Annotated in this window: 54 protein-coding genes (1 of these 54 cut by a window edge); 19 read left to right on the top strand and 35 right to left on the bottom strand. The window is 70.1% G+C overall.

Translation table 11 applies throughout. The features are described from left to right. Together AB0D14_RS31380 and AB0D14_RS31375 are read left to right on the top strand one after the other, a co-directional pair. A protein-coding gene (locus tag AB0D14_RS31380) for an AraC family transcriptional regulator (protein WP_362785908.1) crosses the window boundary here: on the top strand, positions 1-690 show its 3' portion. The gene continues 72 nt to the left of window position 1, outside the view; 690 of the gene's 762 nt are visible here — the last part of the coding sequence; its start codon lies beyond the left edge, outside the window; it ends in the stop codon at positions 688-690. A 535-nt stretch (positions 691-1,225) separates the two neighbouring features. Next, a complete protein-coding gene (locus AB0D14_RS31375) occupies positions 1,226-2,452 on the top strand; it encodes a cytochrome P450 (RefSeq protein WP_362785907.1) in 1,227 nt (408 codons plus the stop codon). Between the two features lie 90 nt (positions 2,453-2,542). Here the strand turns inward: AB0D14_RS31375 and AB0D14_RS31370 are convergent, their stop codons facing one another. The 5 genes from AB0D14_RS31370 to AB0D14_RS31350 form a co-directional block, all read right to left on the bottom strand. Then, positions 2,543-3,808, bottom strand: coding sequence for a cytochrome P450 (locus AB0D14_RS31370; RefSeq protein WP_362785906.1), 1,266 nt, complete (start codon positions 3,806-3,808; stop codon positions 2,543-2,545). Then, on the bottom strand, positions 3,805-4,422 hold the full coding sequence (locus tag AB0D14_RS31365; protein ID WP_362785904.1) for an ATP/GTP-binding protein: 618 nt from the start codon (positions 4,420-4,422) through the stop codon (positions 3,805-3,807). The genes AB0D14_RS31370 and AB0D14_RS31365 overlap by 4 nt, the downstream gene beginning before the upstream one ends. Continuing rightward, positions 4,403-4,759 (bottom strand): DUF742 domain-containing protein, encoded by a 357-nt coding sequence (locus tag AB0D14_RS31360; protein ID WP_362785902.1) that lies wholly within the window; start codon positions 4,757-4,759, stop codon positions 4,403-4,405. The genes AB0D14_RS31365 and AB0D14_RS31360 overlap by 20 nt, the downstream gene beginning before the upstream one ends. Next, positions 4,756-5,175, bottom strand: a complete 420-nt coding sequence (locus AB0D14_RS31355) for a roadblock/LC7 domain-containing protein (protein WP_362785986.1) — start codon at positions 5,173-5,175, stop codon at positions 4,756-4,758. The genes AB0D14_RS31360 and AB0D14_RS31355 overlap by 4 nt, the downstream gene beginning before the upstream one ends. Positions 5,176-5,299: 124 nt before the next feature. Continuing rightward, positions 5,300-7,048, bottom strand: coding sequence for an ATP-binding protein (locus AB0D14_RS31350; protein WP_362785900.1), 1,749 nt, complete (start codon positions 7,046-7,048; stop codon positions 5,300-5,302). A 542-nt stretch (positions 7,049-7,590) separates the two neighbouring features. Between AB0D14_RS31350 and AB0D14_RS31345 the strand changes: the two genes are divergently transcribed. Further along, a complete protein-coding gene (locus AB0D14_RS31345; protein WP_362785898.1) occupies positions 7,591-7,950 on the top strand; it encodes a DUF6204 family protein in 360 nt (119 codons plus the stop codon). A gap of 102 nt (positions 7,951-8,052) precedes the next feature. On the opposite strand, the gene AB0D14_RS31340 is transcribed toward AB0D14_RS31345, so the two are convergent. Then, positions 8,053-8,607, bottom strand: a complete 555-nt coding sequence (locus AB0D14_RS31340; protein ID WP_362785897.1) for a hypothetical protein — start codon at positions 8,605-8,607, stop codon at positions 8,053-8,055. Positions 8,608-9,079: 472 nt separating this feature from the next. On the opposite strand from AB0D14_RS31340, the gene AB0D14_RS31335 reads away from it, so the two are divergent. Both AB0D14_RS31335 and AB0D14_RS31330 read left to right on the top strand, forming a co-directional pair. Next, positions 9,080-9,307, top strand: a complete 228-nt coding sequence (locus AB0D14_RS31335) for a DUF397 domain-containing protein (protein WP_362785895.1) — start codon at positions 9,080-9,082, stop codon at positions 9,305-9,307. Between the two features lie 102 nt (positions 9,308-9,409). After that, the gene (locus AB0D14_RS31330; protein ID WP_362785894.1) at positions 9,410-10,330 is read left to right on the top strand and encodes a helix-turn-helix transcriptional regulator; all 921 of its coding nucleotides are present in this window, start codon (positions 9,410-9,412) and stop codon (positions 10,328-10,330) included. A gap of 72 nt (positions 10,331-10,402) precedes the next feature. Here the strand turns inward: AB0D14_RS31330 and AB0D14_RS31325 are convergent, their stop codons facing one another. Continuing rightward, the gene (locus AB0D14_RS31325) at positions 10,403-11,221 is read right to left on the bottom strand and encodes an SAM-dependent methyltransferase (protein WP_362785893.1); all 819 of its coding nucleotides are present in this window, start codon (positions 11,219-11,221) and stop codon (positions 10,403-10,405) included. 328 nt (positions 11,222-11,549) lie between these two features. Next, positions 11,550-11,672: a hypothetical protein gene (locus AB0D14_RS31320; RefSeq protein ID WP_362785891.1), complete on the bottom strand. Its 123-nt coding sequence runs from the start codon at positions 11,670-11,672 to the stop codon at positions 11,550-11,552. On the opposite strand from AB0D14_RS31320, the gene AB0D14_RS31315 reads away from it, so the two are divergent. Further along, the gene (locus tag AB0D14_RS31315) at positions 11,662-13,140 is read left to right on the top strand and encodes a hypothetical protein (RefSeq protein WP_362785889.1); all 1,479 of its coding nucleotides are present in this window, start codon (positions 11,662-11,664) and stop codon (positions 13,138-13,140) included. The genes AB0D14_RS31320 and AB0D14_RS31315 overlap by 11 nt on opposite strands. Positions 13,141-13,227: 87 nt before the next feature. Here AB0D14_RS31315 and AB0D14_RS31310 read toward each other — a convergent pair whose 3' ends face one another. Continuing rightward, positions 13,228-14,370 carry a P1 family peptidase gene (locus AB0D14_RS31310; RefSeq protein WP_362785887.1) on the bottom strand — a complete coding sequence of 381 codons (1,143 nt, stop codon included), beginning with the start codon at positions 14,368-14,370 and terminating at the stop codon, positions 13,228-13,230. Between the two features lie 262 nt (positions 14,371-14,632). Between AB0D14_RS31310 and AB0D14_RS31305 the strand changes: the two genes are divergently transcribed. The 3 genes from AB0D14_RS31305 to AB0D14_RS31295 all read left to right on the top strand — a co-directional run bounded on the left by AB0D14_RS31305 (position 14,633) and on the right by AB0D14_RS31295 (position 19,932). Then, positions 14,633-15,604 (top strand): right-handed parallel beta-helix repeat-containing protein, encoded by a 972-nt coding sequence (locus tag AB0D14_RS31305; protein ID WP_362785885.1) that lies wholly within the window; start codon positions 14,633-14,635, stop codon positions 15,602-15,604. 191 nt (positions 15,605-15,795) lie between these two features. After that, a complete protein-coding gene (locus AB0D14_RS31300) occupies positions 15,796-19,308 on the top strand; it encodes a substrate-binding domain-containing protein (protein ID WP_362785883.1) in 3,513 nt (1,170 codons plus the stop codon). A 99-nt stretch (positions 19,309-19,407) separates the two neighbouring features. Then, positions 19,408-19,932, top strand: a complete 525-nt coding sequence (locus AB0D14_RS31295; RefSeq protein WP_362785882.1) for an MSMEG_6728 family protein — start codon at positions 19,408-19,410, stop codon at positions 19,930-19,932. Positions 19,933-20,314: 382 nt separating this feature from the next. On the opposite strand, the gene AB0D14_RS31290 is transcribed toward AB0D14_RS31295, so the two are convergent. Both AB0D14_RS31290 and AB0D14_RS31285 read right to left on the bottom strand, forming a co-directional pair. After that, a complete protein-coding gene (locus tag AB0D14_RS31290) occupies positions 20,315-20,698 on the bottom strand; it encodes a toxin Doc (protein ID WP_362785881.1) in 384 nt (127 codons plus the stop codon). Next, positions 20,698-20,937, bottom strand: a complete 240-nt coding sequence (locus tag AB0D14_RS31285) for a hypothetical protein (protein ID WP_362785879.1) — start codon at positions 20,935-20,937, stop codon at positions 20,698-20,700. The genes AB0D14_RS31290 and AB0D14_RS31285 overlap by 1 nt, the downstream gene beginning before the upstream one ends. 146 nt (positions 20,938-21,083) lie before the next feature. Here AB0D14_RS31285 and AB0D14_RS31280 point away from each other — a divergent pair, with 146 nt between their 5' ends. Beyond that, positions 21,084-21,578: a MarR family transcriptional regulator gene (locus AB0D14_RS31280; protein ID WP_362785877.1), complete on the top strand. Its 495-nt coding sequence runs from the start codon at positions 21,084-21,086 to the stop codon at positions 21,576-21,578. Beyond that, positions 21,575-22,036 (top strand): MarR family transcriptional regulator, encoded by a 462-nt coding sequence (locus AB0D14_RS31275; protein ID WP_362785875.1) that lies wholly within the window; start codon positions 21,575-21,577, stop codon positions 22,034-22,036. Before AB0D14_RS31280 ends, AB0D14_RS31275 begins: the two co-directional genes overlap by 4 nt. A 105-nt stretch (positions 22,037-22,141) precedes the next feature. On the opposite strand, the gene AB0D14_RS31270 is transcribed toward AB0D14_RS31275, so the two are convergent. The 4 genes from AB0D14_RS31270 to AB0D14_RS31255 all read right to left on the bottom strand — a co-directional run bounded on the left by AB0D14_RS31270 (position 22,142) and on the right by AB0D14_RS31255 (position 27,160). After that, on the bottom strand, positions 22,142-22,834 hold the full coding sequence (locus tag AB0D14_RS31270; protein WP_362785873.1) for a response regulator transcription factor: 693 nt from the start codon (positions 22,832-22,834) through the stop codon (positions 22,142-22,144). Then, positions 22,831-24,192: a sensor histidine kinase gene (locus AB0D14_RS31265; protein WP_362785871.1), complete on the bottom strand. Its 1,362-nt coding sequence runs from the start codon at positions 24,190-24,192 to the stop codon at positions 22,831-22,833. The genes AB0D14_RS31270 and AB0D14_RS31265 overlap by 4 nt, the downstream gene beginning before the upstream one ends. 7 nt (positions 24,193-24,199) lie before the next feature. Next, positions 24,200-26,452, bottom strand: coding sequence for an MMPL family transporter (locus tag AB0D14_RS31260; protein ID WP_362785869.1), 2,253 nt, complete (start codon positions 26,450-26,452; stop codon positions 24,200-24,202). A 195-nt stretch (positions 26,453-26,647) separates the two neighbouring features. After that, on the bottom strand, positions 26,648-27,160 hold the full coding sequence (locus tag AB0D14_RS31255) for a TetR/AcrR family transcriptional regulator (RefSeq protein ID WP_362785985.1): 513 nt from the start codon (positions 27,158-27,160) through the stop codon (positions 26,648-26,650). A 140-nt stretch (positions 27,161-27,300) separates the two neighbouring features. On the opposite strand from AB0D14_RS31255, the gene AB0D14_RS31250 reads away from it, so the two are divergent. Then, entirely contained in the window at positions 27,301-28,278 is a 978-nt protein-coding gene (locus AB0D14_RS31250; protein ID WP_362785867.1) for an SDR family NAD(P)-dependent oxidoreductase, read from the top strand. 192 nt (positions 28,279-28,470) lie between these two features. Here AB0D14_RS31250 and AB0D14_RS31245 read toward each other — a convergent pair whose 3' ends face one another. The 10 genes from AB0D14_RS31245 to AB0D14_RS31200 form a co-directional block, all read right to left on the bottom strand. After that, a complete protein-coding gene (locus AB0D14_RS31245) occupies positions 28,471-29,433 on the bottom strand; it encodes a TauD/TfdA family dioxygenase (RefSeq protein ID WP_362785865.1) in 963 nt (320 codons plus the stop codon). Between the two features lie 655 nt (positions 29,434-30,088). Beyond that, complete coding sequence (locus AB0D14_RS31240; protein WP_362785863.1) at positions 30,089-30,784, bottom strand: hypothetical protein; 696 nt, start codon at positions 30,782-30,784, stop codon at positions 30,089-30,091. Positions 30,785-30,924: 140 nt separating this feature from the next. Next, the gene (locus tag AB0D14_RS31235) at positions 30,925-32,859 is read right to left on the bottom strand and encodes a DUF2264 domain-containing protein (protein WP_362785861.1); all 1,935 of its coding nucleotides are present in this window, start codon (positions 32,857-32,859) and stop codon (positions 30,925-30,927) included. Further along, a complete protein-coding gene (locus AB0D14_RS31230) occupies positions 32,856-33,887 on the bottom strand; it encodes a hydroxyacid dehydrogenase (RefSeq protein WP_362785859.1) in 1,032 nt (343 codons plus the stop codon). Before AB0D14_RS31230 ends, AB0D14_RS31235 begins: the two co-directional genes overlap by 4 nt. Further along, positions 33,884-34,747, bottom strand: a complete 864-nt coding sequence (locus AB0D14_RS31225; RefSeq protein WP_362785858.1) for a carbohydrate ABC transporter permease — start codon at positions 34,745-34,747, stop codon at positions 33,884-33,886. Before AB0D14_RS31225 ends, AB0D14_RS31230 begins: the two co-directional genes overlap by 4 nt. After that, a complete protein-coding gene (locus AB0D14_RS31220; protein WP_362785856.1) occupies positions 34,744-35,730 on the bottom strand; it encodes a sugar ABC transporter permease in 987 nt (328 codons plus the stop codon). The genes AB0D14_RS31225 and AB0D14_RS31220 overlap by 4 nt, the downstream gene beginning before the upstream one ends. A gap of 26 nt (positions 35,731-35,756) precedes the next feature. Beyond that, positions 35,757-37,088, bottom strand: coding sequence for an extracellular solute-binding protein (locus tag AB0D14_RS31215; RefSeq protein WP_362785854.1), 1,332 nt, complete (start codon positions 37,086-37,088; stop codon positions 35,757-35,759). Positions 37,089-37,215: 127 nt separating this feature from the next. Then, positions 37,216-38,364 (bottom strand): substrate-binding domain-containing protein, encoded by a 1,149-nt coding sequence (locus tag AB0D14_RS31210; RefSeq protein ID WP_362785853.1) that lies wholly within the window; start codon positions 38,362-38,364, stop codon positions 37,216-37,218. 73 nt (positions 38,365-38,437) lie between these two features. Next, entirely contained in the window at positions 38,438-38,773 is a 336-nt protein-coding gene (locus tag AB0D14_RS31205) for a hypothetical protein (protein ID WP_362785851.1), read from the bottom strand. 214 nt (positions 38,774-38,987) lie between these two features. Continuing rightward, complete coding sequence (locus tag AB0D14_RS31200; protein WP_362785849.1) at positions 38,988-40,523, bottom strand: amidohydrolase family protein; 1,536 nt, start codon at positions 40,521-40,523, stop codon at positions 38,988-38,990. Positions 40,524-40,853: 330 nt separating this feature from the next. On the opposite strand from AB0D14_RS31200, the gene AB0D14_RS31195 reads away from it, so the two are divergent. Beyond that, positions 40,854-41,846 carry a ScbA/BarX family gamma-butyrolactone biosynthesis protein gene (locus tag AB0D14_RS31195; protein WP_362785847.1) on the top strand — a complete coding sequence of 331 codons (993 nt, stop codon included), beginning with the start codon at positions 40,854-40,856 and terminating at the stop codon, positions 41,844-41,846. Between the two features lie 56 nt (positions 41,847-41,902). On the opposite strand, the gene AB0D14_RS31190 is transcribed toward AB0D14_RS31195, so the two are convergent. Next, positions 41,903-42,757, bottom strand: coding sequence for an SDR family oxidoreductase (locus AB0D14_RS31190; protein ID WP_362785845.1), 855 nt, complete (start codon positions 42,755-42,757; stop codon positions 41,903-41,905). A gap of 206 nt (positions 42,758-42,963) precedes the next feature. On the opposite strand from AB0D14_RS31190, the gene AB0D14_RS31185 reads away from it, so the two are divergent. Beyond that, positions 42,964-43,605, top strand: coding sequence for a ScbR family autoregulator-binding transcription factor (locus AB0D14_RS31185; protein ID WP_362785843.1), 642 nt, complete (start codon positions 42,964-42,966; stop codon positions 43,603-43,605). 67 nt (positions 43,606-43,672) lie between these two features. Here AB0D14_RS31185 and AB0D14_RS31180 read toward each other — a convergent pair whose 3' ends face one another. Beyond that, a complete protein-coding gene (locus AB0D14_RS31180; protein ID WP_362785841.1) occupies positions 43,673-45,181 on the bottom strand; it encodes an FAD-dependent monooxygenase in 1,509 nt (502 codons plus the stop codon). Positions 45,182-45,444: 263 nt separating this feature from the next. On the opposite strand from AB0D14_RS31180, the gene AB0D14_RS31175 reads away from it, so the two are divergent. Continuing rightward, on the top strand, positions 45,445-46,113 hold the full coding sequence (locus AB0D14_RS31175; protein WP_362785839.1) for a ScbR family autoregulator-binding transcription factor: 669 nt from the start codon (positions 45,445-45,447) through the stop codon (positions 46,111-46,113). Between the two features lie 99 nt (positions 46,114-46,212). Here the strand turns inward: AB0D14_RS31175 and AB0D14_RS31170 are convergent, their stop codons facing one another. The 5 genes from AB0D14_RS31170 to AB0D14_RS31150 form a co-directional block, all read right to left on the bottom strand. Then, a complete protein-coding gene (locus AB0D14_RS31170; RefSeq protein WP_362785837.1) occupies positions 46,213-46,860 on the bottom strand; it encodes a ScbR family autoregulator-binding transcription factor in 648 nt (215 codons plus the stop codon). A gap of 171 nt (positions 46,861-47,031) precedes the next feature. After that, positions 47,032-47,649: a hypothetical protein gene (locus AB0D14_RS31165; RefSeq protein WP_362785836.1), complete on the bottom strand. Its 618-nt coding sequence runs from the start codon at positions 47,647-47,649 to the stop codon at positions 47,032-47,034. Between the two features lie 55 nt (positions 47,650-47,704). Further along, complete coding sequence (locus AB0D14_RS31160; RefSeq protein WP_362785983.1) at positions 47,705-48,853, bottom strand: ABC transporter permease; 1,149 nt, start codon at positions 48,851-48,853, stop codon at positions 47,705-47,707. 131 nt (positions 48,854-48,984) lie between these two features. Beyond that, positions 48,985-49,836 (bottom strand): ABC transporter ATP-binding protein, encoded by an 852-nt coding sequence (locus AB0D14_RS31155; RefSeq protein WP_362785834.1) that lies wholly within the window; start codon positions 49,834-49,836, stop codon positions 48,985-48,987. After that, positions 49,833-51,224, bottom strand: a complete 1,392-nt coding sequence (locus AB0D14_RS31150) for a peptidoglycan-binding protein (RefSeq protein WP_362785832.1) — start codon at positions 51,222-51,224, stop codon at positions 49,833-49,835. Before AB0D14_RS31150 ends, AB0D14_RS31155 begins: the two co-directional genes overlap by 4 nt. Positions 51,225-51,305: 81 nt before the next feature. On the opposite strand from AB0D14_RS31150, the gene AB0D14_RS31145 reads away from it, so the two are divergent. The 3 genes from AB0D14_RS31145 to AB0D14_RS31135 are packed head-to-tail and all read left to right on the top strand — an operon-like array spanning position 51,306 to position 54,072. Then, positions 51,306-52,076, top strand: coding sequence for a response regulator transcription factor (locus AB0D14_RS31145; RefSeq protein ID WP_362785831.1), 771 nt, complete (start codon positions 51,306-51,308; stop codon positions 52,074-52,076). Beyond that, a complete protein-coding gene (locus tag AB0D14_RS31140) occupies positions 52,073-53,941 on the top strand; it encodes a HAMP domain-containing sensor histidine kinase (protein ID WP_362785981.1) in 1,869 nt (622 codons plus the stop codon). Before AB0D14_RS31145 ends, AB0D14_RS31140 begins: the two co-directional genes overlap by 4 nt. Further along, complete coding sequence (locus AB0D14_RS31135; protein ID WP_362785829.1) at positions 53,938-54,072, top strand: hypothetical protein; 135 nt, start codon at positions 53,938-53,940, stop codon at positions 54,070-54,072. The genes AB0D14_RS31140 and AB0D14_RS31135 overlap by 4 nt, the downstream gene beginning before the upstream one ends. A gap of 333 nt (positions 54,073-54,405) precedes the next feature. Here AB0D14_RS31135 and AB0D14_RS31130 read toward each other — a convergent pair whose 3' ends face one another. Together AB0D14_RS31130 and AB0D14_RS31125 are read right to left on the bottom strand one after the other, a co-directional pair. Continuing rightward, entirely contained in the window at positions 54,406-54,903 is a 498-nt protein-coding gene (locus AB0D14_RS31130; RefSeq protein WP_362785827.1) for a peptidylprolyl isomerase, read from the bottom strand. 159 nt (positions 54,904-55,062) lie between these two features. Then, positions 55,063-55,191, bottom strand: a complete 129-nt coding sequence (locus tag AB0D14_RS31125) for an LPFR motif small protein (protein ID WP_362785826.1) — start codon at positions 55,189-55,191, stop codon at positions 55,063-55,065. A 199-nt stretch (positions 55,192-55,390) separates the two neighbouring features. Between AB0D14_RS31125 and AB0D14_RS31120 the strand changes: the two genes are divergently transcribed. Next, complete coding sequence (locus AB0D14_RS31120) at positions 55,391-55,714, top strand: hypothetical protein (RefSeq protein WP_362785824.1); 324 nt, start codon at positions 55,391-55,393, stop codon at positions 55,712-55,714. On the opposite strand, the gene AB0D14_RS31115 is transcribed toward AB0D14_RS31120, so the two are convergent. After that, entirely contained in the window at positions 55,707-56,216 is a 510-nt protein-coding gene (locus tag AB0D14_RS31115) for an FCD domain-containing protein (RefSeq protein ID WP_362785822.1), read from the bottom strand. The genes AB0D14_RS31120 and AB0D14_RS31115 overlap by 8 nt on opposite strands. Between the last annotated feature and the right edge of the window lie 101 nt (positions 56,217-56,317).

The following is a 56,317-nucleotide window of genomic DNA, read 5'->3' as shown; positions in this document are numbered from 1 at the left end:
GAGCTCATCGGCCGCCATCAGCACGGCTACCACCAGCTCCTCTACGTCAGTGCCGGTGTGCTGGCGGTGCAGACGGGCGAGGCGTCGTGGGTGGCGTCCAGCGCACGCGCCATGTGGATTCCGGCGGGGACCTGGCACCAGCACCGGGTCCACGGGCACAGCTCCGTGCACACACTTGGCTTCCCGGTCCACGATGTCCTGCTCAGGTCCGAGGTGCCGGCCGTCGTGGCCGTGGACGCCCTGGTGCGCGAACTGATCATCGCGTGCAGCGAGCCGTCACTCCCGCGGCCGCAGGCACGCCGCCTGCGTGCCGTCCTGCGGGACCGGTTGGCGCGCGCCCTCATCGAGCCGTTGACACTGCCCACCTCGGACAACCCTCTGCTGCGTCAGGCGTGCGCGCTGGTGACCGACGATCTGCGGCAGCCGCGGACCGCAGCCTGGCTGGCACAGCGCGTCGGCGTGAGCGAGCGCACCCTGGCCCGGCTGTTCAGGACCGAGTTCGGCATGACGTATCCGCGGTGGAGGACCAATGTCCGGGTCTTTCACGCGATGGTGCTGCTGGCGGAAGGAGCGAACGTCAGCGAGACGGGGCGGCAGTGCGGTTGGGCGACGACCAGCGCGTTCATCGACACCTTCAGACGCACCATGGGACAGACGCCGGGGACCTACCGCATCGGGCCCGGCGAGTAGTACTCGGACACGTAGTACTCGGACACGTAGTACCCGTACACGCGAGGCAGGCGTCGGCTGTCACTCGCTCACATACGCGTTGAGCTGCGACAGCCCGTCCAGGTCCGCCCGGAGCCCCTGCAGCCTGGAGGTGTGGAGAACGTGCGCACCGGAACGTACACCGGGATGGCCGCCGCCTGGTCCATCACGCGGCGGTCGACCGCGGACCACTTCTCCCCGGCATGGCGGCCTTCGTCACGGAGGCCGCCATGACACGTGCCGTATGAGTCGTGGCCGGAATTGTTCGCCGGTTCGAGAGGCGGCGGCGCGACGCCGTGTGGGCTGTCGCGGCCCCCGTGACGGAACGGTCACCCAATTCCGGCGGAACGGCCGAAAGTGATCGAATTTCGATACTGAATGTGGCGGAACGCGAGATCTGGGGCCCACTCGAAGCAGCCTGGCCAGGTGTTCAACTTCGGCCAGGACTGTACTGTTTGAGCCACCGAAAGATCATTAACCTGTTCCTCGACGGCACGCATCAACCCGGAGGAGTCCCGTGTCCACTGCCGAGCAGGTGCCCGACATCCTCTCGCCCGAGTTCGCCGCGGATCCCTACCCCGCATACGCGGCGATGCGAGAGAAGCAACCTCTGATCTGGCACGAGGCCACCAAGAGCTACATCATCTCCCGCTACGACGACGTCGAACGTGTCTTCAAGGACAAGAAGTCCGAGTTCACGACAGCCAACTACGACTGGCAGCTGGAGCCGGTCCACGGCAAGACGATCCTCCAGCTCAGCGGCCGGGAGCACGCGGTGCGGCGCGCACTCGTCGCCCCCGCGTTCCGGGGCAGCGACCTGCAGGAGAAGTTCCTGCCGGTCATCGAGCGCAACTCGCTCGCGCTCATCGACACCTTCCGGCGATCCGGCTCCGCCGACATAGTCAGCGACTACGCGACCCGGTTCCCGGTCAACGTCATCGCGGACATGCTGGGCCTGGACAAGGCCGACCACGCCCGCTTCCACGGCTGGTACACGGCGGTCATCGCCTTCCTCGGCAACCTCTCCGGTGATCCCGAGGTGGCCGCCGCGGGCGAGCGCACCCGCAGGGAGTTCGCCGAGTACATGATCCCGATCATCCGCGACCGGCGTGACCACCAGGGCGACGACCTGCTGTCCACGCTCTGCGCCGCCGAGGTCGACGGTGTCCGGATGAGCGACGAGGACATCAAGGCGTTCTGCAGCCTGCTGCTCGCCGCCGGCGGGGAGACCACGGACAAGGCGATCGCCAGCATCCTCGCCAACCTGCTGCTGCACCCTGAGCAACTGGCGGCGGTCCGCGAGGACCGGAGCCTGATCTCCGCGGCCTTCGCCGAGACGCTGCGCTACACCCCGCCGGTCCACATGATCATGCGGCAGTCGGCCACCGAGGTCGAGGTCTCCGGCGGCACCATCCCGCAGGGAGCCACGGTGACGTGCCTCATCGGAGCCGCCAACCGGGACGAGCGCCGCTACGGCCACCCCGACCGGTTCGACATCTTCCGGGACGACCTCAGCACGACGTCCGCGTTCTCGGCCGCCGCCGACCACCTCGCCTTCGCACTGGGGCGGCACTTCTGCGTCGGCGCGCTGCTTGCCAAGGCGGAGGTCGAGATCGGTCTGAACCAACTGCTCGACGCCATGCCCGACCTGCGTCTCGCCGACGGCTACGACCCCGTCGAACAGGGCGTCTTCACGCGCGGCCCGCAGTCACTGCCGGTGCGCTTCACCCCCGCCGCCGACTGAGCACGGACCCGGCGTCGCTCCACGTCCCTCGTGTGCCCGGGAGGCATTCCCGGGCACACGAAGGCTTGGCCAGGCGCTTCTGAAGCCCCTCTAATGCACTGCCGGAGTGAACTGCACCGGCAGGGACGTCAGGCCGCGCATCCAGATCGACGGACGCCAGGACAGTTCTGCCGTCTCGACACTCAGCACCATGTCCGGCAGGTGCTCCATGAGCGTCTCCACCGCGGTGCGTGCCATCACGTCGGCGAGGAGCGGCGCCGGATAGGGGCAGCGGTGCTCGCCGTTGCTGAAGGACAGGTGGGCGGAGTTCTCGACGCCGACATGTGAATCGGGCCAGATCTGAGGATCCGTGTTGGCCGCCGCGAGGCCGAGGACGAGGCAGTCGCCCTCGCGGATGAGCCGCCCGCCGAGCTGTGTGTCGCGTACGGCCCAGCGGCCGATGAAATTCTGTGTCGGCGTGTCCAGCCACAGGACCTCGTTCAGCGCGTCGCCGACACTCACCCGGCCGCCGGAGACGTTGACCGCGAAGCGCTCGTCGGTCAGCAGCAGACGCAGGGTGTTGCAGATCCAGTTGGCGGTCGGCTGCTGGGCCGCGGCGATGACGGAGATCAGGTCCTGCACGATTTCCTCGTCGCTGAGGCCTGCCGGGTCCAGCAGCATCCGGGAGGTGACATCGGGACCGGGACGCTCCCGCTTCTCCTTCACCAGCTGCATGATGCGCTCCCCGACGCGCATGTACGCCGCCACCGGGTCGTCGCCCTCACCGGCGTCGAGCGAGATCCGCAGATCGTCGACGAGCTGCTCGGTGTCCGCGCTGCCCTGCGGCATGCCGCACATCCACAGCACCGCACGGGCCGGCAGGGCGTGCGCGTACGCGTTCATCAGCTCGGCCTGACCACTGCCGGCGAACGAGGAGATCAGTTGCTCTGCGATGGACTGGCACTCGCGGGCCAGTTCGAACTGGTCGACCCCCTCCAGTGCCTCGGTGATGACACCGGCCCGGCGCTGATGCTCCTGCCCCTCGGTGAACAGGACCGAGGGCTGGTACCCGACGAACGGCAGCAAGGGCCAGTCCGCCGGGATGTTCGGCCACTGGTTCCATCGCCGGGAGTCCCGCGCGAACAGTTCGTCATGGCTGGTCACATAGCTGACCTCGGGATAGCCGAGCACGAGCCAGGCAGGGATGTCGCCGTCGAGCATGACCGGCGCCACCGCGCCGTGGTCCCGGCGCATGGTGCGGTACAGCTGCGAGGGCGTCTGCTGGTACTCCAGACCGCCCAGGACCACAGCGTCGGCGTGTGCGGGGCAGCCCGGTGGAGGCGTGCTCGTGGACGGGGGGCCGGTGGTGTCGCTCACGATGTCCCCTCCTGGGACAGTGCCAATGCGTAGAGGTGGTCCACGAGAGTGATCAGGACCTCCTTGCCCGACGACCTGACCCGGGCGTCGCAGTCGACCATGGGCACGTGGTCGCCCAGAGCGAGTGCCTGACGTATCTCGTCGAGCGAGAACCGGTGCTCGTCGTCGTCGAAACGGTTGACGGCCACGACGAACGGCGTCTTGTGGTGTTCGAGCCGGTCGATCGCGTACCAGGAGTCCTCCATACGACGGGTGTCGACGAGGACGATCGCGCCCAGGGTGCCGGAGAACAGCCGGTCCCACAGGAACCAGAAGCGCTCCTGGCCCGGTGCGCCGAACAGGTAGAGCACCATCCGCTGGCTGAGACTGATCCGCCCGAAGTCGAACGCGACCGTGGTCGTCGTCTTTCGCTCCACACCTGCCGTCTCGTCGACGCCCTGCCCGGCCTGCGTCATCACCTCTTCGGTGTTCAGCGGCCGGATCTCGCTGACCGAGCGGACCAGGGTGGTCTTGCCGACACCGAAACCGCCCACGACGACGATCTTGAGGCCGGTCTCGGCGGCATCGGCCAGCGGTGTGCGCTGTGCGGGCAGCTCAGAGGTTGCGGAGCCCATGGAGCACCTCCTGGAGCAGGGCGGTTTCGGGGAGGGCCGCGACGGACTCGGCCGCGCGGGGGTGACGGGCGCTCACCTTGCCCATGGCATGGAGGTCGCCGAGGAGGATCCGTACGACGGTGATGGGCAGCTTGAGCTCGGCCGAGATCTCGACCAGCGCCGCCGGATGCCGGCACATCTCGAGGATCCGCGTGTGCTCGGACTGCATCCCGGCGGTGGGCTCGCACTCACTGACGATGAGCGTGACCAGGTCGAACGCGTCGTCGGCCTCGCTGCGTCCACCCGTGACCGTGTAGAGCCGGTCGGGATCGCCGATGTCCACGGGTTTGCGGCTCACGCCGAGGCACCCCTGGCGACGGGAGTACGGGGCTCGGCTCGCAGATGTTCACCGATCTGCTCCACCAGCTCGGTCATCTGATGGCCGACGACACCCGGGTCGGCGACCTCCTCGGCGACGACCGCGAGATGCGCGCCCTGGCCGGCCTCCACGATGAACAGGAGACCTCCGTGGAACTCGGTCATGGAGTGCCGGACGCCGCCGGTTCCGTCACCGAACTCCACGGACGCGCCTTGCGCCAGGGCCTGGATGCCGGAGCAGATCGCCGCCAGTTGGTCGGCCTGGTCGAGAGTCAGGTGCTCCGTCCAGCACAGCTTCAGGCCGTCCCGTGACAGGACGAGAGCGTGACGGGTGCCGGGCGTGCGCTCCAAGAGGTTCATCAAGAGCCAGGTGAGGCTGTTGTCAGTGGTCTCCATGACGGGCGGGACGGGTATTGACCAATGGATGGTCACCCGGCCCGTTCCTCCAATCCAACGGGGTGCGGCGAATCAGTGCGGGGGGATGGGCTTGCAGCGTCCTGAGCTGTGCGAGTGCCGGTTTCTAGTCGTCCGCCTCGGGCCCGGTTTCGTGCCCGGCGTCATCGCCGGGAGCGGCGGGGGAGCCGCCGAGGGTCCCGCCGGTCCTGCGGCCGCGGTGGAAGGCGCCGAACCTGCTTCCGGCGTCGCGCGCCGGACCGGGTCCGCCGGGTTCCTCCCGGGACGGCTCGGCCGTCGTCTTCGGCTGCCGTCCGCGTTCCGCGTCGGCCATGGTGCGGCCGGGCGCCCGGACCGGCAGTCCGCCCGGGGTGGCCGCGGTGCGCCTGCGGGGCATGTCGGCCGGGGGCGCCTCATCCACGGGTGCGACCGCCTGAGGCCGCGCGGAGTAGGTCTCCTCGACCGCGGGAGCCGACGCGGTGGCCGGGAACTCCGAGCTGTGGCGCGGACGTTCGGGAGCGACCGGCTCGCGCTGCTGGGCCACGAGCTGGGGCGGCAGCAGTACGACGACGCCGGTGCCGCCGCGCGAGGAGGGGCGGTAGTTGACGCTGATGCCGTGCTTGGCGGCGAGTCGTCCAACGACGCTCAGGCCGAGCCTGGTGCCCTGCAGCGAGGCGAGGTCGGTGACCTTGCCCGACACCGACTCCTCCGCCCGGCGCATGGAGGCGTCGGACATCTTCAGGCCGCTGTCCTCGATGGTGACGACGAGACCGGCGCTGCGTTCCTCCACGTACACGTGGACCTCGTCGATCGGCGGCGAGAAGTTGGCGGCGTTGTCCATGAGTTCGGCCAGCAGGTGCATCACGCCCTCGGCCGCGAAGCCGGCGATGGAGGCCTTGCTGGAGTTGTGCAGCCGCACGCGCCGGTAGGCGGCGATCCGGCCGACGGAGCCGCGCAGGATGCTCTCCATGACGATCGGCTTGTTCCAGACGCGGCTGGAGCGACCGCCCATCAGCAGAGCGAGCCGGTCGGTCATGAGGCCCAGCTGGGAGGTGCCGTGGTCCAGGCGCAGCAGATCGCCGAAGATCTCCCCGGCATGGCGGTCCTGCATGTCCCGGAGGTCGGCGAGCATACCGACCGTCTTGGCCTGGACCCGGCTGAGTGCCTTCGCGGAGGCGGCCTGGGCGGCGGCGGACCGGCGCTCGGCGTACGCGAGTTCACGGATGAACGATTCGGCGGGGGAGCGCAGCAGCGGAGTCAGCGGCCAGTCGAGCTTGGCGAGGACGGTGTCGGCGGAACTGCCCTCACGCAGCAGGACCACCGCGGCGGGCAGGGTCTCGTTGGTCAGGTGTTCGAGTTCCTTCGTCCCTCTGGCCAGTTCGCGCCCCATCATGTCCAGCTCGGACTGCGCCTCGGCCGTCCGCCGTACCGACTCGGCGACCTCGGTGGTGAAGACGTGCAGCATCCGGCGCAGGTACGGGTCGGAGGGGGTGGGCAGACCGGACAGGACCTCGTCGGCGCCGACACCGTCCTTCAGCTGCCCGGCTATCGCCGGCAGGGTCACGTTGACCAGCTGATCCGTCTCGGCGCCGTGCTGCGCCCAGTTGTTCTTGGTCATCTCCAGTTCGTCGGTACGCGACCAGGCCTGGCGTTGGGCCTGGCGCAACCGGGCGGAGGTGAAGGCGACGAGGGCCGCGAGGCAGCCCCAGGCGGCGATCGCCGTGCCCGCCACCCATGGGCGGGCTCCGGTGGGGGCGAGGCCGACGGCAACTCCGGCGCCCGCGGCCGTCACGACCAGGAGCGCGGGGAACACGGCTGGGGAGGAACCCGCCTTCTGCGCGGATCGGCGCTGGCGGGGGCGAGCAGGCACTGACATCCGCGGTCCCTCGGTCCGTGTGAGCAGGAGTACGTCCACGACTGAAACATCGCTGAGAGCCTGGAAGACGGTAGACGATCTTCCGGATCAAGTACGTCGCTCATGCTAGTCACCGCATCTGGCACACGGCTCCGGCAAAGGGCCCATCCCTCACACGACTTCACTTCGTCGAAAAATTGCTTCCACGGCCCCACTGTGTGGTAAGCAAACTCAGTTGCCGACAACTGACCCACGGCATGCGGTAGTCGACAATTTCATGCACTTCGCCGCCCCTTGGCGCGTTCCAGACCTCGTGACGTTCGGCCAGGAGGGTGCATTTTCAGCCAACTAGGCCTTGGATCCTCTGCCGTTCCAGCAGCGGCCGTCGCGGACCGCGCCGGGTTGCCCGGTGTCCGGCACCTCGCCGGGCAGGCTGCCGCAGGGCAGGGCGCGGTCGACCTTGGTGAGCAGGCCGAAGGCGATCAGGACCGGGTCCTGGCGCCGGTGCGGCTGTGGGCGAAAACGCAGTGGAACGCCGCCACCTGGCTCGTTAAGGTCGCCCGATGAGTACTCGTACCTTCCGCATCACCGTCCGCGGTGTCTTCCACGGGCTCGGTGCTGATCAGCGAGCCGCGCTCCTGGCCGACGCCGCCGCCCACGACGTACTGCGCGCGGCCTTCACTCCTGCGGGGCATCTCAGCTACGACATCGCCGCACGGTCCGCCTTCACCTTTCGCTTTCAGGACGCGGGGGAAGAGGAGGAGGACATCCTCGACGCGACCGAGCGTGCCGAGGAAGCGGCGACGGCCTGGCTGACGGAACGCGGATACGGCTACACGAACCTCAGGTCCACCGCCGAGGACCTCTCGCAGGCTCCGCTGGGCAAGCGGCAGCGGCGCGAGGCAGCCAAGAAGTACGCCTGATCGGCCGATCGGCCGCGGCGATGTCCGGTCGGTGCGGCGCTGCCGCGCAGAACGTGCTCGGCGCGTGGAAGATGGACGGCGCCGGGCCTTGATCCGACCGGTTCAGCAGGGCTGCCTGCCGAGCGTGCGCGCGAGTTCCGTCGTGGCGTGCACGATCTCGGTGTCGTCCTCCGACATCAGCACGTCGAGCGCGTCCTGATGGGCATGGACGGCCTCCCTCGCCGCGCGCTCCCACACGGCAGGGTTCTCGCGGTGGTTGAGCAGCTTCGGATAGGCGCCGGCGATGCTCTCCCACTGCCGGGTGTCGGCGATGTTCTTGAGCAGGTGCAGGATCTGCGCCCGGCAGGTCACCTGGGGCAGTTGTGCGAGTTCCCAGAGGAAGGGGACCGTGGCGGCGGTCGCCTGCTCCACGACGAAACCGTACTGGCAGATTCGTTCTCGCAGGTTCTTGAGCGCGGTCGTCGCGGTCTCCGTGTCGCCCGAGGCGACACCGCTGAGAAGCAGGGGGATGGCGGCGGCGGAGCCCGTGGAGTCCCGCATCTCGCTCCAGGGGATGCGGCCCACGGCGGTGAGCGGCGTGATCGTCGCCATCCCTGACTGGGGCTTGCGATGTCCTCGCTGCCCGGTCCTCGGCTGCTCCGGCGGAACGCTATGCATGGCGTAAGGCCTTTCCGGCGTGTTGTATCGGTTGGACGGCGAGACCGACCGGATGGCCCGGGCGGCCGGCCCCTCCCGTGGGGCTGCTGAGGCCCCGGTGGTCGGACAGAGCGAGCGTGCCGAGCCGGCCTCGACCGAGTCCCTTCGGAGCGGAGGCCGAGGTGACGTACCGCCCGGGGAGCCTGCCTCGGCCACTTGTCGGCACTGCGGGCTTCCGCAGCGACGGGGGCCCTGAACGCGCAGGTGACAGCACGTCACCTCCCTGATGTGACGTCAGGACGCAACGTCCTGGCTGGGGTTGTCGGCGCTGCAGTTATTATCCACACTGAACGCGGTCGTGTGCAATTGCACGGGAAATTGCGTGCTGTTTGGCCGAAGAAGGAAGAAGGTGGGGCAGCCGTGGCATCGCGAGCCTGCGCCGCCGGGCCTCCGGTTCGGTGTCTTCAAGTACGGGAACAGCAAGGAGATTGCAGTGCCACAGGTGGAGAACGGGACGCAGGCCAGCTCGCTGGACGCCCGCTGGATCAGGAGCAGGCACAGCACCGCCGAGGGAAACTGTGTCGAGGTCGCCCGGATCGACGGGGGCGTAGCCGTGCGCAACTCCCGTGATCCCGAGGGGCCCGCGCTCGTCTACACGTCGGCGGAGCTGGCGGCTTTCCTGGCGGGTGCCAAGGACGGTGAGTTCGACCACCTGCTGTGAGCTGGGCGCCCAACTCCCCAGTCACTGACGGAGATGCGAGGTCAGGCTGTCCAGTGCGATACTGTTTGCGTCCTTGTGCCGTACCGTCGGGGGGAGTCGAAGATGGTCGCCGAGTCGCCTCGCGTCGCACGGCTCGAATCCTATCTGGAGCGTTCCGAACCGGCCCCGACGCTGCTGAAGATGCTGGTCGGCGTCCAACTCGCGGGATTCCGCGAGGACGCCGGTCTCGCTCAGGACCAGGCCGCGCGCTCGCTGGGATTCAGCGCCGCCAAGCTCTCACGCATCGAGTCGGGCAAGGGGCGCAAGCCTCCGAGCGAAACCGACGTACGCGCTCTGCTCCAGCTGTACGGCACCGACGCCTATGAAGGCTCGGTGCTCCTCAAGCTGCTGCATCGTGCCAATGAACCCGGCTGGTGGCAGCGCTACGACAAGCGCCTCATGCCTGAATGGTTCGAGAGGCTGGTGGGCCTCCAGGAAGCGGCCGCCGCGATCCGGACCTTCGAGATCCAGTACGTTCCCGGTCTGTTGCAGACGGCGGACTACACCCGGGCCGTGGTGGAGCGGGGCCTGCCGAACGCCCCGGCCGCCGAGGTCCATCGTCGAGTCGAACTGCGGATGCGCCGGGCCCGGTTGCTGGACCGGACGGACGCGCCGCAACTGTGGGCCGTCATCGACGAGTCCGTCCTGCTGCGCGTACTGGGCAGCAGGGAAGCCATGCGCGAACAGCTCGCCCACCTCATCGACATGGCTCAGCTCCCCCACGTGGTCCTGCAGATCGTGCCTTTGGACGTGACGAACGCCTCGGCACCCGCCATCCCCATCACTTATCTGCGTTTCGGTGGTCTCGACCTGCCCGACATCGTGTACCTGGAACACATCAGGAGCGCCCACTTCCTTGAGGACCGTGACGAGACCGAGGAGTACCGGCACACGCTCGACCGGCTGGCCGACGAGGCTCTGAAGCCGCGTGACTCCCTGAAACTGCTGCGGAGCACGATGGAGCAGCGCTACCGGGCCGAGTGACGCCTTCGGGCCCCGGGGCGTCGCCGCCCGCCAAGGCGGAACGGCGCCCCCACCCATAGCACCCGAAAGCCTCTAGGGAAGCCGACCCAGGCCGCCGAACTCGATCCACTCCTGGGAGAGCTGCCGGGTCTGCACTTCGCTGTCGGGCCGCCATGTGGAGACTTCCACCAGCCCCGGCTCAAGGATCTCCATTCCTTCGAACAGCGCTGCGACGTCCTTCTCCTGCCGTACGCGTCCCCAGTGGCCCTGTGTCACCTGATCCATGAAGTTCGTGACGAAGTCCCGGACTTCGGCGTCCTCGCTGACCAACTGGCAGATCACCATGAAACTGCCGGGTGCGAGCTGCTCGGCCACGCGCCGGACCACGGCCTGTGGGCCATCGGTCTCGCTGTCGGGGATGCAGTGGAAGACCGAGTTGAACAGAGCGGCGACCGGCTGTGAGAAGTCGATCAGGCGCTGGGTGTCGGGATGGGAGAAGATCTCCTCGGTGTTCCGCAGGTCCGCGTGGATGACCGCGGTACGGTCGTTCTGCTCCAGCAGCGCCCGGCCGTGCACCAGCACCATGGGGTCGTTGTCGGCGTAGACCACGCGCGCGTCGGGGTCGATGGACTGGGCGACCTGGTGCACGTTGTCCTGCGTGGGGAGGCCGGATCCATGGTCGAGGAACTGTCGGATTCCGTAGTCCGTCGCCAGTGTCCTGACGACCCGCTGCAGGAAGCGCCGGTTGTTGAGCGCCAGTCGGCGCGTGCTGGGTACGACCTTGTCGAGCTCTTCACAGGCCGCGCGGTCCGCTGCGTAGTTGTCCTTGCCGCCCAGGTAGTGGTCGTACATGCGAGCGGCTGTCGGAACGGTGGCGTCGATCTTCTTGGACAACGGCCTGTCGGTGTTCATGGTTCCCCCAGCGAGAGCGGCGCCAACTGCAGGCTTAACAGGAACTACATCTTAGGGAGTTGCCGTTTGTGACTGCCAGCCCATCGGGGAACCACCAGCCCTTTGAATGAACGAGTGAATGAACGAGGCGCGGTGGTCACCTGTCCGTACGATCACTGTCCTCGCCGACGGACGGGCCGCAGGGTGCGGGGGGAGCGGGCCGATCGTCGACGTTGTCGACAAGGGCCCGCAGGTGCAGGTGCAGGCGTTTCAGGTGAACGGCGACCTGGAATCCGGAGAAGGGGGCGTGCGCCACCGGTTCCCGTGCACCTCGTGTCCGGCTCGGCGTTCACCCGAGCACAGGGGCGGTCGAGTTGCGGACTACGAGGGTGGGGGAGAGCTTGACCTGCACGGTCGGCCTGTTCCGGTCAGTGATCCGGTCCAGCAGCAGTCGGGCGGCATTGCTGCTCAAGGCGCAGCTCCTGATCCGGTACGCCGACGGCTCGACGCAGACGATCGTCACCAAGGAGGGCATCGCCATGGTGCTGGGAGACACCGCGCTCACGATGACCGGCGAGGTCGTCGGTTCTCCCGAATACCTCGCTCCGGAACAGGCGTCGGGCCGCTCCCTGGGCCCCGCGACGGACCTGTGGTCCCTCGGTGTCCTGCTCTTCACCGCCGTCCAGGGCCGTTCACCCTTCCGGCAGGACAGCGCCCTGGGCACTCTGCGCGCCGTCGTCGACGACGAACCGCCCCTCCCGAACCGGGCAGGCCCGCTGGCCCCTGTCATCGAAGGCCTCCTGCGCAAGGACCCCGCCGTGCGGGCCTCCGCCGAACAGACGGCGCGGGACCTGCGGCTCGTAGGTGCCGGTGCCACGCCCGACGCCGACACCACGGCGACGGGCTCCGCACCGACGGCAGCTTTCTCCGCTGTCTCCGCGCGGACCGGTGGCATACGCCCTTCGGCACAGTCCTCCACCGGGGACACCGCGGACACCGCGACGACCACCGTCGACGCGCCCACTGGGCAGGCACACCACTCACCACGACCGCCGTCCTTCGGCACCACCGCGACGGACGCCACCGCGACGGACGGCACCACGACGGACAGTACGGCGGCGGGGGCGACCGGCACCCCGGCCGCCCCCTTGCAGGCATCCTCCGGCACGTCTGTAACGGCCACCGGCGACACACGCCCCGTTTCACCTTCACCGCAATCCTCGCCCGTGGACGACATCGTGACGAGCGTTGCCAGGACGCCCGCAGCTTCGGCGAACCCGGCAACACCCCTGACCCCCCTCGCACCCCTGACGCCTCTGACACCCCCGCAGGCTCCGCCGCCGCACTCTCTGCCGACGGCACCCGTTCCTGTCACCGCAGAGGCACCCGCGTCCCTTGAGCCGGGGCGCAGTCGGCGCACCGGGTACCTGCTGGCGGCGTTGGCGGCGGTGTCCGTCCTGCTCCTGGGCGGGCTGGGGTACGCCCTGATGAACATCGGAGACGAGGACGGGGCGGACGCCAAGGGCCCTGCCGCAAACACGGCGAACACGGGTTCCGCCACACAGCAGGCACAGAACGACTCCCCCTCTGCGGGGAACGGCGGTTCGGACGCCGGGGCGCAACCGCCGGTGACCGTGTCGGTCACGGGGGCGACCACGCGCTGGGCCTTCATGGACAAGCTGACCGAGCTCGGTGCCGTTCCGGCCTCCGCCCGAGTGGTCGAGCACCTGGAGCAGCGGACCATCGTTGCCGCTGGCGTCTCCTCCGGGATTGACGTGGCTCTGCGCTTGGCAGAGCTGCTCACCGACCAAGTGACAGCGCAGGCCATGCAGCTGACGGTTGAGTACGACCCGCAGCCGCCCTTCGACGCGGGCAGCGTGGAGAAGGCCGGCCCGCTGGTCACGGCCCGAGCCAAGGAGCTGTTCCAGGAAAAGGACTGAGCGCGCGGTGCGCGGACGATCCTGGCGAGTCAAGAGCAACGGGGTTCATCACAGCTTCCCAGTGCCACTGGCCACTGTTGGTCCACCTCAGGGAGGCCGAGTACCGCTGAAGCCTCCTGCGGCACCCGGGGCACCTTCTCCCAGCAGGGTGAGGAGTGGTCCCGCGGGCAGGGGGTGGCGGGTGTGGCCGTACGGTCCCGTGGTCGTAGTGGCGGTGAGCAGCGCGTTGAGGACGGACTCCTCGACGGCGTCGAGGACGGCTACGAAGAGTGGGTCCAGCCGGTCGTCGGGCACCACGGCGGGCCCGGCGGGCATGCCCAGGGAGCGGATGCCGAAGGCGAGGCCGTAGTCACCGCTGCCGTGGCCGTACGCGGCGCCGACCCTGGCGAGCCCGTAGACGGCGCGCCGGGCGAGGCGGGTCAACTGGCGGGCGTCCAGCGGCGCGTCGGTGGCGACCACGACCATGCAGGAACCGGCCTCCGTGCCGGTGCCGGTGCCGGTGCCGGTGTCGAGGCCCAGGTCCGGTTCCGTGGCCGGGATACCGACGTCGGCGGGGGTGACCTCACGGCCCGACACTCGAAGCGTGCCGCCGAAGTTGGCCTGCACAAGCACCCCGAGCGTCACCTCTCGGCCGGCCAGCGGCACGCGTCGCGACGAGGTGCCGATGCCTGCCTTGAACCCCAGCGCGGTCATCCCGGTCCCCGCCCCGACGCATCCCTCGGCGACTCGACCGCCGCACGCGGAGTCGAGCGCGGCTCGGACGTGTTCCTCACGCACCGGACGCGAGCGGATGTCGGACAGGAGCCCGTCATTGCACTCCCCGACGACCGGGTTCAGGCTCCGCACGCCCGCCCCCTCGGGCCGCTCCAGGACCCAGCCGACCAGGGCGTCCGCAACCCGGAAAGCGGACAGGGTCGAGGTGAGCAGGACCGGCGTCTCCAACGCGCCCAGTTCGGCGAGTTGGGTCGTACCGAGCAGTTTGCCGTAGCCGTTGCCCGCGAACACCCCGGCCGGCAGCGGGCTGTCGGGGCACACCCCGTCCGGCACGATCGCGGTGACACCGCTGTGCACGCGAGGCGGCAGGACCAGCGTGGTGTGTCCGACACGGACACCGGGCACATCGGTCAGGGCGTTGTGCGCTCCGGTCGGCAGGTCTCCAACGGCGAGACCGAGTTCACGGGCTCTGCGAGCTACGGGGGGCGGGGACGGTTCGGGCAGGGAGTCGCGCATGACGGCACGCTACCGGGACCGTGCGGATGCCCGGCCATCTGCCCTCGTAGGCGCCGGCCCCATGGCATGAGTGCCGCCCGCCGACAAGGCCCCCCCACGCGCCCCATGAGGCAGCACGCGTGAGCAGGACGCAATAGTCCACACATGGCACGTCATTGTCCACGCCCGCCGCTCTAGTCTCGCAGCGAGCCGACCGCGCGGCCCCGGCGTAGCACCCGCACAGGTACGTCACTTCTCCAAAACCCCACGGACGGAGATCCACATGCGCAGGACGAGCGCACGGTTCACCCTGACCGGAGCCGCGGCGACGAGTGCCGTCGCACTCGCTTTGATCGGAGCCACCACGGCGAGCGGCTCCACCAACGCTCAGTCGGAGCCGACGGTTGCCGCTGCCGCCGCTCCCATCGGTTTCGGTGCCGGCACCACCGGCGGAGCCGGAGGGAGCACGGTGACCGTCACCAGCGCCGCCGCCTTCAAGACCGCGGTGCAGAGCAGCGCGACCCAGATCGTCCGTGTCAACGGCACCATCGCGTTGACGGAGATGACCAAGGTCGCATCGAATAAGACGGTCGTCGGCGTCGGCACCGCGGGGAAGATCACCGGCAGCGGACTGAACGTCGCGAGCGTGAACAACGTGATCATCCAGAACCTCTCGTTCTCCGGGTCCAACGACGACGCCATCAACGTCCAGTACTCGACGAAGGTCTGGATCGACCACAACGACATCTCCGGCGCGTACGACGGGGCCGTCGACATCAAGCGTGCCTCGACGAACGTCACGGTGTCCTGGAACCGCACCCACAACCAGGACAAGAACATGCTGCTCGGCCACTCCGACAGCAACTCCAGCGAGGACACCGGCAAGCTGAAGGTGACCTACGACCACAACTGGTTCGACGGCACCAACCAGCGCAACCCGCGCGTCCGCTTCGGCAACCCGGTCCACGTGCTGAACAACTACTTCAGCAACATCGGCTCCTACGGCGTGGCGTCCACCGAGAACGCCGGTGTCCTCGTGGAGGCGAACTACTTCGAGAACACCGACGACACCTACCACCTCGGTGAGGGCGACTCCGACGCGGGCTCGCTCGTGGCGAAGAACAACTACCTGTCGAACTCCACCGCCGGACAGACCGGTGGGTCCGTGGCGTCGATCCCGTACAGCTACACCGCGCAGTCGGCGTCCACGGTCAAGGCGACCGTGACCGCCGGAGCGGGCGTCGGCAAGATCTGACCCGCGGCCTTCGCACCGCACCGACTGAACAGATCAGAAGAACAGAACAGCGCAGGACAACACAGGGCAGGGCCGGTGACCCACGTGTCACCGGCCTTGCCTCGCGGTACAACCTCACCTACGTTGCCCTGGGCCTCGCCGGCACCGCGGCTCTCGGGGCACCCCGACGGAGGCCGAACGAGGGGGCGCCGATGGACCCGGGTCCACGCACCGCGGGCGGTACGCCGCTCGGGACGAACCGGCCGCTGACCGTCGGCCTGCTCACCGCCAACATCCACCTGGGCGTCGGAGCCACTCTCTGGTCCGGTGCCTGTGCCGCCGCCGAACGCAACGATGTCAACCTGATCTGTTTCCCCGGCGGAAACCTCAGGCACGGTGACGTGGCCCGCAGTGAGTTGTACGAACTCGCCGGACCGGCCCGGCTCGACGGCGTCGTCTGCTGGAGCTCCACCCTGGGGCTGCCCTCGGCCGGGCCCAGAGCCCGCCGCCTGCTGCGCCGGCTCGCACACCTGCCGCTGATCAGCCTCAACCAGCCGCTCAGCGACCAGACCGACGTGCTGTCGATCGACTCCCACGCGGGAATGCGCAAGCTGGTCGGCCACCTCGTCGTCCAGCACGGCCGCAGAAAACCGGCCTGCATCCACGGCCCGCTCGCCAACCCGGTCTCCGAAGAGCGTTACCGCGCCTGTGTCGATGCCCTGCGCCACCACGGTATCCGGCACGAACACGTGGGCGCCGCGGTCGACTTCGCCGCGGCGGCCGGCGCCGCTGCGATGCAGGTGCTGCTGGAGGCCCGCGGGCTGACACCGGGCGTCGACTTCGATGTGGTGCTGGCCTGCAGTGACGTTCTCGCCGCGGGAGCACTGCGTTACCTCACCGAACGCGGCATACGCGTCCCCGAGGACGTGGCCGTGGTCGGCTTCAACGACTCGCCCGAAGCCCGCCTCGGCGACCCGCCCCTCACCTCCGTGGCACTGCCTTTCGAGGAACTGGGCGCGCTCGCCGTGGACACGCTCGTCGCCCGGCTGCGTGGCACACGCCCGCCGGATCGCACCACCATCCCCGCCACGCTGGTGCCGCGCCGCTCCTGCGGATGCCCCTGTCCGACGTCGTCCCGGCCCCCGCCCGTCGCCCCGGCACCGGCCGTCGCGGAGCACCCCGGGGGATGGGACGCGGTGGACGCCGTGCTGCCTTACGGAGGTTCCCGCCTGGCCGCGGCCTTCCGTGCCGAGCTGGCGCGCGGCGACAGCGAGCCTGACTTTCTCCCCCTGGTCGAGCGGCTGGTGCACAGCAGCGCCGGAACACAGCCCGAGGTCGACCGGTGGCACCAGGCGCTGGAGAACGCTCGCCGCGGTGTGGTCGACACGCTGCCGAACCCGCTGCGCCGCGCCGGCGAGGTCCTGTTCGGGCAGGCGCGGCTCGTCGTGGCGGAGCGATCGCGGGCGCTCCTCGAGTACGAGCGCTGGTCGCAGACCCAACGGGCACGAAAACTCAGGGAGTTCGGGACCGCGCTGACCACGGTCGTGGACCTGGAGGGGCTCTCGGACGTGCTGGATCGCCATCTGGGCCAGTCAGGCGTCCCGCACTGCCGGATCGTCCTGTACGACCGAGACGTCAACGCCAGCGCCAGCGCCAATGTCAATGCCAACGCCGCGGTCAACGCGAATGCCAACGCCTCCGGTCCGGCGGCTCTGGGCATGGCGCGCCCCTTGCTCGCCCGTGCGGAGACGGCGGGGCAGGAATCGGCACCGGCCGGCCCGCTGGGCAGCCCCGCGTTCTCGGCGGCCCTGCTGCTTCCCGACTCCCTGCTGCCCCGCGACGGCCGGTTCACGCTGGTGCTCGAACCCCTGCACATCGGGGAGGAGCACCTGGGTGTTGCCGTGTTCGAGGCGACCTCCGCCCAAGCCGCGCATCACGACGGGGCGCTCTACCGTGAACTGGGCGACCAGATCAGTGCCGCCCTGAAGGCCATCGGCCTCTTCGACGAGGTGCGGCGCGCACGGGACGCCGCGGAGCAGGCCAGCAGGTTCCAGACACGACTGCTGACGCATGTCACCGACGAGTTGCGTACTCCGGTGGAGGCCATGCTGCACCACACCGGTGACCCCGGAGTGGCCCTCATGGAGGTCCGCAGGGACGCCGTGCGCGTGCTGCACCTCATGGAGAACCTCCTGGACCTCGCGCGTTCGGAGGCCGGCGATCTCCTCCTGACCCGGCGGCTCATGGACCCCTTGCCCGCACTCGCGCGGGCGTGCGCGACGGCGGCCTCCGCCCTGCCCGCCGGCCCCGGGTGGCGGCTCGACCTGCCCGCGCGGCTGCCCTCCGTATGGGCGGACGAGTCGCGGTTCCAGCAGATCCTGCACAACGTGCTGATCTCCGCGGCGGCCCGCGCGAAAGACGCGCCGGCCCAGGTGGCGGCTGCCCTCGGCCCGGCCGGCGTACGGATCACGGTCGCCGTCCCGGACGCCCGCGCGTCGTTCTCGGGGGCCGGGCAGCTCCCGGACGTCGGGGTGACCACGGCCCGGCGACTGGCCATGATGCACGGGGGAGCGCTGACCGTCTCCGGCAGCATGGGCCGGGCACAGTACGTCCTGGAACTGCCTCTGCCGTCCCCCGACGGGCATGCGCATCTGGCCGGCGCCGGTGACGCCCCGCTGCTCGTCGTCACCCCCGGGGAACTCGGCGCGGACGTGACCGAGCACGCCGCCCGCCACGGACTGGAGGTGTTACGGGCCGACGCCGCGCACGATCCCGTGCCGTCGGTCGCGCGGCGCACCCCCGGAGCCGTCGTGTGGGACGCCCTGCCCGACCGGCCCCAGGAGTGGCGTGCGGTGCAGCGGCTGTACGACCATCCGGCCCTGCGCCACACGCCGTTCGTACTGTTCGGCGCCGACGGTACCGACCTGCCGCAGGTCCTGCGCGCGCTGCGGCCCGACGGATTCGCCGAACCGGTGATCGTCGCGGGCGGCTCGCAGGAGTCCCGGGAGGCACTGCGGCGGCTGGCCGAGACGGCCCTGCCGGACCACCCGGCGCGGGTCTCCACCGACGCGACGACACTGTTGGCGCTGGTCGCGGACGAGACGCCGCGGCTGGTGGTGCTGGAGCGAGCCCTGCCCGACCTGCAGGCTCTGGATGTCGTGGACCGTCTGCACGACGGCACGGGCCGGGCCCTGTGCCCCGTCGTCATCGCCGACCACGAGGGTATGACAGCGGCGGACGCGCGGCGCGGCCGGCAGCACCCGGCGCTGCTCATGCTGGACCTGGACGTGTTCGCACCGCACGAGGCGGCCGCGCTCGTGCGCGAACTGGCCGGCCACGACTCCCGGTTGCCTCCGCGCACCAGGGACGTTCTCGACGAGGCTCTGGTCTTCCTCTACGAGCACTGGCGGCGGCCGATCTCCCGCTGGCAGGTGGCGCAGGCCGCCGGCGTCAGCCCCGACCACCTCGGCAAGCTCTTCCAGCAACGGTACGGTCTGACGGTGTGGGAGTACCTGACCCGGCTGCGGATCCGGCGGGCGGCGGAGCGTCTGAGGTCGAGCAACGACAGTGTGCAGAGCGTCGGCCGAGCCGTGGGTTTCCGCGACCGCGCGTACTTCAGCCGGGTGTTCCGCAGGGTCACGGGCGCCGCCCCGCACCACTACCGCGAGAAGACCGCCCCCGGAGAGGCCGTACGGGACATGTCCACCGGGCGGGCCCGCCACTGAACCGCCTCGGCCAGCTCTCCTGCGCCCGTGCGTGACATCACGGGCGAGTACGCCCGGGTCACCCGTATGGGAACAGGCCGACCGCGGTAGGCATACCGCGTGCAGACCTTTCTCCCCTACTCCGACTTCACGCAATCCGCCGCGGTCCTGGACCGGGCCCGCCTTGGCAAGCAGCGGGTCGAGGCCCTTCAGGTGCTGCGCGGCCTGATCGTCCCCGGCTACGGATGGCGACACCATCCCGCGGTACGCATGTGGATCGGCTACGAGGAGGCACTGGTCCGCTACGGCCTGGACATGTGCGCCAGGTGGGTGGCGGAGGGGCGCGCCGACACCTGTGCCACCACGCTCGTCACCGACTTCGCCCAGTACCGCCCCGGCGCCGTTGTACGTGTTCAGAAGCAGCTCGCTCACGACGGCGAGCTGCCTCCCTGGCTGGGAGAGTCCCTCTTCCATCGCAGCCACCAGTCGGCACTGGTGCGCAAGGCGCCGGAGTTCTACACCCCGTTCTTCCAGGACGTTCCCGACGACCTGCCCTATCACTGGCCGGCCTCGGACCGGGCCGCTTCGAAGCTCGACGGCACCGGGAAGCTCGACGACACAGGACCGTCGGCCGGCGCGACGTGACAGCCGACGCGGGGGCACAGGTGGCTCCCCATTCCGCAGGTGTCCCCGCGCCGGTGCGTCCTCCCAATCCGGAGCGCGCGGGTCGCTCCGGGGCGGTGGGAGGGCGGAATGCCGGGGCCCCTGTGTCCGCTGCGAGGATCCGGGGGCTCCGGCCGTCCGTGGCCGTCCTGTTCCTGTGCGCAGCCCGGGGTCTGGGAGCCGAGCGGTACGGTGACCATGCGGGGCATCAGCACAGCCACCGGCCTCTGCTCACACCGTATACAGGCCTGAGCAGTCGTCACCACGGCGCAGACCGGGCGGAACGCTGCAAGGAACGGCGCACGGACGCACGCACCGGCACGGAACCCCTCTGGCCCCGCGCGACAAACCGCGGCAGTCGAATTCAGATCCGCCAGGAGCGGAGCACGTCGGCGATGTCGTAGATGCTCAGCCGGGTCTCGCGGACCTTTCTGATGAGGTCGGACAGAGCCCCGTAGGGAGGATCGATACCTTCCCCGGACTGGTCCATGTACTGGCCGGTGACGAAGGCGGCGAAGAGGCTGTTGCGGTGGGGAAGCGGTTCGAGACGCACGACGGTGTGCAGAAGCGCGGCCGCGCGCCACGCGGTGTCGGGGTTGGACGTGGCGAGGGTCGGCATGCGTGTTCTGTGGCGCGCGACGGCCGCCACGAGAGCCGAGTAGTCGGTGACCGACACGTCGTCGTTGTCGAGGGCGGCGTCCTGGACGTCCAGGAGCCAGGGAACATCGATGTACAGGATCTCGCTCATCAGGCGGCGGTGGCCCCCTCGCCGCGCTGGGACGGGGGAATCTCGTCGGGAAAGGCCTCGTCGAACTCGGCGCGCAACCTGTCCGCCCAGGAGACGGCGCCGGCGACGAACCGTTTGCGCTGCATCTCACGGACACCGAGGTCGTGCATGTACTGCTTCAGGCTCTTGCCCTCGGCTGCGGCGGCAGCGCGCACACCTTCCATTTCTTCCTCGGTGAAGGTCACATTCAGTGATGGCATAGCGTCATGGTACCTACTCGGTACCTCCCTGTGCGACCCAACCGGGTGGAGGAGTCGGGAAGAGCTCCGGGCAGCGGCACGGACGGCCTGATCATGCGTCCGGAAAATAGTAGCCATAGACATAGTAGCTATGTACTCTATGCAGCATGAGCAAGGTTTCGCCGTGTCCTACGCCCGGGTTTCTGGTGTGGCGGCTCGCCAACAAGTGGCGCGTCGCGGTCGATCGTGCGGTGGCACCGCTGGGCCTCACCCACGCGCAGTACTCACTGGTCGCGTCGCTGTACGGCATGCAGCGCGACGGCGAGCGGCCCAGCCAGCGCCGACTCGCCGACCACACCGGCCTTGAGGCGCTGTACGTCTCGAAGCTGGCGCGCGCCCTGGAGTCGGCCGGCCTGATCGAGCGCACCCGCGATCCACACGACCCGCGCGCCGTGCAGCTCGCCCTCACCGAGCAGGGCCAGGCCGTCACGCGGCAGGCCATCGGGGTGGTCCAGCAACTGCTTCAGCAACTGCTGGAACCGCTCGGCGGCCTCGATGCCCCGCGGACGCGCGCGTTCACCGCCGAGCTGACGACCCTGCTCGACGTACCTCTCACTCCATCCGTACCGAACGACGACAGCACACAGGGGGCAACACCATGACCACCACCGAACCCACCGCACCCGCATCCGCGCCCGCCGACGCCCGCGCCCTCGGTCTGGCCCACTACGCCGCCCGCGGCGTCCTGGAGCACGTCCTGGCCCGGCACGGCAGCACGTTCCAGCAGCAGATCACCCTGCGTGCCGCCGTCACCGCCGACGTCCCGCAGACGCCGGACGACCTTGTCACGCAGGTCCGGGAATCCCTCAAGGCCGATCCGGCCGGCATCCTCGCCACACTGGACGAGCTGCTGGCCAAGCAGTTGCTCGTCGCGGACGGCGCGCACCTTCGCCCCACGGACGCGGGGCGCGAGCTGATCGCCGCCGTCGGCGCGGAGACCGCCCCTCTCTCCGCCCGCATCTGGGGCGGGATACCCGCCGAGGACCTGGCCGTCGCAGGCCGCGTCCTCGCACAGGTCACCGAGCGCGCCAACGCGGAGCTTGCGGCGCTGACCGGCTGACAGCCGCGCCGACGTCCGTACGTCAGGTGACGGCCTGTCACGGGGAACGCTCGGCCGGCCGCGAGGAGCCGGCGCGTGGAGCCGTCCAGGGGCCCCGGTATCGGACTACGACAGGCGGCCGGTGCCGCCGTCGGGGGCGGCGGTGGCCAGGCCCGTCCGGTAGGCGATGACGACGAGTTGGGCCCGGTCGCGGGCCTCCAGCTTCGTCATGGCGCGCTGCACGTGGGCGCGGACGGTGAAGGGGCTGAGGAACATCCGCTCGGCGATCTCCTGGTTGGACAGGCCGGTCGCGACCAGAGCCACCATCTCGCGTTCACGCGGGGTGAGCACAGCGAGCTGTTCGGGGCGGTGCGGCGGGGCGTCGTCCGGTGTGGCCAGGAACCGGGTGACCAGGGAACGGGTCGCGGCGGGGGACAGCAGAGTGTCGCCGTCGGCGATCGTACGGACGGCGTCCAGCAGGTCCTCGGCCCCGATGCCCTTGCCGATGAAGCCGCCGGCTCCCGCGCGCAGCGCCTGGGCGACGTATTCGTCGGTCTCGTACGTGGTGAGGATCAGGATGCGGCTGGCACGCAGGTCCGGGTCCGCGCAGATCTCCGAGGTGGCGGTGAGACCGTCCATCCCGGGCATACGGATGTCCATGATCACCACGTCCGGGCGCAGCTCCCGGGTGAGTCTCACCGCCTCCCTGCCGTCGGAGGCCTCGCCGACCACGGTGATGTCGTCGGCGGTGTCGAGGAGCATCCGGAAGGCACCGCGCAGCAGGGCCTGATCGTCGGCGAGCAGCACCCGGAGCGTCACGGCGCATCCCCGGCCTCTCCGTCGCCCGTGCGTCCGCTGTCCGTGCGTCCGCTGTCCATCCGTCCGTCGGCTGTCGCTTCGTCGGTCATGCGCGCCTCGCTGGTTGTTGCTCCGTCAGTCCTCTGCGTCGTGCCCTTGGCGGGCGGCAGGGGCAGCTCGGCGGAGACGAGGAAGCCACCCTCCGGGCGCCTGCCCGCGGAGAGGTGCCCCCCGACCGCGGTGGCACGTTCACGCATGCCGATCAGACCGTAACCGGGCGGACGGTCCGACACTGGGGACGCACCCGGTCCCGTGGACGCGATCGGCGCCGTACGGGCGGCCCCTCCGTCGTCGGCGACGGTGATGGTCACGCGATCGCGGTTCCAGGCGAGGCGCACCCGGGCGCTGCCGCTACCGGCGTGCTTGGTCACGTTGGTCAGGGCCTCCTGGATGATGCGGTAGGCGGTGAGGTCCACTCCCGGCGGCAGCGGCCTGGCCGTGCCCTCCTGGTGCAACGACACCTCCAGATCCGCGCGGCGGAAGGATTCGAGGAGCATGGGAAGCCGGGACAGCCCGGGCGCCGGTTCGGCGGGGGCGGCCGCGTCCCCGGACTGGCGCAGCAGACCGACCGTGGCCCGCAGGTCGTCGAGTGCGTCGCGGGTGGTCGCGACGAGCTCCTGCAGGCTCTTGCGGGTCTGCTCCGGGCGGGTGTCGAAGAGGTGGGCGGCGACCGTGGCCTGCGCGTTGGCCAGGGTGATCTGATGGGCCACGAGGTCGTGCAGTTCCCGGGCGATGCGTACCCGTTCCTCGGCCACTCTCCGGCGCGCCTCGCTGTCCCGGCTCTTCTCGGCCCGCCGGGCCCGGTCCTCCACGGCCGCCAGGTAGGCCCGTCGGTTCTGCGCCGAGTGACCGAGTACGCCGGCCATCAGCGGGAACGCCGCCACCGCTCCCACCCTGCTCGCGTCCTTCCACGAGAGGGCCCCGAACAAGGGGGTCGAGGCGACCAGCAGCGCCACGGAGACGAGCGCCACCGCGCTCGCCGCGCGCCGTTCGGTGCGCGCGGTGAGCGAGTAGGAGTAGGCGGTGATCACGGCGGGGGCCACGATGAGCGGGCTCAGCAGGAGGCCCAGGAACGGCGCCAGCACGCCGCTCGCGGTCGTGACCGCCATGGCGGTCAGGGGCGTCCGGTGCCGCAGCGGAAGCACGGCACAGGACACCACGGCGACGAAGTAGGCGGCGGCAGACGGCGGTGACAACGTGCTGCCGTCGTTCTGCACCGCGCCGCCGAGCAGACAGAGCGCGAACGCCGTCGCCGTGATGACTCCCTCCCGCCACCACGTGCCGCGTGGTCGCGGGCCACCGCCCCCCGCGTTCGTCACGGCCGGCTCAGCCCCGGCCGGCGGGGAGCCGCTGCACCGCTGCGTCCGGCTCGGTCGCGGAGGCCGGGACATGCCTGCTCAGTGCCTCACCCTCGATGTCCACGTTCGGCAGCACGCGGTTCAGGATACGGGGCAGCCACCAGGCCCGGTGGCCGAGCAGTGCCAGGACCGCGGGTGCGATCGCCATCCGGACCACGAAGGCGTCGAAGGCGACGGCGGAGGCCAGGCCGACGCCCATCGTCTGGATGGTCGGGGTGTTGATCCCGATGAATCCGGCGAACACGCTGATCATGATGATCGCCGCGGCGGCCACCACACGTCCGCTGTGCCGGAAACCGCTGACGATCGCCTCGTCGGGGGACGCGCCATGGACGTAGGCCTCCCGCATCCGGGTGAGGAGGAAGACCTCGTAGTCCATGGCGAGGCCGAACACGATGCCGATGATGAGAATCGGCATCAGCGACATGACCGGTCCGGTCTGCTCGATGCCGATCAGGTCTGCCGCCCAGCCCCACTGGAAGACGGCGACGAGGACGCCGAAGGCGGAGCCCACCGACAACAGGAAGCCGAGCGCGGCCTTGATCGGGACCAGGACCGAGCGGAAGACCACCATCAGCAGGAGCACCGCCAGGCCGATGACCACGGTCAGATAGGGGAGGAGGGCGTCGGACATGGCTTCGGAGATGTCGATGTTCAGCGCGGTGGTGCCGGTCACCAGGATGCCGGCGCCCGTGTCGGCCTCGACGCCGGAGACCGCGCTCCGGATCGCCTGCACCAGGTCCTTGGTCTCGCCGCTGTTCGGCGCGGTCTGCGGGACGGCGGTGAGGACGGCCGTGTCCTTGGTCCGGCTGAGGACCGGATCACCGACCGACGCGACCCCGTCCACTCCCCGTACGGTCTTGACGACCAAGTCCGTGGTGGCCCGGGGGCCCGCAGACCCCGAGGATGCCGACGTGTCCACGACCACGGTCAACGGGCCGTTGAAGCCGGGCCCGAAGCCTTCCGACAGCAGGTCGTAGGCGCGGCGCTGGGTGGTCTCCACCGACTTGGACTCGTCCCCGGGCAGCCCGAGTTCGAGGCTCAGCGCCGGCAGGGCGACGGCGCCGAGACCGAGTACGGCAACCATCAGCACGGTCCCCGGCCTGCGCAGCACGAACCGCGCCCAGCGGGTGCCGAGCCCAGGCCGGCCGGCCGCGGCGGGCACCGCGTGCGGGCGCTCGACTCCCGGCCGGGTGGCCTTGCGGACGGTGCGGGACAGTACCCGCCGGCCGAAGAAGCCGAACAGCGCGGGGACCAGGGTCAGTGCGACGAGTACGGCAAGGGCCACGGCGCCCGCGCCGCCCATGCCCATCTTGGTGAGTTCGGGGATTCCGACGACCCCCAGCCCGACCAGGGCGATGAAGACGGTCGCGCCGGCGAAGACGACGGCGGATCCCGCCGTGCCCACCGCCCGGCCGGCGGCCTCCTCCGGCTCGCTGCCCTGGGCGCGCTCGTCGCGGAAGCGGGAAGTGATGAAGAGTGCGTAGTCGATGCCGACCGCCAGCCCCAGCATCAGCGCCAGAATGGCGACGGTGGACGTCAGGCCCAGTGGCACGGCCAGCGCGGAGACCAGGCCGAAGGCGATCGCCACGCCCACGAAGGCGGTCAGCAGCGACAATCCGGCCGCGACCAGCGACCCGAGGGCGAGGACAAGGACCACCGCCGCAACGACCACGCCCACGATCTCCGTCGTACCGCCCGGTTCCTCTTCCGAATCCAGGGCCGAGCCGCCGATCTCCACGGTCAGCCCCGCGTCCCGGCCCTGGTCCGCGGCGCCCTCGAGAGCGCTCTTCGTCGGCTCGGTCAGGTCGACGGCGTCCGCGGTGTAGGTGACCGTGGAGTAGGCGATGGTGCCGTCCTTGCTGACAGCGCCGGTCTCATAGGGGTCGGTGGTCGACGCGACCTGATCGCTCCCTTCCAGCGAGCCGAGCGTGTCCTCGATGGCCGCCTTGTTCTCCCTGGCCGTCACCCGCTGCCCGTCCGGGGCCTGGAACACCAAGCGGGCCTCGGCACCCTGGGAGTTGCTCTGGGGGAAGCGCTCGTCCAGCAGGTCGAACGCCTTCTGTGACTCGGTGCCGGGCATGGAGAGGTCCTCTTCCTCCGCGGCCGGCGCCATGGCGGCGCCGGCGACGGCCAGCACCAGGACGCCCAGCCACAGACCACCCACGAGCCGGCGCCGCCGGAAGGCCCACCGTCCGACCCGGTAAAGAATTGTCGCCATTTGCTGATCGCTCCAGACACCGCTAGGCAAGGGGAATGCACGAGATTCACGCGCCTCCAACCCTTCCCTCCGGCGCCCCGCCGGGCATCGTTCCCTGCCGCCGTCTTCCCCTGGTGCACCCGCACCAGCCACTCACGTGTCCTGGTGCCTACGCACTACAGGCCGACCTGGGCCTTTACGGGGTGTGACCCGAGTTCAACTCAACGCGCCAGGAGAACGCGCCAGGAGAGCGACAGCGACCTGCAGCCGTTCCAGGTAGAACTCCCGTGACGCGGCCTGGTACTTGAGGCCGATCGACGCGCTGATCATCGTCTGTGCGATCGAGGGGGCCGCCTCTCGTCCTGACTCGACAGCGATCGCGTCTGTGATCAGTTCTTCGAAACGCCGCGGCGTGGTCTCGACGATGTCTCCGAGGAGGCCGGGATTGTCCTCGATGACCAGCGGGACATCGCGCGTCAGCGGGCCGATGTAGCGGCCCGCCCACTGGTCGAACGCTTCGACGAGGCGCTCCGGAAGGGGGCGGCCGGTGTCGGCCAGGATGCTTTCGACCGCGGTGAGGTCGCGCTCCAAGGCCTGGGTGACCGCGGCACGGAACAGAGTCTCCTTCGAGGAGAAGAGAAAGTAGAGCCCGGGCCGGGAGATGTGCGCCGCCCGCGCAACCTCCTCCATCGAGGTCTTCCTGTAACCGAATCGCGCGAACGTGGCCAGAGCGGAGTCCAGAACCACGGTTCGACGGTCGGTATCGGCAACTGCCGACGGCGGGTGGCCAACATCGGGACTGCGCATGAACTGAGCATACGAGGAGAGCCGTACTATACAAATCAAGTCTAGTGCGTATAGTCGTCGCCATGGCCATCCGCGAACCCATCGGCACGCCCTTCGCTGCCTCCAGCACCGCGGACGAGGTGCTGCGGGGCGTCGACCTCACCGGCATCCGCGCGATCGTGACGGGAGGTTCCTCCGGAATCGGGACAGCGACGGCTCGTGCCTTGACCGCTGCAGGGGCGGAGGTGACGCTCGCTGTCCGGAACACGACCGCGGGTGACGCCGTCGCCTGCGCGATCGAGAAGTCGACCGGAAGGATCCGGCCGCGAGTCGTCCGGCTCGACCTCGCTGACAGGGCCACCGTCACAGGGTTCGTCGACGCCTGGGGCGGCCCGCTTCACCTGCTGATCAACAACGCGGGCGTGGTCACGGGCGGCCTCGAACGAACACGTGAGGGCTGGGACCTGCAGTTCGCGACAAACCACCTCGGCCACTTCGCCCTCGCCACCGGCTTGCACCGAGCCCTGGCCCTCGGGGCGCTCGACCGCGACGGAGCACGGATCGTCTCGGTCAGTTCGACGGCGCACATGCGTTCCGGCATCGACTTCGACGACCTCCACTTCGAGCGACGCAGCTACGACCCGCAGATTGCCTACGCTCAGTCGAAGACGGCGAATTCTCTCTTCGCAGTCGAGGCGACCCGCCTCTGGGCGTCCGACGGCATCATCGCCAACGCGGTGAACCCCGGCGGCGTCGCCACGGGACTGCAGCGGAACTTCACAACGCAACAGAGGGAGTCGCTCGACGCGGCCGAAACCGCCGGAGTCTTCACGTACAAAACGGTCGAGCAGGGGGCCGCCACCAGCATCGTCGCGGCCGTCGCCCCGGAGTTCGCTCACTCCGGAGGCCATTACCTGGACGATGCACAAGAGGCCTACACCGTGCCGAACGACGCCGACCTCGCCCAGCATCCGCACGGTGTCAAGGAATGGGCGCTCGACCCCGCCACCGCCGAGCACTTGTGGGCAGTCTCGACCGACCTGCTCCGCCGGCCGGCCTGACAGAGGACGGAGTCGCACAGTTCGCCTCCGACCACATGCTTTGCCCGTGCTTCCCTCCGGGTGATGAGGTGGCACGGTGAGCAACCACGATGAGGCGGGGGGCCGTCCGACCGTTTCGGACACGCCTCCGGAGCTGTGCAACGTGAAAGGTCTGACTGCCTTCCAGGAAACGTGCGGCCCGGGTCGGCCTTCTCAGAAGGGCCGGTCCCCGGCGATCGCCACCCGCTCAGCCACCCGCCGGTGCGGCCCGTAGTCGTTCACCGCGTAGTGCTGAGTCGCGCGGTTGTCCCAGAACGCGACGTCTCCTCGCTGCCAGCGGAAACGTACCTGGAACTCAGGCACGTGGGCCTGCTGGAACAGCAGGCGCAGCAGCCGGTCGCTCTCCTCCTGTTCCAGACCGATGATCCGTGTGGTGAACGAGGTGTTGACGAAGAGCATGCGCCGCCCGGTCTCCGGGTGCCGACGTACCACGGGGTGTTCGACCGGGGGAAATTGTTCCTGGTAGGGGGCGAGACGCTCGGGCGGATAGAAGCGCGCGAAGCCCGGCAGGAAGTCGTGGACCGCGTGTGCGTCGTCGATGCGGGCCCTGACCTCCTCCGGCAGGTTGTCGTAGGCCGCGGCCATGTCCGCCCACATGGTGTCGCCGCCGAAGGGCGGCACCTCGCGCAGTTGGAGCACCGCGCCCATCGCGGGCCGCTGCCGGAAGGTGACATCGGTGTGCCAGACGTTCTCGAACGTCGGCGCCGTCCCCGCGGCCTTGTCGAAGCGCACCACATCGGCGGCGTCACCGGTCGCGAGCAGTGGGTTGGTTTCCAGCTCGCCCCAGTTGCGGGCGAAGTCGCGCTGGGCACCGGCGGTGAGGTGCTGGCTGCGGAAGAAGAGCACCTTCCACTCCAGCAGGGCACGGTTCAGCTCCTCGCGCAGCGCGTCCGTCAGCGGCCGGGACAGGTCCACGCCCTGCACCTCCGCGCCGATGGTTCGCGCCTGGGGAACCAGCTTCAATCGGGTGTACGGGCGGTCGGCGACTCCGGCCGGCAGCCGGTCGAGGATGCGGGTGCCCTCGTAGAGGCCGTCGGCGGGTATGCGGTGATCACGCAGGACAGAGAGAGCAGGGAGAGTGGGGAGGGCGGTCGGGGTAGCGGGCAACGAGAACATCTCCTGGTGATCGTGCGGACACGGCCGTCGAACGGAAGGGAACTCAGAACCCGGCGAGGCGCCGGCCCCGCGGATCACAGGGAATGGGACACCGTTGCCGGGTGTGGGGCGGACCGCGAGCGGGGAGGGCCGACGCCGGGCTGATGTGCGGGGCGTCGGATCCGGCGGGGCGTCGGGTCAGCGACAGGAACAGGCGGAGAGCGGGGGAGACCCGACCCGGCCGCGACGGAGCAGGAAGCTCAAGCCGCGGGGTGCGCACACGCCGCGCGCGCCACGGCTCGTCGGCCGGGTCTCGCGCAGGATCGGGTACGCCATCATGACCGACACGCTAGCACCCGTTCTCGCGGGCGCGGGCTTCCGGTGCCGGTCGGCTGTTCTCGGTCCCCGGTCGATTCCAGATAACCGTGTGAGACAGCGGCGCCGACGGCGAAACCCTCTACGCAGCAGGCAAGCAGGCAAGCAGGCAAGCAGGCAAGCAGGTGCCGCTACAGACAACGACATCGCCACCGCCGACGCGGCAGCCCGGGCCTGTGACCGAGCCGGAGCAGGCTTGACCAGGGACGAATGGCGCATTCACATCCGCGACATCCCCAACGGAGTGATCTGCTGACCGGGCGTTGAGTCCGTGGAGCGGAGTCGAGAAACCCGGCGGGATCTACGGCGGCCCGGGCGCGGGCAGCTCGTGCAGGCGCACGCCCTCCGCCCAGTGTTCGAGCGCGGAGCCGTCGAGCAGCCAGGTCCTTCCCTGGCGCCGCGCCCATCGGACGTCGCGCGCCCGGAACGTGCCCCGGTGCACGACCAGTTGAAAGCTCGATTGCGCGGCGCCCCGGTGCGCGAGGGGATGCGGGAGATCCTCGTCGGGCAGGGGCTCTGCCACCGGCCGGAAGACCACATTGAGTTGCCGGCCGTCCGCGTCCCGCGCCCAGAGCCGTGGCCGGTCCGGCGCCGGCAGCAGCCGTACCCGCCATCCGTCCCTCCGCAACATCCGCGCAACGGCCAACGCGAGCCCCTGTACATCGAGTTCGTGCAGTTCATCCGTGGTGTAGTAGCCGCGCCGACGACGCGCTCCCGGGCGTCGGCGCCGGATCTCCACCGCGACGACAAGGGCCAGGAGGACGACGCCGGCGACCGGGGCGACGATTCCGGCGGCGCGATACCCCGCGGCCAGGCCGGCGACGGTCGCGCACACGATCACCACCGCACCGGCGAGGCCGGGCAGCACGTCACGGAACCTGGGCCCGTAGCGGCCCTGGGCTCGCAGGCGGCGTACGGCCTGCCGTCTGCTCGACCAGGCGGTCCGGGAGGACCGGGACGCCCCGGACGGCCCGGAAGGGCTGGACGTCCACGACACGCGTGCCACAGTGCCAGCCCCCCAACGCCGCTGTTCGCGTCCTTACTGGAGGAATACCCAGCGTGCGGCCCCATGCCGCGAAGGACGGGGGCAATCCAGCCACGCACCCCGGCGCACGGAAGCGTCGGACGGCGCGTGAGCTATGAGGGTTCTACGCTCGTTTCGTGCGTCACCCCAACCGGGTCGAACGAGATCCGCGTGCACGCGCCGTCCTCAGCCCAGACCACCTCGACGCCGGTGTCGTGGGCCAGCACGCGCGTGACGGCCTCCGGGAGCGGAGCCGGTGGAGCCGGTGGAGACAGCGGACCGGGGCCCGGTTCGCCGGTGAGGGCGGCCAGGCACACATACAGGGAGGTGCCGTCAGCCCTGCCGGCGAGACGGGGCATCTCGGCCCACGGCACGAAGGCGGTGCCCTGCGGAGCACGGACCGTCTCCGGCTCGGAACTCCAGCCGTGCAGACCGTGCAACGCCGAGATCAAGGGCTCCTGAGGGCCGGTGGCCCACCCGGTGTGGGAGAGGTGCGCCCCAGGAGGCGCCCCCACCACGCGGTGCACCCGCAGTTCGTACGGTCCCCGCGCCACCGTCACGCTTTCCACCCGCAGCCCCGGAACCATCGGCGGGCCGTCGGCGAAGACGGGCAGGTGCCACGACGCCGCCCATCCCCACCCGTCGCCGTGTCCCGCGCCGAGCGGGTGGATGCGGCGCCGCACACTGTGCCGGCCGTTGACCTCCACCGACAGATGGTTGTCCGCGATGTTCCCGGACGCGGTCGGGCCGGTCCGGGTCGAGTAGGCCTGCCGACCGTAGTGCGGGTCGTCCCCGGCCGCCGACTCCGCTTCGTGCGGCCGCACATGGTCGCTGCCGTGGTTGTGCAGCCGTACGATCCCGTCGTCGCGTGTCGCCTGTACGAGCAGCCCGGGTGCCGCCAGCGCCAGCACACGGTCGGCCTCCTCCACCGGCGCGGGCTCCTCCGTCGCGGTCCACAGTGGGTGGTCGGCGGGCGCGAGAAGCGCGACGAACGCCTTCGACGCCCAGTAGGGCGAGGCAGGGCCGGAGTACGACTGCAGGGTGGCCTCGTGCCGGCCGTACCAGCCCAGGCTCAGCAGACCGTCGTCGGTCAGCGCCCCGCGATCGAGGAAGTGGCGCAGGCTTCCGCTGGCCAGCCGGCGCGAGGCGCCCGGCGTCAGCGGCGTGTGCCCGGTCAGCGCGCCCAGCCCCACGGCCGCGGAGGCGGCGAAGCGGTACGCGAGCGACCGGCCGAAGTGCAGGGGCGCCCCGTCCGCGCCGAACAGCAGCCCGAAGCCGTCGAGGTGCTCGCGCAGCCGGTCGCCGTACCGGGCGGCGAGCACCGTGTCTCCGGAGAGATGAGCGTCGAGCACCGGGTACAGGTGCAGCGCCCAGCCGTTGTAGTGGTCGAAGGCGCGCCCGTCCCCGTCGGCGTACCAGCCCTCGCCCCGGTACCAGCCTTCCATCAGGTCAAGGGCCCGCTGCCGCGCGGCGGCCGTCTCGGCGTCGCCGCGTCCCACCGACTCCAGGAAGCCGGCGACCGTGTACGGGAAGAGGTACCAGTTGTTCGGTGCGGGCACGTGGCGCAGTGCCCCGCGCAGCCATTCCTCCACCCGGTCCTGGACGCCGGCGTCGAGATGCTTCCAGAGCCAGGGCGCGGTCAGGCGCAGGCCGAGCGCGACCGATGCCGACTCGACCATGGGCTGGCCCTGGACGTCGTGGTCGAGGATCAGCGGCCAGGACTCGGCGTCGTCACGGCCGGGGGAACGGGTGCCCGAGGCCAGGCCCTGCGCGTAGCGCTCCAGCCAGCCGTGCGGATCGTCGCCACCGGCGCCCGCGACCCGGAAGCCCGCCGCGAGGAACGTCCGGGCGAAGCCCTCAAGACCGTCGGAGCGCACTCCCGAGCGGGAAGGCCGTCCCGGCAGGTCGAGCAGGGCACAGCCTGGCGTGCTCCAGCGCCACGCGGCTGCCAGGAGCCCGTCCGCGACGGCCTCCCAGTGACCCCGGGTGTAACCGGTGTACGGGCTCGACGCACGGTCCTCAGGGGGGAGTTCGAACGGGATGCTCATGCCAGGAACGCCAGCCTTTCGCGTCGTACGGGGTGGACGAAGCCGCTACCGGACGCCCAGCGGGCGGTCTCGGCGAGGGCGAGGTCGGCCAGGCGACGCCATTCGTTGCCCTCGGAACCTGCCAGATGAGGGGTGATCAGCGCGTTCTCGCAGTCCCACAGCGGGTGGTCCGCCGGGAGCGCCTCGGGATCGGTGACGTCCAGCACGGCCCGGATCCGTCCTGCCAGGACGGCGTCCGTGAGCGCCGCCTGGTCGACGACGGCTCCGCGGGAGGTGTTGATGAGCATGGCGCCGGCCGGCATCGCGTCGATCAGGGAGCGGCCGACCAGGCCCCGGGTGGTGGGCAGCAGCGGGGTGTGCACGCTGACGGTGTCGCAGCGCGCGAACAGCTCCGGCAGTCCGACGTGCTCGACACCGAGTTCGGCGGCGTCCGCGGCACTGACGTAGGGGTCGTGGAGCAGGATCTCGATGTCGTGCGGGCGCAGCAGCTCGATGACCCGGCGGCCGATCAGCGACGCCGACAGGATGCCGACGGTGCTGCGGTAGTTGCCGGTGCTGCGCGCAGTGCGCAGCCAGTTGTCCCGCGTCCGCGACACCCGGAAGCCGCGGGCGCGCTCCAGGACCCGCTTGCCGGCGAGCAGGATCATGGCGATGGTGTACTCGGCGACCGGCAGGGCGTTGGCCGCGGCGGCCGAGGAGACCTCGATCCCGCGCTCCCAGCACGCTTCCGTGACATGCCCGCGTACGCTGCCCGCGGTGTGCACGACGGCCCGCAGCCGTGGCGCCGCACGCAGCACCTCCTCGTCCAGTACCGGGCAGCCCCAGCCGGTGACCAGCAGGTCGACGTCGGCCAGCAGCGACCTCGCCCGCGGTGTCGACAGGTCGTCCAGTACCGGGGGAGGGGCGAGGTCGCAGATCTGGCGGAACGCGTCGAGCGACGAGGGGTCGAGGACGGCCGCGGCGGCGTCCTGGGACATGGCCACGGCGGCACGGGGGCGGAAGCCGGGGCCGGGGGTTCGCGGCGTCACTTGACGGCTCCGGCGGTCAGTCCGCTGCGCCAGAATCGCTGGAGCAGTACGAAGGCGAGGATGAGGGGCAGCACGGCGAGCAACGACCCCATGATCACCACGGGGTAGTACTCGGGAGATACGGACGCCGAACTGTTCCACTGGTACAGACCGAGGCTGACGGGATACAGGTCCTGGTCGGACAGCATCACCATGGGCAGGAAGAAGTTGTTCCAGATCGCCGTCAGCTGGAACAGGAAGACGGTGATCAGGCCGGGGCCGAGCATCCGCAAGCTGACCCGGACGTACGTGGTCAACTCGCCCGCTCCGTCCACCCGCGCCGCCTCCAGCACTTCGTCAGGCACGTAACCGCGGCTGAAGATGCGGCCGAGATAGACACCGAAGGGATTGAACAGCACCGGGATGAACACCGCCCAGAAGGTGTTGACCAGACCGGCCTCGGAGGCCATCAGGTACAGGGGCAGCGCGAGGACCGTCTGCGGCACCATGACGGCCGCCAGCACCAGGCCGAACAGCTTCTCCTTGTGGCGGAAGCGGTACTTGTCGAAGGCGTAGCCGCAGGCGATGCTCAGCAGCGCGCCGATCGCGGCGCCGAGCACCGCGTACAGCAGGCTGTTGAGGTACCAGCGGCCGTACAGCCCGCCGTCCATGGCGAACAGGTCCTTGAGGTTGCGTACGAACGAGAAGTCGCTCAGGGACAGCAGGTCGCTGCTGAACAGCGCGTCCCGGTCCTTGGCGGAGGCCAGCACCAGCCACAGCACGGGCAGCAGGGTGTAGAGGACGGAGACCGCCACAACCACGTTGGCCGTCGCCCGCCCGATCAGACGGGGGCGGAGCAGGGAACTGTCGGTGGTGCTCATCGGGCCTCCTCGGCGTCGGCGCGGCTGGTGAAGCGGGTGACGCCGTAGGACAGGGCGATGGAGCATGCCAGCAGGACCACCGAGGCGGCGGCTGCCAGGCCGTAGTTGTTGCGAGTGAAGGCGGCGTCGTAGATGTACATGCTCGGCGAGAAGCGGGAGCTGATCATGGGGGAGGACTGGCTGAGCAGCATCGGTTCGGTGAAGAGCTGGAGCGCCCAGATCAGGGTGAAGATCGCCACCATGACGATCGAGCCGCGCACCAGCGGGGTCTTGATGTGGAGCGCCGTGCGCACGGGCCCCGCGCCGTCGACCACCGACGCCTCGATCACCTCGCGGGGTACGGCCTGCAGAGCGGCGTAGAAGACCACCATGTTGTAGCCGAGGTTGCTCCACAGGGCGATGTTCACGATGGACGGGATGACGGTGTGTATGCCGAGGAAGTCGATCGTGATGTCCGCGCGGGCGAACAGGTCGATCACCGGACTGATGCCGGGGGTGTACAGGTACAGCCAGATCAGGGCGGCGATGATGCCGGGCACGGCGTGCGGCAGGAAGAGAGCGAGCTGGGCGAAGGCGCGCAGCCGGACCACCCCGGAGTCCAGCAGCAGAGCCAGGGCGAGCGAGCCGACGACCATGAGCGGGATGTAGATCAGACAGTAGAGCGCGACCGTACCGAGCCCGCCGAGGAATGTGGGGTCGGTCAGGACGGCCGCGTAACTGCGCAGTCCGACGAAGACGGTGTTCTCAGGACCGAAACCGAGACCGGGCTGGTCGTCGCTGTAGAAGCTGAGGTAGACGGCTGTGCCGACGGGAATGAGGAAGATGGTGGTCAGCAGGGCGAAGAACGGGGCCATGAGGACGGCGCAGGCGCCGAGTTGGCGGCGTTTGGCGGCCCGGCGGGCACGCAGGCCGGCGTCGGAGAGGGCCGGACCGCCGGTGGGGGACGAGTCGGTCGGTACCCGGGGTTGGGCGGTGGTGGTCATACGGTGTCACCTGCCTTCTCGTCGGCTCACGTGGTGCGCTGGGTGGTGGACAGACCCAGGGCCTTCAGGTCGGGCATGGTGCCCGCCTGCGCCGTACGCAGGGACTCGGTCAGCGATCCCTGGCCGCCGCCGACACGGGCGAAGGAGTCCTGCATGACCCTCTGGGTGGCGCTCATCCGTGGTCCCCACAGCCAGCCGTCACCGATCTTCTCCGCCTCCTCGTCGAACAGGCCGTAGATGTCCTGCCCGCCGTAGTACGACCGGTCGAAGGCCTTGCGGCCCACGGCGACCAGATCGGGGGCGGCCGGATACTGGCTGCTGGTGCCGCTGGAGAGGCGGGCACGCAGGGCGTCGGGGTGGGAGACCTGCCACTCGATGAATTCCATCGCGGCCTCGGGACGGGGGCAGTCCTTGGTGACGGCGAAGGTGGAGCCGCCGTGTGTGCCCACGGAAGGGCTGCCGGTGTCCCACTGAGGGAGTGGGGCGATCCGCCACTTTCCCTTCTGCTCGGGGCGCGCGTTCATCTGGGCGCCACCGTCCCACGCCCCGCTGAGCCGGGCGAGAACCAGCCCGTTGCCGATCTGCGCGTCGGACTGCCTGCTCTCGACCGCGTTCACGAACACGTCGTCCCGGTCGATGAGCCGCTGCCAGTAATCCGCGACGCGCCGGGAGGGAGCGTCGGCGAGGGAGACGTTCCAGGCACCCCGGGAGGTGTCGAACCACTGGGCGCCGGCCTGCCAGGCGTAGGCGGCGAACTGCGTCATCCCGTCGGTGGGGAACAGCACGAGCCGCCGGTCCGAGGACTTGCGGTGGACGACGGCGGCCTGCTCGGCGAACTCGTCCCAGGTGCCCGCGACCTGGAGTCCGTACTCGTCGAACAGATCGGCGCGGTAGTGCATCACCATGGGCTCGACGTCCAGCGGAATGCTGAACACCCGCTCTTCGAACGTGGTCAGCTTGAGTGCCTGAGGCAGCAGTTTGCGGCGCAGGGCGTCACTGACCAGGTCGGTGATGTCACGGGCGACTCCGTCGATGGCGAACCCCGGCACCTGCGGATACTCGATGGTCGCAACGTCGGGTGCGTTGCCCGCCCGGGCGGCGTTGCTGAGCTTGGCGTAGCCGCCCTTCGCGCCGGAGGGGATCTGCTGGAAGTCGACCTGCACGTTGTTGTGCGTGCGGTTGAAGGCATCGACCACCTCCTGGCTGCCGCGCAGGGCGGACCAGAAGGTGATGCGTGTCGTGCGGCCCGTGCCGGCCGACGAGGCACCGTTCTCCCCGCTGCAGGCGCTCGCGGCTCCTGTCAGCGGCACGGCGGCCATCGCGGCCAGTACGGACCGACGCTGGGGTCGTCCGGGCATGGCGCCTCCCGCGGCTCCTGCATGTCCGCGAGTTTGCGGACACGACTGTTCGGGACACGGGGAATCCTCAACGCTTTGCCTGAAACGGTCAATAGATCGATCAGAGGAAAAACAAACGCTCAAACGGTCATTCGTGGGGAGCGAGTTTCCGGGCGGCGGCATCGGCCATGCCGTCGTCGTCCCGTGCGACGGTGCCGGCCGCACGCCGCGTGGAGCCACGCACCATGAGTCGCGGGAGCAACTCGACGCGGCGTGCGGGTCGCTCGCGGCCCTCCCGGAGACGTTGCACAAGCAGCTGGGCGGCTGTTCGGCCGACCTCCGCCTTGGGCGGGGACACGGCTGTCAGGGGAGACGTGGCGAGCGCGGCCACCACGTCGTCGTACGCCACGACCGAGCAGTCCTCGGGCACCCGCACCCCGTCGTCCGCCAGCCGCTGAACGACCATCAGCGCGTCCACGTCGCTGTGCAGCACCATCGCGGTCGCCCGCACCCTGCGCATCAGCCGCGGCAGGTCCGCCGTCTCGTCCGCGGTGTACGGCCCTTCACGCCCCGCCTGCGGTGAGGTCAGCGCCCATGCCCACGCCTCCAGCAGCGGATGCGCCCCGGCGATGCCCGTGAAGGCGGCCCGCAGCGTGCGTGCGGTCGGACTGTCCTCCCGGGTCGCGAACAGGATCCGCCGATGACCGAGTCCCGTCAGATGCTCCACGGCCAGGTGCGCGCCGTACCAGTGGTCGGAGCGCACCGAGTCCAGGGCGTGTGCCGCGCTGCCCTGCCGCGGCCGGCGCTCCATGAGCACGGTGGGCAGCTCCAGCGCGGCGAGCCAGCCGTAGTCGGCCTCCTCCGCCGCCAGGGTGTGCCATCGGGGCGCGAGCAGCAGACCACGGGCGCCGTCGGCCAGGGCCCGCTCCACCAGCGGGCGTTCGGCGCCGGCCACCTGGGGGGCGATGTGCAGCGCCATGCGCATCCCGGCCTCCTCCAGTGCCGTGCGGGCGCCGTGCAGCGTTTCGGTCAGGTACGAGTGCCGTTCCGGCACCACGACGGCCACCCGCTCCCCGCCGGAGAGGTCGCCCGGCGGGATCTCCTGGGCCGGCAGCGTCGAACGGACCACGCCGTGCCCGCGACGCAGCCTGCCTTCGCGCGTCAGCTCCTCCACGTCCCGGCGCACCGTCACCACCGAGACCTGCAACTCGTCGGCGAGATCCCGAACCCTCGCGGTCCCACGGGCTTGGACCGCCGCCAGAATCCGCTGGCGCCTGCGATCGACCGGCTCCCGCACCTTGTTCCCCCACCCCGTAATGTTCGTTTGAGCGATTCAGGCCATCATAACGATCGCCGCGCTCCGCCGGCGTTCAAACCGGCGTGCAGCCCGTTGCGCCGAGGACCGTCGTCCCGTTGGCGCCCCCCGCGGGACTCGGCCTCGCGCTGATGTTCTTGCAGGTCCAGCCGCCGGTGCCGTGGAGATACCGGACCCTTCCGGGCCCGTCGTACGTGGTGGGCGCCCCGCAGACATAGCCCTCCAGGGAATCGTCGGCAAAAAGGCGGATCATCTGGCAGTCGAACGTCCGCCCGTCGTCGGCCCGTGTGGTGTCGGAGGCCCATGCGGTACCGGAGAACAGCAGGCCTCCGCCGGTGAGGGCAACAGCACCGAGCAGGGACGCAGCCTTCGTGATCGACGACACGTGCATGGGGAACCCTTCGTGCAGGAGGGGGCGGTCCGTTCAGGGACCGGGACACGGGATGTGCCGTGCACTTTTCCTACCGGCAACAGGATCCCGCCACGCCTCATGGCGGCAGCGCCACCCGCACGGTCCTGCAAGTCCCACTCGTCCGCAGAGGTCCTGGCCGGGTCCGGGACCGGCGAGGAAGCGACTGACCGCGGACCCCTCGGGCTGTCCGACCTCAGGCGCGGCGCGTGCCGCCGTGACACGCGCAGCCCGCGCCCATGGGGAGCACACCGGTCGCCGGCCGGTTGCCGGCCGCTGCCTCGATCTCGGCGAGCATCCGCGCTCGTGCGGGCGGATCGATCAACTGCCCGCGTACGAACACGCTGTTGATGCGGGTCGTGTTGCGGATGTCCAGCAGCGGGTCGGCGTCCAGCAACACCAGGTCGGCGACGTTGCCGCGGGCGACCGCACCCGCGTCGCGGTGGCCGAGATGGCGGGCCGGCTCCAGGGTGGCGGCGCCCAGTGCCTGCGCCGGGCTCAGCCCGGCAAGCACCAGCTGCTCCAGCTCGTCGTGCAGGCTGAACCCGGGCATCAGGTACGCGGTGCCCAGGTCGGTGCCGGTCATCAGCGGGACGCCGGCCTCGGCCAGCGCGCCGGCCAGCCGCGTCCGCAGTCCGATGAGCTCGCGCCGCTCCTTGCTCTCCCGGGGGGTACGCCCCTTGAGGTAGATGTTCTGCGTCGCCCACTGCCAGTAGGCCAGGGTGTCCGCGCTGACGTACTTGAACCGCGGATCGTCGTGCGCGATGTCCTGCGGCACGTCGGCGGTGCGGTGCATGACCAGGGTCGGCGTCACCGGGGTGCCGTTGCGGGCCAGCCGTTCGAAAACCCGGCCCGCTTTGTGCTGGTCGTAGCTGCGCGCGGCGGCGTACTCCAGCGGGTGCAGCGTGGTGAACCAGCCGGCGTAGTCGCCGCCGTCGATGTGTGTGCGGGCGATCTCCCGGCGCAGTCGCCGCTCGTCGTGGGAGGTGTCGTACCAGAACTCGAAGAGGTGCTCGATGCTGCCCAGCCCGGCGTCGCTGGCCTCGGTGACCGGGACCAGGTCGGGCACATGCCCGAGGAACGGTATCCCCAGCCGGCGCGACTCGGTCGCGATCGCGTGGAATGCCGCGCGGCTCAACCGGGTGTACGTCTTGATGAACTCGGCGCCGGCCTGCCGCTGCCGGCGCACGGCGGCGCGGGCCTGCGGGGCGTCGGCCACCGCGACGTACGGGGCGCCGAGTCCCTCCCACAGCGACGGCGAGCCGTCCACGATGGCGCTGCCGACGGTCCATCGCGGGCCCAGCCGGGTGCCCGCCTCGATCTCCTTGCGCCAGCCGCGGACGGTCTCGCTGGAGGACATCTGGCGGGTGGTGGTGACGCCGTTCACCACGTACATCTCGGGGTCGGTGGGGTCGATCTCGGTGGCGTGGGTGTGCATGTCGGCCAGCCCCGGGATGAGGAACCCACCGCGTCCGTCGACCACCCGCGCCCCGTCCGGGACGGGCGTGCGGCGGAGATGGCCGGCGGCCAGGACGCGGCCGCCGCGCACGAGCACGTTCTGGTCGCGGCGCGCGCCGCCGACCGCGTCGATCACGCTCACCCCGGTGACAGCGATGAGCCCCGCGCCCCCGGACCCCGGCGTCGCGCTCGCCGGTTCCCACCGGGTGATGCCCGCCGCCGTGCCGGCTGCCGCCGCGGCCAGCACGGACCGTCGAGAAACTGTTCCGGTCATGTTCGCACTCCCTGGTCAGAACAACCCGTCAGCGACCACCCTCGCCGCCGGGCGGCTTGGAGACAGGAGTGCTGGACCCCGGATCCGGGGTGGTGGAAAGAACACCTGGCGGTAACGGTTCGCGTTCTGTACGGGAGCGGCGCCCGGATCGCGGTGGCCGCCGGGCCCGGTGCTGCTGACGGTCACTCAACGAGGGGTGACAGAGTCGGGCGATTCCTCTTCTTCTCTCTGGACGGGAATGGCTAGAAATTAAACCGGCTGGTATGTATCTTCGGTTCGGTGAGAGGCGCGACGATCTCTCACCATCCACGCCGCGACTCTGGGGGACTCATGTCAACGGACGCGTTCCGGTACGCAGCACCGACCGGCCGCCTGCCCCACGGAATCACGAACGTTGCACCCAACCTGTCCCGTTATGCCTCACTCACCACCACCGTGCCCAAGGAGTTGGTCCACCGCGCCGCCGTCGCGGAGGTCCTCCTCACCGGCTGGGAACGACTGGACGACACTCTCTTCGCGGTTGCGGCCCAGTGGCCGCGGAGTCACAGCTTCTTCACTCCGGTCAACGGGACTCACTACGATCCGTTAATGGTGGCTGAAACAATCCGTCAAGTCGGTTCTCTGATTGCCCATGCCGAATTCGATGTCCCCCTCGGCCATCAGTTCCTGATGCGGGATCTCGAGGTGGCCGTACACCCTCAGCACCTGCGGGTCGAGGGCATACCGGCGTCCCTGGACATCGAGATCACTTACACCGACGTGAAACAGCGCCGCCACGGCCACGCCGGGGCCCACTACGAGACGGTCATCCGCCGTGCCGGACACGTCGTCGCCGTAGGCAGCGCCACCTACACGTGTGTCACCCCCGAGATCTACCAGAGGGTCCGCGGCAGGTCCGGCGAATGCGGCCAGCTCCAGCTCACCGCGCCGGTCTCACCGCAGAGCGTGGGACGTATGTCGCCCATGGACGTCGTCCTGTCCCCCCTTGAGGAAGCAGCCGACCGCTGGCAGTTGAGAGTGGACGCGCGGCACCCGGTGCTGTTCGACCACCCCGTGGACCACGTGCCGGGCATGGTGCTGATCGAGGCCGCCCGGCAGGCCGCCACGGCTGTCCTCAACCAGTCGTCCATGAGTAAGAACCCGTTCCTGCCGACCCGTATCGTCAGTGAGTTCCAGCGGTACGCCGAACTCGACAGCCCGTGCGTCGTCGAGGCGCAGCCCGTCCCGGCCGGCCCGGACGAGGGCCTGGTGCTGGTGACCGGCTCCCAGAACGGCGAACCTCTCTTCCGCACCACCGTCGCATGCTCCAGCGTGGACCTGTGAGGCAATGCCGGCCAGTGCCTTCACCGGGGTCCGGCATTCACCGGACATCCGGCTTTTCACCGGGTGTCCGGCGCGAAGGCGCTCGCGTGGTCCTGGGCCCAGGTGCGAAACGATCGGGGCGCGCGGCCCGTCACCTCGCGGACCGTGTCCAGTACCTGCGCCTTGGCCCCCGCCTGCTGGCGCAGTGCGCTGCGCAGCAATGCCTCGGCCACCGGCTCGGAATGACTCCGGAGCAGTGAGATACGGGCCTGGGCCGGGTCCAGTTCCTCGAACCGCAACGGCCGCCCCAGGACTTGCCCGAGCTGTTCCGCCTGCTCGTGAGCCGTGAGGGGCTGCGGTCCTGTCAGCGTGTAGGCGCGCCCGGCATGGCCGCTTTCGGTGAGCGCGCGCACCGCGACGTCGGCGATGTCACGCGGATCCACGCAGGCGTTGGGGGAGCGCCCGTACAGCGCCCGCACCAAACTCTCGGACCGCACGAGGGACGCCCACGACAGGGCGTTGGACATGAAGGACCGCGGCCGCAGCAGTGTCCACGCGAGCCCGGAGGAGAGCAGCAGGTCCTCGCCGGCGCGCTGCCAACGGGTGATGAGGTCGTCCGCCCGCTCGTCGACGACAGCGGCCGCAGAAATCTTCACCACCTGCTCCACTCCCGCCCGGCAGGCGGACCGGATGAACAGGGCATCGTCGTCGCCCGCCACCCGGTTCGTCACCAGCAGGGCTCTGCGCACGCCCCGCAGCGCCCGCCGCAGGCTGTCCTGGTCGCCGTAGTCGCCCTGGACCACCTCCACGCCAGGGCGCGAGACGGTGACGCGGGCCGGGTTCCTGGCCAGGACCCGCACGGCGCCACCGGTGGGCAACCGGTCGAGCACCAGGCCCCCCACCGTGCCTGACGCTCCTGTGATGAGGATCATCGGCCCTCCTGCTCCTGCCTGCGGGCCGACGGTGAATCCGACGACTCGGTCATGTTTTCTCCCCGGGAATGAGGTCTCCTGGCGGCCTGGCGTGGCCGCACCCGTTTTAAGATACGTACTTGACGGTTTGCTGAAGGGGCCTCCGAGACTCCGAGACCTCAAGACTCAGTGATTCGGACTCAGTGACTCTGTGGACGAGGGGAACAGTGGTAAAGCAAGATCGGGCCATTCGTACGCGCCGGACCATCCTGGCGGCTGCCGCGAAGGTGTTCGAGGAGCGCGGATACCAAGCGGCCACCATCACCGAGATCCTCGCCTCCGCCGGTGTGACGAAGGGGGCCCTGTACTTTCACTTCGAGTCCAAGGAGCACTTGGCGCAAGGTGTCCTGGCGGAACAGGACCAGCGTCTGACCGTTCCGTCCCGGATCTGCAAGGTCCAGGAAATCGTCGACACCGTCGCCCTGCACGCCTACCGCCTGCAGACCGATCCGATGGTCCGGGCGGGAGTGCGTCTGTCGCTCGACCAGCAGGCCACCGGCCTCGACCGCAGCGGGCCCTTCCTGCGCTGGAGCGAGATCATGCTCCACTTCCTGGATCAGGCGCAGGCGCAGGGCGAGCTGTTGCCCCAGGTGAACACGTCCGATACGGCTGACGTCCTGGTGGGTTCCTTCGCCGGCGTCCAGGCCATGTCGCAGATCGTCAGCGGCTACCAGGATCTGGGGCATCGGGCCTCCCAGCTGATGCGCCACATCCTGCCCAACGTGGCGCTCTCCTCGGTACTCGCCACCGTGGACCTCTCCAGTACCCGCGGCGCCCTGGTGTTCGCCGAGCGGGACGGGGAGCGGTGAAGCGCAGCCTGGTGGCCGCCCGGAACCGGCGGCAGGCCCGTCCCGCCGGTCGGCTCCACCGGACCGGTCATCTCACGGGGCGCACGTCGCCCTGCGCCGGCCCGGCCAGGTACGCGGACAGCGTCTCGTCCAGGCTTCCGCCGTCCGAGGCCCACGCGATATAGCCGTCGGGCCGTACGAGCAGAGCGGAGCAGGGCACCGAGGCCACCGGTTCGGCCCGCACCACCCGCAGCAGGTGTGCCCACTCCTGCGCTGCCTTCTCGTGCTGTTCGCAGCAGTCGGCGCCGAACAGCAGGAGGAGCATCCGGCCCTCCCGCAGCAGCGTGATCACGTCCGTCGGCCCCGACCGCGTGGTGAGCGCGATGTTGTGCAGGAACCTTCCCTCCCATGACGAAGAGCTCGCGGAGCGGGCCGGGAGCACCGTGTCCTGCGCACTGATCATGGCACCGAGGTGGGCGCCGCCCCGGTCCTCGGCCAGCAGCCCCTGGAACAGGGAGCGCAGTGAGTCGAGTCGGGCTTCCGGATGCATCAGCGACACCTGGGCGCGGACGTTGTCGATGACGCGTTCGGCGGCGGGCCGGCGTTCGGCGTCGTACGAGTCCAGAAGACTCCCGCTCGCGGTGCCCCGCACGGTCGACGCCAGTTTCCAGGCCAGGTTGAGGGCGTCCAGCAGCCCGGTGCTCAGGCCTTGACCGCCGATCGGGAAATGCACATGGGCGGCGTCTCCGACCAGCAGGAGGCGCCCGTCCCGGTACCTCCGTGCCAGCCGTGCGTAGTCGCTGAACCGGCTCAACCAGCGCGGCGCGCTCATGCCGATCTCCCGCCCCATGATCTGCGACGTCTCCCGCCGCAGTTCGTCCAGCGCCAGCGGCAGGCCGCGGTCCGTATGGGTCTGCGCGAAGTTGAGCGTGCGGATGTGCATGCCTTCCCCGGAAGCGTCCTTGGCGACGACCCAGCCGCGCGGCGTACGGTGCCACCCCGCCTGCAGCGCCCCGCTGTCGTCCAGGCGGACCAGGCCCATCATCGCGGAAACGGTGGCCGGAAAGGTGTCGCAGAGCATGCCCGCCTGCTCGCGCACGGAGCTGCGCGCACCGTCGGCGCCCACCACGTAGGCGGCCTCGTACACGGACGTTCCGTGCGGGCCCTCGGCCACCACCCGTACTCCGTCCGGTTCCTGGCGCAGCTCGGTCATGCGGTGTTCCCGGAGTACCCGCACCCCTCGCGAGCGGGCCCGGCCCTCGAAGAGCCGTTCGAGATCGGCCTGCACTCGTTTCAATACGGGCTCGGGTTCGGCCGCCGGCGCGCTGATGTGCAGCCCCGGAAGGCCGGCGAAGTGGAACGGGCTGCTGACGGTGCCTGCCGCGGATGAGGCATCCGGCGCGGGAACGTACCCTCGCCGGGCCAGCGACTGCGTCGTGCGGGCGTGGAGCGTGGTGGCCTTGGGCCTCTCGGAGGTGGCGGCCTCCTGCTCGAGGACCCATGTGTCCACGCCGTAACCGCCCAGTTCGGCGGCGAGCAGCATACCGACCGGACCTCCTCCGACCACGACCACATCCGTACGTATCGGGCGCACCATCCGGGACTCCTCATCTCGCTGAGCGGCTCAAAATATACCGGATAACCGGTTTCTTCGTGGTGGGAGTCAGCTCAGTACCCGGGCGCATCCCCACCGCCCGACCGCTTGTCTGACCGCCATAGGGAGGATCGGGGGCGTTGGATCGTTGAAAACCAGGAGAGCGGTTTGTTAATGTGTGAGGTGTGGGGTGTGAGGCGAGCGATGCGGAGCTCCGGCTCCGACCTCCCGCACCTCCGCATCCCAGCAGCGACGGAAGTGCCCAAATGGCCCAGCAGGAGCGCGCGCTGCGCACGCGAGGCGCGCTGATCGAGTCCGCCGCCGAGATGTTCGACCAGCACGGCTTCACTCTGTCGTCCCTCTCCGCGATCAGTTCCCGTGCCGAAGTGAGCAACGGAACCCTTCACTTCCACTTCGCCAGCAAGGCAGCCCTGGCGGAGGCGGTCGGGGCGGCGGCGGCGCAACGGCTGGACCGGATCACGGGCAAGAGCGCGGGCCACACCCGGGGCGGCGCCCTGCAACTCCTCATCGACGCGACGCACACGCTCGTCCGGGAGCTCGGCCACGACGCGGTCCTGCGGGCCGGTTTCGACCCGCGCCGGAGCCTCAGGCTGTCCGGCGCCTCGGCGGATCCGCGCCGCATGTGGAAGGCCTGGGTGCGGGGCTCGCTCGTCCGGGCCGGCCGGGAAGGCGCCATGGCCCGGGGAGTACCCGCGGACACTGTGGCGGCCACGGTGGTTGCCGCCACGCTCGGGTTCGGGCTGCTGCACGGGCGGAAGACCCCGCACGCGGACCCGCTCGCCACCGTCACCCAGTTCTGGGTACTGCTGCTCCCGAGGCTCGCGGTGGACACGGTCCTCGACGATCTGGTGGCCTCGGGCACCCGCGCTGAAGTGCACGGGCCCTCCGCTCCGGGGCGCGGTGGGAGTGAGTGACGTGTCCGGGGCGGCATTCCGGTCAGGATCGGTGACACGGCGGGCGGCACCGTCGGCCGGGAACACCGGCCGGGAGCGCCGAAGCCGCCGGTCGAGGCGCTATCCGATGCGGGCTTCGGGGCCTTTCGGGAGGGCGGCCGAACCGCCCGGTTCGAGAGTCCGGAGCGACTCCGGGCGGGCCAGGCACGCCAACAGGAGCCGCCAGAAGGAGGTGAGTGCCGCAGTGGAGAACCATGCCGGGTCCTCCCGGCCGAGCAGTTCGAAGCCGATGGTCGCCGCGACGACGGCGCCGGCCGCCTCGGCCGTCTCGGCGTGCTCGACGAGGAGGCCCTCGGTGGCGGCCTCGGCCAACAGTTGCCGCACGCACACCTGCCACTCCTGACGGAGGTTCCGCCCGGAGGGGCGGGGTGACTCGCAGTTCAGCCGGAAGCCGGCGCGTGTCACGACATCCCGGCGCAATCGGGCCGCCAGGGCGTGCGAGATGTTCGTCAGTCGCTGCAGCGCGTTCCCGCCGAGGCGTTGAGCGCACCAGGCTTCCCTGCGCAGGCTCTCACCGGCCCACTCCTCGACGGTGGCGGCCACCGAGGCCTTGCTCTCGAAGTGGAAGTGCAGGGCACCTGGGCTGACGCCCGCGTTGGCGCTGATGTCGGCCAGCTTCGCCTGAACGTACCCGTGCCGCTCGAACTCCTCAGCCGCAGAGCGGATGAGTGAGCGGCGCGTGCGAACAGCGCGGTCCTGCTGGGTCACTGGTGCTCCTTGAGTAGCGGGCTGCACCCTGAGCTCATAAAACCAGCATAGCGGTTTCTTTTTCTCACGCTGGTGCAGAGGGTGCCCCGCCCGGCGAGAGGGCTGGGTGGCCGGTGAGCCGACCCGGGCGGGGCACCCTCTGCACCAGCAAGACCGGCAGGCAGTGGCTCGTCACTCGTCTTTGTCGCTGAACGCCTCGATGCGGCAGCGCTTTTGGAGTTCTGGCAGGTTGGGCACGTTGACCTCGCCCGAGGGCCAGGAGTACCCCTCGCCGTCGGCCATCGGCTCCACCTTGACGCCGGCCCTGTGCAGGCAGGCGATCTCGGCCCGGAAGTCGTCCATGTAGTGCGGGTTCTTCGCACGGTCCAGCTCGGGCGGATCCAGGGGCTGCTTGGATATGCAGGCCTTGGCGGCCGCGGAGTAGGCGCGGTGGGAATTGTCGGGGACGTTCTTTCCGTCCTTGACGATCTCTTGATTCGGCACCCCGTGGTCATGGACGCAGGCCGACCAGACGTTGAACAAGCGGGTCTCCTCCTCGTCGCTCGTGTCCAGGCGCAGCTGCGGGCGTCCCGCGTCGGGGTCCGGGGTCTTCTTCCCGGACCCTTTTTGGGAAGGAGCGGTGCTCGTGTCGGTGACGGAGGCCACGTCCGTGTCGGAGGTGGTGTCCCCGCCGCACGCGGTGAGGCCGGCGAGCGCGAGGACCGCCATGGCCCGTACGAGCAGGGCCGGCACCCCCCGCCACGTCCGGGACCGGCGCTGGGCTTCGGGCTGGAACTGGTGAAGGTTCATGTCTCCTGCTTTTCTCTGCGGGGGTTTTCTCTGTGGGGGACCCGGACCACGGGCCTCATGCCGAGGCGAGGGCCTCGGTCGGGGACAGGCGTGCGGCGCGCAGGGAGGGGTACAGGCCGGCGATCGCTCCCACCAGGACGGTCCCGGCGACGCCGCCTGCCACCGCGATCGGGGGGATGACCGGGGGCCAGCCCTGGTACGCGGTGTAGGCGAGGGTGGCCAGGACGCCGAGCAGGGTGCCGGCCAGGCCGCCGAGGGTGGACAGGGCGACGGATTCGGTGAGGAACTGCAGCCGGATGTGGCCGCGAGTGGCGCCGAGGGCCCGGCGCAGGCCGATCTCGCGTCGTCGTTCGAGCACCGAGACGACCATGGTGTTGGCCACGCCGACTCCGCCGACCACCAGCGCCACCCCAGCCAGTCCCAGGAAGAGTGCCGAGAAGGTGGTCTGGGCGTCGCGTTTCGCGGCGAGGGCGTCCGAGGGGCGGCTGATCATGATCACGCCTGGCAGGGCGGGATTGACCGTGTCGGGAAGGACGTCCCGCACCGCTTCGATCCGGGGCTCCTCGGCCTTCACGTAGATCACTGTGGGACGGCCGTCGAAGCCCAGTTCGGTGCGGGCGGGCTGCCACGGGACGAGGACGGACCGGTCGATGTCGGGGGACAGCGGGGTCTGCTCCAGGACGCCGATGACGGTGAACCACCGGTCGTCGATGTAGATCTGCGGCGCGGGCCCGCCGGGCGGAACGCTTGGCAGGCCGAGCCGTGCGGCCGCCACCGAGCCGAGCACCGCGGTGGGGAACGCGTCGGACGTCCGGTTGAGGAAACGCCCCGACTGCACACGTGCGTTGATCAGGGACATCAGGTTGTCCTTCGCCGCCAGGACGGTCAGTCCCGCGTAGGTGTCCGGGTCCACCTTGTCCGAGCGGTTGACCACGGCATGTGTGTTGGCAACTGCGCTGACCGCGGTGACGGGACCGATGCGGGCGACCATCGCCACCGACTCCTCGGACAGCAGCACCGGCGGCTTCAGGTCGGGTTGGGCCTGTGCCGTGAGCATGTTGGTACCGAGCGCGGACAGCCGTTCCAGCAGTGCCTTCTGGCTGGACGCGGGGATGGCGGTCACGACGATCATCGTCGCGATGCCCAGCGAGATGCCGAGGGCGGACAGGGCGGCCCGTACCTTGCGGGTACGGATGCCCAGCATCCCCAGAGCGAGGACATCCCGAGGGGGAAGACGCACCGGTCGGATCCGCAGGTCCGCACCACCACCCGGCGGCGCGGACGCGGGAGCGAGCCCGGCGGTGGGCGGGGCAGCGGCGGTTGGGGTACGTCGGCTCACGACTGGGCGTCCAGGGGTTCGAGGTCCAAGCCGGCAGGTCCGAGGTCTTCGCCGACAGATTCGCGGTTCATGCCGGCAGGTCTGACGTCGGTGTCGCCAGGTCCGGGTCCGGGTCCGGGTCCGGTGTCGGGGCCGGTGTCGGGGCCGGAGTCGGCCACTAAGCGTCCGTCGAGGAGTTCCAGCCGTCGGGGCAGCAGGCCGGCGATGGTCCGGTCGTGGGTGATCACCGCGATGGTCGTGCCTTGGCTGTTGAGATCCGACAGCAGCTTCAGCACCGCTTGTCCGTTGACGGTGTCGAGGGCACCGGTGGGCTCGTCGGCCAGGACGAGCGCGGGCCGGTTGACCAGCGCACGGGCGACGGCGACCCGTTGGCGCTCGCCGCCGGACAACTGCTGCGACAGGTGGTGTTCCCGGTGGGTCAACCCGACCTGGGCGAGCGCCTCCCGTGCCATCGGCCGACGAAGGCGGCGCGGCACCCCGCTGTAGAGCAGGCCCGTAGTGACGTTCTCGGTCGCGCTCAGTCCGTCGGTGAGGTGGAAATGCTGGAAGACGAAGCCGAGGTGGCGGCTGCGAAGAGTGGAGATCTGACGGTCGGTGAGGGTCGCCAGGTCCTGACCGGCCAGTTCGACGGTGCCGCTGGTGGCACGGTCGAGGGTGCCCATGATGTTCAGCAACGTGGATTTTCCCGAACCCGACGGGCCGAGTACGGCCACGAACTCGCCTTCACGGATCGTCAGTGACACGTCGTCGAGCGCCGGCACGCCACCATAGACACGGCTGACCCGGTGTACCGCCAGAACCCGGGGCGGTGGCGGGGGCGGGGATGAGGGTGAGGCCGGAGGCGTCATGAAGTGGTCACCACCTTTGTTCCGGCCGTGACCGATCCGCTGATCTCGACCAGGCCCTTGGCGAACAGCCCGGTGGTGACCTTGATCAGCTTCCCGTCCCGGAGCTGCACCGCGTAGCCGCCCTCACTCAGTGCCAGCAACGCACCGACCGGCACGACCAGAACGTCCTTTCTGGTCCGGCCGGTGAATCGCACCTGTACGGGTGCTGAGTCGACGCTGCGGACAGCTGCTGTGCCTTTCCTGCCTTCGTCCAGGACGACGGTGATGGTGCGGGTGGGGTTCGAGCCGGCGTCCCCGCCCTCCTCGGAGCCGGATCTGATCATGGTGCCGACCACGCTGATCCTGCCGGGCAGCGCCGAACCGTCGGGCAGGGTGACTTCGACGGTGTTGCCCTTCCTGAAGGCCGACGAGTCGCCTTCGGAGGCCTGTACGGTGACGCGCTTGCCGGTGCCGGTGACGGACAGCAGTTCGCCCGAAGCGGCGTCGCCGTTCTTCACCTTGAGCTGGGCGACGCGGACCGTGCCCGTGGTCACGACCACATCGCCGGGCTCCAGCACCGAGGTTTCCGGCACTCGGGTGTCCCGCTGCCAACGTTTGATCGCCGCCATCAGCCCCTGGGTCAGCACAGAGTCGCCCGGCTGGACCCGCTGGGGGACGGACGACGCAGCCGGAGAAGGGCTGCCGGAGGCGGCAGGGGAAGAACTGCCGGAAGTGGCCTCGGCGCCCTTCGCCTCTCCAAGCTCTTCCGACTCCTCGGCGCCGCCCGACTTCCTGGCCCCCTCCGACTCCTCAGAACCCGCCGACTCCTGAGCGGCGTCGGGCCGCGACGGGGCAACAAGGGCGCCCGCCGGGGGCTGGACGCCGATGTCGTACCCCAGTGCCCGGAGATTGTCAGCCACCACCCGTACGTCCGGGCCGACCATGCCCACCGTGTCCAGCCGCCGGTACAGCGGGGTGGAGCCGTGGAAGACCACGGCCGGCCGGTTGTCGACCCGGTAGAGCGGGTGGCCGCGGCGGATGGTCGCCCCGACCGCCGGCAGCCAGGTCACCGTCCCGGTCGAGGAGCTGTTGATGGCACGAGGACTGCCGTGGTCGAGCGTCCCGTCCATGGACACCGAGTCCGACAGATCGGTGCGCCGCACCATCGCCGAGCTCACCGACGCGGTCGCGGCCTTCGAGGGCGACCTCGCGGTCTGGGTCCAGTGCGGGACGAGGACGACACCGCCCGCGGCCACCGCGATGACAACTCCCCCCGCGATGAGCGCCGTCCGACGGGCCGAGCGCTGCCGGGCGGCGTCCGGGTTGACGGCGCCGAACTCCTGACCGGGGTCGCTCGGCCGGCGCGAGCCGTACAGGGGCGACCTGACTTTTGACGTGTGGCGCGACATGGCTGACAGCCTGTCGACCGGATATGAAGGTCTGGTCAGGACCGTATGAGTGTCCTGTCCGCAGCACTTACAGTCCCGGCTATGGGTGCGAACGTCCTGGTTGCGGAAGACGACATCAAACAAGCCGAGATCATCGGCCACTACCTCGTGCGGGAGGGGCATGTGGCCCGGCTCGTTCACGACGGCCGCACGGCCCTGGAGGAGATCCGCCGCCGGCCCCCCGATCTGCTGGTGCTGGACGTCATGATGCCCGGCGTCGACGGCCTGGACATATGCCGTGTGCTGCGCGCCGAACCCGCCCACGCGGGCCTCCCGGTGCTCATGCTCACCGCGCGCACGACAGAGGAGGACCTGCTGCTCGCCTTCGACCTGGGCGCGGACGAATACGTCACCAAGCCCTACAGCCCCCGCGAGCTGATGGCCCGCATCCGCAACCTGCTCAGACGAGTGGAGCGACTGGCGGAGGCGGAACAGTCGTCGCGAGCGCGGACGGGCGCGGCGGGGGAGGCCTCCGGTGTGCTCACGGCAGGAGCGATCACGGTCGACCGCAGGCGCCACACGATCACCGTCGACGGCCGGCCGGTGTTGTGCACGGCCGGCGAGTTCGACCTCCTCGCCGCCATGGCCGCCGAGCCGGGACGGGTCTTCACCCGGCGTCAACTGCTCGCCATCAGCCGCGGCACCAACGCCTACATCACCGAGCGCACCGTCGACGTACACGTCCTGAACCTGCGCAAGAAGATCGAGGCCGATCCGGGTTCCCCGGTCCACCTGCTGACGGTCTACAAGGTGGGCTACAAGCTCAACGACCGCACCACGACAGGCACATCCCTGCCCTCGGACAGTTGGTGAACGCCGTCGGCGCGGCCGGGAACAGGCTGCCGGTCCACCGCAGTCTGCTGTTCAGGATGCTCGCTTCCTCACTGCTCATCGTGGTCTGCGCGATCGCGGCCACCGCCTGGCTGGCGGTGCGGACCACCACCGACGCTGTACGGGACCAGCAGGGGCAGGTGCTGGCCGACGACACGATGATCTACCGCACGCTGATGTCGTACGCCGCTTCACATCGCGACTGGCGAGGTGCCGACCCGGTGGTGCGCGACCTCGCCCGCCGAACCGGCAGGCACATCACTGTGACTCCGCAGGACACCCGGCGATCGGTGGTGAGCGGGCCGGCCCGCCCGTCCCGTACGCCCGCCAAGGCGTTCGCCACCATCGACCCGCTGCGTACCGACCCGTTCCTGTCACCGCAGGCAGACGGCAGCAGCATCGACCCTGCCGCGCTGGGCCCCTACACACTTCGGACCTCCGACCGGCAGCGTCTCGACCGCGCGGCGAACGCCGTCGCGAAGTGCCTCACCGGCGTGAGCGTGCCCTTCGAGCGGTCGGTGTCCCCGTCAGGCCGTCCGGTCATCACGCTGTTGCACGGCGTCTCGCTCCAGGAACAGATGCAGGGCGCGAGTCAGCAGCAGTACGGCGCCAAGCGCGCCGACGACTGCGGACTGCTCGAACTGGACGCCCCGACCGCCGGCGAGGACCACGCACTCACCGCTCTCAACGATGTCGTCAACGCGTGCCTGCGTCGCCAGAAACTGCCCAAGGTGAGCCTGGGCCTCGACTTCATGTCGGTCACCGCGGCGCAGAGCACCATCCCGCACGCCGCGCAGAACTGCGTCGACACCGGCCGCCGCGAACAGCTCGCGCCCTACGTCGCCCCTTCGGCGCTGCTCTACGTCAGCGACCCCTCCGGCTCGACGACCGCGCCCTTCGACCTCTCGCCGGCCAACGCGCCGCGGACACTCGTCGTCACCGCGGTGGTCCTGCTGCTCGCCGGGCTGGTCACCGTCGTCACCGGGGTCCATCTGGTCCGCCCGCTGCGAGCCCTGACCAGGGCGGCCCAGGACCGCGACGAGCACCTGCCCCCGGTGCCGGTCGCCCGTAACGACGAGATCGGCCGGCTCACGGCTGCGTTCAACGAACTCTCCGAGCACCGGGCGCGCACCGAACGGCAACGCAAGGTCATGGTCAGCGACATCGCCCACGAGCTGCGTACTCCGCTGAGCACCATCCGCAGCGCCCTCGAAGCGACCCAGGACGGCGTCATCGCGGCGGACCAGCACCTGACGGAGTCCCTCCTGGAAGAGGTCCTGCTGCTTCAGCACGTCATCGACGACCTGCAGGACCTCGCCGCCGCCGACGCGGGGGCCCTCCCGCTGTACGCGGAACAGATCCTGGCCGAGTCCGTTCTACGGCACGTGGCGGCCGCCCACCGGGCCGCGGCGGAGAAGGCGGGGGTCACGCTGCTGGTCCACGGCGCGGGCCGGCTGGAGCTGTGGGCCGATCCGCTGCGGCTGCGGCAGATCGTCGGCAACCTCGTCTCTAACGCCGTCCGCCACACGCCGCCCGGCGGCCGGGTCACCCTCCACGCGCGCAGGGACGATGCCACGGTCGTTGTCGAGGTGACCGACACGGGCACCGGTATCGCGGAGGAGGACCTGCCTTTCGTCTTCGAGCGGTTCTGGCGCGCGGAGAAGTCCCGCAGCCGCAAGACCGGCGGCAGTGGCCTGGGTCTGTCCATCGCCCGGAAACTCACCGAAGCGCACGGCGGCGTGCTGTCGGCTGCCGGCGCGCCCGGACGCGGCGCCACCTTCACCATCAGGCTTCCGCAGAGCGAGGGCGACGGTACCGACGTGCTCGGAAGCGCGTGCGGGCCGTGAACGCGCCCCGCCTCGCCGCGCCGGTGCGCGCCGACGCCCGCTTCGAAGGTGGCCACCCGGAGCAGCCGGAGGCAGGGTGGCGCCGGCTGGTCGTACCCTCGGGCGAGTACGAGGTGACCGCGTCCGGCTGAGGCCGTTCCGCGGCAGCACGTGGCGGCTGCCCACCGGGCCGCGGCGGAGAAGGTGCGGGTCACGCTGCTGCCCGCTCGCCGCTGTCCCGGCGGTCACGATGCACCGTCTGCCACGCGGCCAGGCCGGACGGATCGCCGCCGACCGGGCCCGCGGTGTCGATCGTGCTCCATCGCTCCATCGCTGCGTCGCCCGGCGTGCCCTGCGCCCGCGTAGCCCCCGGGGTGCTGCCCCGGGGGCGGGTGCGTCGGGCCGTGGAGGCCCCGGTCCGAGCGGGCGGATGCGCGGCCGGAACTGCCTGTGGTGAGCCGGCTCCGCCGCCCGGGGTGGAGGCGTTACTTCTCCACGACGCCCGAGGAAGCGATCTCGATCTTCGCGCTGGTGGCACCCGACTGCGAGCCCAGGGACTCGATCTTCCTCACCAGGTCCTGGCCCTCGACGACCTCGCCGAAGACCACGTGCTTGCCGTCCAGCCACGGCGTGAGCACCGTGGTGATGAAGAACTGCGAGCCGTTGGTGTTGCGGCCGGAGTTCGCCATGGAGAGCAGGAACGGCTTGTCGTGCTTGAGCTTGAAGTTCTCGTCGTCGAACTTCCCGCCGTAGATGCTCTTGCCGCCGGTGCCGTCGCCACGGGTGAAGTCGCCGCCCTGGAGCATGAAGTCCGGGATGACACGGTGGAAGCCCGAGCCCTCGTAGCCGAAGCCGTGCTGGCCGGTGGTCAGCTCACGGAAGTTCTGCGCCGTCTTGGGGACGACGTCGTCGTACAGCTTGAAGACGATCCGGCCCGCGGAGGCCCCGTCAATGTTGATGTCGAAGAAAACGTTGGTAGACATAAGGGGATACTGTCACGCCGCCGTGTACTGCCCGGGAGCCACCCCGCTCCGCCCGGCACCGAACGAGCCCGGCAGACGCCGTCCAGACGGACAGGCCCGGCTGGACGGAGGGCCGACCGGGCTTGGCGGTGTCTGCACGTCGATGCACAGACTGGCTTGTCAGTGGTGTCCGTGAGCGGAGCTTGAGGCGCCGCCGAACAGTCGTGCCACGGCCCGGAACGGCAGGGTGACGACGGTGGCGAGGGCGCCGCCGATGGACCGGAGAACATCTGCGATTGCCTGGAACACGGTGGACCTCCGTCCTTCGCCGGCGCGGTGCGCCGGACCTGGCTTGCCGCTGTACGGCCGATCACCAGGCGGGTGCCCGGTGATCAGCTGGGGAAACCGGCTTTGTTCACCGGCTCCCGCCCGGTGCGATGCGGTGCCGCCCTGTTGTCATCCCCCCCCGGGGGTGCCGTCCCATCCGGTGGTGGTCAACCAGTCACCGATGGTGGCGAGACCGGGGTGCAGGGCGCGCATCCAGGGCGAAGGTGCGTTCGACCTCGATCTCGACCAGGACCGCGCCGGAGTCGACCGGGCCAGCTATGGACGTCAGAGCGGCAGCGTCTGCAGCCCGGCCGTACCGTGGCCCGCGCGGGTCTTCCAGTCGACCGGGGCACGGCTCTGTTCCGTGACGACCTGCGGCTTCAAAGACCCCGTCGCGCTGCGCAAACACTTCCACACCCACCTCGGCCTGTCCCCACTGGCCTACCGCCGCGCCCACTGTGCCCCTGTGCCGGTCCGGACAGAGTCGCCCCAGGGGGTCAGGTGACGATGCTGTGGGAGGCCATGTCTGCCAGGGTCCACTCCTCGACCTCGGCGAGATGGACGGCTGCGGCCTCCTGGGCTGCCGCCACGTCGCGTGCGGCCATGGCGTCCAGGATCTCCAGGTGCCGCTTGGTGGAGCCGGCGAGCCGGTGCGGGCCGGTCGCACCGAGGACGCGCAGCCAGTACACGAAGGGTTCGACCGAATCGCGGGCGGAGATGAGCCTGCTGTTGCCGGTACTGGCGATGATCTCGCCGTGGATGCGGGTGTCGCTGGCGAAGAACGGTTCGTAGTCGCCGCGTTCGGCGGCCGCGATGGCCACGACGGCCTCCTCGCGGAGGTCGGCGATCTGCTCCAGCGGCATGGTGCCGGCGGCGACACCGGTGGCGAGCCATTCGAGTCCCTTGCGCAACTGGCAGACCTCGTGCACGTCCTGACGGCTCGGCCGGGTCACGAAGGTGCCCGAGCGGGGGCGTGTCTCGACGAGCCGGTCGTGTTCGAGCCGCACCAGCGTGGGGCGCCCCGGGGTGGGCGGGCCCCCCGACAAACCCCCCCTGGCCCCCCGGGCGAGGCGCGCAACGGGGGCGGACAAACAGGGGGTGATTGGTG

The organism is Streptomyces sp. NPDC048484 (assembly GCF_040651415.1).
Lineage (GTDB): Bacteria > Actinomycetota > Actinomycetes > Streptomycetales > Streptomycetaceae > Streptomyces.
This window is presented reverse-complemented; position numbering and strand designations above follow the sequence as displayed.

Excerpts from the sequence above, each read along its gene's own strand:
- AB0D14_RS31365 (WP_362785904.1), bottom strand. The coding sequence starts at position 4,422 with ATGGGCTCCGCAACCTCTGAGCTGCCCGCACAGCGCACACCGCTGGCC.
- AB0D14_RS31355 (WP_362785986.1), bottom strand. The coding sequence starts at position 5,175 with ATGGAGACCACTGACAACAGCCTCACCTGGCTCTTGATGAACCTCTTG.
- AB0D14_RS31350 (WP_362785900.1), bottom strand. The coding sequence starts at position 7,048 with ATGTCAGTGCCTGCTCGCCCCCGCCAGCGCCGATCCGCGCAGAAGGCG.
- AB0D14_RS31345 (WP_362785898.1), top strand. The coding sequence starts at position 7,591 with ATGAGTACTCGTACCTTCCGCATCACCGTCCGCGGTGTCTTCCACGGG.
- AB0D14_RS31340 (WP_362785897.1), bottom strand. The coding sequence starts at position 8,607 with ATGCATAGCGTTCCGCCGGAGCAGCCGAGGACCGGGCAGCGAGGACAT.
- AB0D14_RS31330 (WP_362785894.1), top strand. The coding sequence starts at position 9,410 with ATGGTCGCCGAGTCGCCTCGCGTCGCACGGCTCGAATCCTATCTGGAG.
- AB0D14_RS31325 (WP_362785893.1), bottom strand. The coding sequence starts at position 11,221 with ATGAACACCGACAGGCCGTTGTCCAAGAAGATCGACGCCACCGTTCCG.
- AB0D14_RS31310 (WP_362785887.1), bottom strand. The coding sequence starts at position 14,370 with ATGCGCGACTCCCTGCCCGAACCGTCCCCGCCCCCCGTAGCTCGCAGA.
- AB0D14_RS31305 (WP_362785885.1), top strand. The coding sequence starts at position 14,633 with ATGCGCAGGACGAGCGCACGGTTCACCCTGACCGGAGCCGCGGCGACG.
- AB0D14_RS31300 (WP_362785883.1), top strand. The coding sequence starts at position 15,796 with ATGGACCCGGGTCCACGCACCGCGGGCGGTACGCCGCTCGGGACGAAC.
- AB0D14_RS31290 (WP_362785881.1), bottom strand. The coding sequence starts at position 20,698 with ATGAGCGAGATCCTGTACATCGATGTTCCCTGGCTCCTGGACGTCCAG.
- AB0D14_RS31285 (WP_362785879.1), bottom strand. The coding sequence starts at position 20,937 with ATGCCATCACTGAATGTGACCTTCACCGAGGAAGAAATGGAAGGTGTG.
- AB0D14_RS31280 (WP_362785877.1), top strand. The coding sequence starts at position 21,084 with ATGAGCAAGGTTTCGCCGTGTCCTACGCCCGGGTTTCTGGTGTGGCGG.
- AB0D14_RS31275 (WP_362785875.1), top strand. The coding sequence starts at position 21,575 with ATGACCACCACCGAACCCACCGCACCCGCATCCGCGCCCGCCGACGCC.
- AB0D14_RS31260 (WP_362785869.1), bottom strand. The coding sequence starts at position 26,452 with ATGGCGACAATTCTTTACCGGGTCGGACGGTGGGCCTTCCGGCGGCGC.
- AB0D14_RS31250 (WP_362785867.1), top strand. The coding sequence starts at position 27,301 with ATGGCCATCCGCGAACCCATCGGCACGCCCTTCGCTGCCTCCAGCACC.
- AB0D14_RS31245 (WP_362785865.1), bottom strand. The coding sequence starts at position 29,433 with ATGTTCTCGTTGCCCGCTACCCCGACCGCCCTCCCCACTCTCCCTGCT.
- AB0D14_RS31235 (WP_362785861.1), bottom strand. The coding sequence starts at position 32,859 with ATGAGCATCCCGTTCGAACTCCCCCCTGAGGACCGTGCGTCGAGCCCG.
- AB0D14_RS31225 (WP_362785858.1), bottom strand. The coding sequence starts at position 34,747 with ATGAGCACCACCGACAGTTCCCTGCTCCGCCCCCGTCTGATCGGGCGG.
- AB0D14_RS31220 (WP_362785856.1), bottom strand. The coding sequence starts at position 35,730 with ATGACCACCACCGCCCAACCCCGGGTACCGACCGACTCGTCCCCCACC.
- AB0D14_RS31215 (WP_362785854.1), bottom strand. The coding sequence starts at position 37,088 with ATGCCCGGACGACCCCAGCGTCGGTCCGTACTGGCCGCGATGGCCGCC.
- AB0D14_RS31205 (WP_362785851.1), bottom strand. The coding sequence starts at position 38,773 with ATGCACGTGTCGTCGATCACGAAGGCTGCGTCCCTGCTCGGTGCTGTT.
- AB0D14_RS31200 (WP_362785849.1), bottom strand. The coding sequence starts at position 40,523 with ATGACCGGAACAGTTTCTCGACGGTCCGTGCTGGCCGCGGCGGCAGCC.
- AB0D14_RS31195 (WP_362785847.1), top strand. The coding sequence starts at position 40,854 with ATGTCAACGGACGCGTTCCGGTACGCAGCACCGACCGGCCGCCTGCCC.
- AB0D14_RS31190 (WP_362785845.1), bottom strand. The coding sequence starts at position 42,757 with ATGATCCTCATCACAGGAGCGTCAGGCACGGTGGGGGGCCTGGTGCTC.
- AB0D14_RS31180 (WP_362785841.1), bottom strand. The coding sequence starts at position 45,181 with ATGGTGCGCCCGATACGTACGGATGTGGTCGTGGTCGGAGGAGGTCCG.
- AB0D14_RS31175 (WP_362785839.1), top strand. The coding sequence starts at position 45,445 with ATGGCCCAGCAGGAGCGCGCGCTGCGCACGCGAGGCGCGCTGATCGAG.
- AB0D14_RS31165 (WP_362785836.1), bottom strand. The coding sequence starts at position 47,649 with ATGAACCTTCACCAGTTCCAGCCCGAAGCCCAGCGCCGGTCCCGGACG.
- AB0D14_RS31160 (WP_362785983.1), bottom strand. The coding sequence starts at position 48,853 with ATGCTGGGCATCCGTACCCGCAAGGTACGGGCCGCCCTGTCCGCCCTC.
- AB0D14_RS31155 (WP_362785834.1), bottom strand. The coding sequence starts at position 49,836 with ATGACGCCTCCGGCCTCACCCTCATCCCCGCCCCCGCCACCGCCCCGG.
- AB0D14_RS31150 (WP_362785832.1), bottom strand. The coding sequence starts at position 51,224 with ATGTCGCGCCACACGTCAAAAGTCAGGTCGCCCCTGTACGGCTCGCGC.
- AB0D14_RS31145 (WP_362785831.1), top strand. The coding sequence starts at position 51,306 with ATGGGTGCGAACGTCCTGGTTGCGGAAGACGACATCAAACAAGCCGAG.
- AB0D14_RS31130 (WP_362785827.1), bottom strand. The coding sequence starts at position 54,903 with ATGTCTACCAACGTTTTCTTCGACATCAACATTGACGGGGCCTCCGCG.
- AB0D14_RS31120 (WP_362785824.1), top strand. The coding sequence starts at position 55,391 with ATGGTGGCGAGACCGGGGTGCAGGGCGCGCATCCAGGGCGAAGGTGCG.